53 protein-coding genes (1 of these 53 running past the window's edge) are annotated in these 55,359 nt (G+C 73.3%); 19 read left to right on the forward strand and 34 right to left on the reverse strand.

Annotation, left to right across the window (positions count from 1 at the left end):
* Positions 1–2 precede the first annotated feature (2 nt).
* A complete protein-coding gene (locus IEY99_RS13755; RefSeq protein ID WP_189203061.1) occupies positions 3–1,082 on the forward strand; it encodes an NAD-dependent epimerase/dehydratase family protein in 1,080 nt (359 codons plus the stop codon).
* Here IEY99_RS13755 and IEY99_RS13760 read toward each other — a convergent pair whose 3' ends face one another.
* Entirely contained in the window at positions 1,083–1,775 is a 693-nt protein-coding gene (locus IEY99_RS13760) for an AraC family transcriptional regulator (protein ID WP_229798691.1), read from the reverse strand.
* A 122-nt stretch (positions 1,776–1,897) separates the two neighbouring features.
* Here IEY99_RS13760 and IEY99_RS13765 point away from each other — a divergent pair, with 122 nt between their 5' ends.
* A complete protein-coding gene (locus IEY99_RS13765; protein WP_189203065.1) occupies positions 1,898–2,401 on the forward strand; it encodes a VOC family protein in 504 nt (167 codons plus the stop codon).
* 49 nt (positions 2,402–2,450) lie between these two features.
* On the opposite strand, the gene IEY99_RS13770 is transcribed toward IEY99_RS13765, so the two are convergent.
* From IEY99_RS13770 to IEY99_RS13800, 7 genes are all read right to left on the reverse strand, one after another.
* Complete coding sequence (locus IEY99_RS13770; RefSeq protein WP_189203067.1) at positions 2,451–3,578, reverse strand: N-acetylmuramoyl-L-alanine amidase; 1,128 nt, start codon at positions 3,576–3,578, stop codon at positions 2,451–2,453.
* A gap of 73 nt (positions 3,579–3,651) precedes the next feature.
* A complete protein-coding gene (locus IEY99_RS13775; protein WP_189203069.1) occupies positions 3,652–4,293 on the reverse strand; it encodes a GntR family transcriptional regulator in 642 nt (213 codons plus the stop codon).
* Between the two features lie 25 nt (positions 4,294–4,318).
* Positions 4,319–5,197 (reverse strand): 5-oxoprolinase subunit C family protein, encoded by an 879-nt coding sequence (locus tag IEY99_RS13780; RefSeq protein WP_189203071.1) that lies wholly within the window; start codon positions 5,195–5,197, stop codon positions 4,319–4,321.
* On the reverse strand, positions 5,191–5,811 hold the full coding sequence (locus tag IEY99_RS13785; RefSeq protein ID WP_189203073.1) for a 5-oxoprolinase subunit B family protein: 621 nt from the start codon (positions 5,809–5,811) through the stop codon (positions 5,191–5,193). Before IEY99_RS13785 ends, IEY99_RS13780 begins: the two co-directional genes overlap by 7 nt.
* Positions 5,808–6,569 carry a LamB/YcsF family protein gene (locus tag IEY99_RS13790; RefSeq protein WP_189203076.1) on the reverse strand — a complete coding sequence of 254 codons (762 nt, stop codon included), beginning with the start codon at positions 6,567–6,569 and terminating at the stop codon, positions 5,808–5,810. Before IEY99_RS13790 ends, IEY99_RS13785 begins: the two co-directional genes overlap by 4 nt.
* A gap of 12 nt (positions 6,570–6,581) precedes the next feature.
* Positions 6,582–7,805, reverse strand: a complete 1,224-nt coding sequence (locus IEY99_RS13795; RefSeq protein WP_189203078.1) for an NRAMP family divalent metal transporter — start codon at positions 7,803–7,805, stop codon at positions 6,582–6,584.
* Between the two features lie 84 nt (positions 7,806–7,889).
* Positions 7,890–8,486: a class I SAM-dependent methyltransferase gene (locus tag IEY99_RS13800; RefSeq protein ID WP_189203596.1), complete on the reverse strand. Its 597-nt coding sequence runs from the start codon at positions 8,484–8,486 to the stop codon at positions 7,890–7,892.
* 136 nt (positions 8,487–8,622) lie between these two features.
* On the opposite strand from IEY99_RS13800, the gene IEY99_RS13805 reads away from it, so the two are divergent.
* Positions 8,623–11,685, forward strand: a complete 3,063-nt coding sequence (locus IEY99_RS13805) for a putative bifunctional diguanylate cyclase/phosphodiesterase (RefSeq protein ID WP_189203080.1) — start codon at positions 8,623–8,625, stop codon at positions 11,683–11,685.
* 284 nt (positions 11,686–11,969) lie between these two features.
* On the opposite strand, the gene IEY99_RS13810 is transcribed toward IEY99_RS13805, so the two are convergent.
* The 13 genes from IEY99_RS13810 to IEY99_RS13870 all read right to left on the reverse strand — a co-directional run bounded on the left by IEY99_RS13810 (position 11,970) and on the right by IEY99_RS13870 (position 27,534).
* Positions 11,970–12,722, reverse strand: coding sequence for an ROK family protein (locus IEY99_RS13810; protein WP_189203082.1), 753 nt, complete (start codon positions 12,720–12,722; stop codon positions 11,970–11,972).
* A gap of 235 nt (positions 12,723–12,957) precedes the next feature.
* On the reverse strand, positions 12,958–13,866 hold the full coding sequence (locus IEY99_RS13815; protein WP_189203084.1) for a DNA-3-methyladenine glycosylase family protein: 909 nt from the start codon (positions 13,864–13,866) through the stop codon (positions 12,958–12,960).
* 158 nt (positions 13,867–14,024) lie between these two features.
* Positions 14,025–14,762 carry a S1 family peptidase gene (locus IEY99_RS13820; protein ID WP_189203086.1) on the reverse strand — a complete coding sequence of 246 codons (738 nt, stop codon included), beginning with the start codon at positions 14,760–14,762 and terminating at the stop codon, positions 14,025–14,027.
* Positions 14,763–15,220: 458 nt separating this feature from the next.
* A complete protein-coding gene (locus IEY99_RS13825) occupies positions 15,221–16,474 on the reverse strand; it encodes a Pecanex-like protein 1 (RefSeq protein WP_229798626.1) in 1,254 nt (417 codons plus the stop codon).
* Between the two features lie 99 nt (positions 16,475–16,573).
* Positions 16,574–17,353 carry a DUF4142 domain-containing protein gene (locus IEY99_RS13830; RefSeq protein WP_189203088.1) on the reverse strand — a complete coding sequence of 260 codons (780 nt, stop codon included), beginning with the start codon at positions 17,351–17,353 and terminating at the stop codon, positions 16,574–16,576.
* Positions 17,354–17,552: 199 nt separating this feature from the next.
* Positions 17,553–18,251 carry a COG4315 family predicted lipoprotein gene (locus IEY99_RS13835; RefSeq protein ID WP_229798629.1) on the reverse strand — a complete coding sequence of 233 codons (699 nt, stop codon included), beginning with the start codon at positions 18,249–18,251 and terminating at the stop codon, positions 17,553–17,555.
* 264 nt (positions 18,252–18,515) lie between these two features.
* Complete coding sequence (locus tag IEY99_RS13840) at positions 18,516–19,304, reverse strand: anti-sigma factor family protein (protein ID WP_189203094.1); 789 nt, start codon at positions 19,302–19,304, stop codon at positions 18,516–18,518.
* The gene (locus IEY99_RS13845) at positions 19,304–19,981 is read right to left on the reverse strand and encodes a sigma-70 family RNA polymerase sigma factor (protein ID WP_189203096.1); all 678 of its coding nucleotides are present in this window, start codon (positions 19,979–19,981) and stop codon (positions 19,304–19,306) included. Before IEY99_RS13845 ends, IEY99_RS13840 begins: the two co-directional genes overlap by 1 nt.
* Before the next feature lie 441 nt (positions 19,982–20,422).
* Positions 20,423–21,385 (reverse strand): hypothetical protein, encoded by a 963-nt coding sequence (locus IEY99_RS13850; RefSeq protein ID WP_189203598.1) that lies wholly within the window; start codon positions 21,383–21,385, stop codon positions 20,423–20,425.
* A 2-nt stretch (positions 21,386–21,387) separates the two neighbouring features.
* Entirely contained in the window at positions 21,388–23,877 is a 2,490-nt protein-coding gene (locus IEY99_RS13855) for an AAA family ATPase (protein WP_189203098.1), read from the reverse strand.
* Positions 23,874–25,025, reverse strand: a complete 1,152-nt coding sequence (locus IEY99_RS13860; protein ID WP_189203100.1) for an exonuclease SbcCD subunit D — start codon at positions 25,023–25,025, stop codon at positions 23,874–23,876. The genes IEY99_RS13855 and IEY99_RS13860 overlap by 4 nt, the downstream gene beginning before the upstream one ends.
* 9 nt (positions 25,026–25,034) lie before the next feature.
* On the reverse strand, positions 25,035–26,795 hold the full coding sequence (locus tag IEY99_RS13865; RefSeq protein ID WP_189203600.1) for an ATP-binding protein: 1,761 nt from the start codon (positions 26,793–26,795) through the stop codon (positions 25,035–25,037).
* 43 nt (positions 26,796–26,838) lie between these two features.
* Positions 26,839–27,534, reverse strand: a complete 696-nt coding sequence (locus IEY99_RS13870; protein ID WP_189203602.1) for a pyrimidine reductase family protein — start codon at positions 27,532–27,534, stop codon at positions 26,839–26,841.
* Between the two features lie 185 nt (positions 27,535–27,719).
* Between IEY99_RS13870 and IEY99_RS13875 the strand changes: the two genes are divergently transcribed.
* Positions 27,720–28,736, forward strand: coding sequence for a LacI family DNA-binding transcriptional regulator (locus tag IEY99_RS13875; RefSeq protein WP_189203102.1), 1,017 nt, complete (start codon positions 27,720–27,722; stop codon positions 28,734–28,736).
* Positions 28,737–28,867: 131 nt separating this feature from the next.
* Complete coding sequence (locus IEY99_RS13880) at positions 28,868–29,629, forward strand: ACT domain-containing protein (protein ID WP_189203104.1); 762 nt, start codon at positions 28,868–28,870, stop codon at positions 29,627–29,629.
* 233 nt (positions 29,630–29,862) lie between these two features.
* Here the strand turns inward: IEY99_RS13880 and IEY99_RS13885 are convergent, their stop codons facing one another.
* Positions 29,863–30,618 carry an SDR family oxidoreductase gene (locus IEY99_RS13885; protein ID WP_189203106.1) on the reverse strand — a complete coding sequence of 252 codons (756 nt, stop codon included), beginning with the start codon at positions 30,616–30,618 and terminating at the stop codon, positions 29,863–29,865.
* A 142-nt stretch (positions 30,619–30,760) separates the two neighbouring features.
* Here IEY99_RS13885 and IEY99_RS13890 point away from each other — a divergent pair, with 142 nt between their 5' ends.
* On the forward strand, positions 30,761–31,801 hold the full coding sequence (locus IEY99_RS13890) for a helix-turn-helix domain-containing protein (RefSeq protein ID WP_229798631.1): 1,041 nt from the start codon (positions 30,761–30,763) through the stop codon (positions 31,799–31,801).
* On the opposite strand, the gene IEY99_RS13895 is transcribed toward IEY99_RS13890, so the two are convergent.
* Genes IEY99_RS13895 through bioB form a run of 3 tightly spaced genes read right to left on the reverse strand, consistent with a single transcriptional unit; the run spans position 31,767 to position 33,455 of the window.
* Positions 31,767–32,273 (reverse strand): GNAT family N-acetyltransferase, encoded by a 507-nt coding sequence (locus IEY99_RS13895; protein ID WP_189203606.1) that lies wholly within the window; start codon positions 32,271–32,273, stop codon positions 31,767–31,769. The genes IEY99_RS13890 and IEY99_RS13895 overlap by 35 nt on opposite strands.
* Position 32,274: 1 nt before the next feature.
* On the reverse strand, positions 32,275–32,463 hold the full coding sequence (bsaP, locus tag IEY99_RS13900; RefSeq protein ID WP_189203647.1) for a biotin synthase auxiliary protein BsaP: 189 nt from the start codon (positions 32,461–32,463) through the stop codon (positions 32,275–32,277).
* Complete coding sequence (gene bioB / locus IEY99_RS13905) at positions 32,460–33,455, reverse strand: biotin synthase BioB (protein WP_189203107.1); 996 nt, start codon at positions 33,453–33,455, stop codon at positions 32,460–32,462. Before bioB ends, bsaP begins: the two co-directional genes overlap by 4 nt.
* A gap of 97 nt (positions 33,456–33,552) precedes the next feature.
* Here bioB and IEY99_RS13910 point away from each other — a divergent pair, with 97 nt between their 5' ends.
* The 3 genes from IEY99_RS13910 to IEY99_RS13920 all read left to right on the forward strand — a co-directional run bounded on the left by IEY99_RS13910 (position 33,553) and on the right by IEY99_RS13920 (position 37,025).
* Complete coding sequence (locus IEY99_RS13910; RefSeq protein ID WP_189203109.1) at positions 33,553–34,689, forward strand: 8-amino-7-oxononanoate synthase; 1,137 nt, start codon at positions 33,553–33,555, stop codon at positions 34,687–34,689.
* Between the two features lie 251 nt (positions 34,690–34,940).
* Positions 34,941–35,648: a dethiobiotin synthase gene (gene bioD, locus IEY99_RS13915; RefSeq protein ID WP_229798693.1), complete on the forward strand. Its 708-nt coding sequence runs from the start codon at positions 34,941–34,943 to the stop codon at positions 35,646–35,648.
* A 99-nt stretch (positions 35,649–35,747) separates the two neighbouring features.
* Positions 35,748–37,025: a hemolysin family protein gene (locus IEY99_RS13920; protein WP_189203111.1), complete on the forward strand. Its 1,278-nt coding sequence runs from the start codon at positions 35,748–35,750 to the stop codon at positions 37,023–37,025.
* Between the two features lie 142 nt (positions 37,026–37,167).
* Here IEY99_RS13920 and IEY99_RS13925 read toward each other — a convergent pair whose 3' ends face one another.
* Together IEY99_RS13925 and IEY99_RS13930 are read right to left on the reverse strand one after the other, a co-directional pair.
* Positions 37,168–39,459: a glycoside hydrolase family 65 protein gene (locus tag IEY99_RS13925; protein ID WP_189203114.1), complete on the reverse strand. Its 2,292-nt coding sequence runs from the start codon at positions 39,457–39,459 to the stop codon at positions 37,168–37,170.
* The gene (locus tag IEY99_RS13930) at positions 39,452–40,360 is read right to left on the reverse strand and encodes a PfkB family carbohydrate kinase (RefSeq protein WP_189203116.1); all 909 of its coding nucleotides are present in this window, start codon (positions 40,358–40,360) and stop codon (positions 39,452–39,454) included. The genes IEY99_RS13925 and IEY99_RS13930 overlap by 8 nt, the downstream gene beginning before the upstream one ends.
* A gap of 148 nt (positions 40,361–40,508) precedes the next feature.
* Here IEY99_RS13930 and IEY99_RS13935 point away from each other — a divergent pair, with 148 nt between their 5' ends.
* Positions 40,509–41,087 (forward strand): GAF domain-containing protein, encoded by a 579-nt coding sequence (locus IEY99_RS13935; RefSeq protein ID WP_189203118.1) that lies wholly within the window; start codon positions 40,509–40,511, stop codon positions 41,085–41,087.
* A 129-nt stretch (positions 41,088–41,216) separates the two neighbouring features.
* Here IEY99_RS13935 and IEY99_RS13940 read toward each other — a convergent pair whose 3' ends face one another.
* Positions 41,217–42,008, reverse strand: a complete 792-nt coding sequence (locus IEY99_RS13940; RefSeq protein WP_229798633.1) for an ATP-binding protein — start codon at positions 42,006–42,008, stop codon at positions 41,217–41,219.
* 406 nt (positions 42,009–42,414) lie between these two features.
* On the opposite strand from IEY99_RS13940, the gene IEY99_RS13945 reads away from it, so the two are divergent.
* A complete protein-coding gene (locus tag IEY99_RS13945) occupies positions 42,415–43,305 on the forward strand; it encodes a diacylglycerol/lipid kinase family protein (protein WP_229798634.1) in 891 nt (296 codons plus the stop codon).
* 149 nt (positions 43,306–43,454) lie between these two features.
* Positions 43,455–43,667 carry a hypothetical protein gene (locus IEY99_RS13950; RefSeq protein ID WP_189203124.1) on the forward strand — a complete coding sequence of 71 codons (213 nt, stop codon included), beginning with the start codon at positions 43,455–43,457 and terminating at the stop codon, positions 43,665–43,667.
* A 155-nt stretch (positions 43,668–43,822) separates the two neighbouring features.
* Here IEY99_RS13950 and IEY99_RS13955 read toward each other — a convergent pair whose 3' ends face one another.
* Entirely contained in the window at positions 43,823–44,947 is a 1,125-nt protein-coding gene (locus tag IEY99_RS13955) for an MBL fold metallo-hydrolase (RefSeq protein ID WP_189203126.1), read from the reverse strand.
* 175 nt (positions 44,948–45,122) lie between these two features.
* Between IEY99_RS13955 and IEY99_RS13960 the strand changes: the two genes are divergently transcribed.
* The 4 genes from IEY99_RS13960 to IEY99_RS13975 are packed head-to-tail and all read left to right on the forward strand — an operon-like array spanning position 45,123 to position 48,295.
* Positions 45,123–45,644 carry an LURP-one-related family protein gene (locus IEY99_RS13960; protein WP_373293360.1) on the forward strand — a complete coding sequence of 174 codons (522 nt, stop codon included), beginning with the start codon at positions 45,123–45,125 and terminating at the stop codon, positions 45,642–45,644.
* A gap of 35 nt (positions 45,645–45,679) precedes the next feature.
* Positions 45,680–47,164, forward strand: a complete 1,485-nt coding sequence (locus IEY99_RS13965; protein ID WP_189203130.1) for a deoxyguanosinetriphosphate triphosphohydrolase family protein — start codon at positions 45,680–45,682, stop codon at positions 47,162–47,164.
* 10 nt (positions 47,165–47,174) lie between these two features.
* Complete coding sequence (locus IEY99_RS13970; RefSeq protein WP_189203131.1) at positions 47,175–47,921, forward strand: HipA family kinase; 747 nt, start codon at positions 47,175–47,177, stop codon at positions 47,919–47,921.
* A complete protein-coding gene (locus IEY99_RS13975; protein WP_189203133.1) occupies positions 47,918–48,295 on the forward strand; it encodes a DUF3037 domain-containing protein in 378 nt (125 codons plus the stop codon). Before IEY99_RS13970 ends, IEY99_RS13975 begins: the two co-directional genes overlap by 4 nt.
* Before the next feature lie 175 nt (positions 48,296–48,470).
* Here the strand turns inward: IEY99_RS13975 and IEY99_RS13980 are convergent, their stop codons facing one another.
* Genes IEY99_RS13980 through IEY99_RS13990 form a run of 3 tightly spaced genes read right to left on the reverse strand, consistent with a single transcriptional unit; the run spans position 48,471 to position 51,170 of the window.
* A complete protein-coding gene (locus IEY99_RS13980) occupies positions 48,471–49,340 on the reverse strand; it encodes a transglutaminase-like domain-containing protein (RefSeq protein WP_189203135.1) in 870 nt (289 codons plus the stop codon).
* A gap of 2 nt (positions 49,341–49,342) precedes the next feature.
* On the reverse strand, positions 49,343–50,179 hold the full coding sequence (locus IEY99_RS13985; RefSeq protein ID WP_189203137.1) for a MerR family transcriptional regulator: 837 nt from the start codon (positions 50,177–50,179) through the stop codon (positions 49,343–49,345).
* Between the two features lie 43 nt (positions 50,180–50,222).
* On the reverse strand, positions 50,223–51,170 hold the full coding sequence (locus IEY99_RS13990; RefSeq protein ID WP_229798637.1) for an SDR family NAD(P)-dependent oxidoreductase: 948 nt from the start codon (positions 51,168–51,170) through the stop codon (positions 50,223–50,225).
* 80 nt (positions 51,171–51,250) lie between these two features.
* Between IEY99_RS13990 and IEY99_RS13995 the strand changes: the two genes are divergently transcribed.
* Positions 51,251–52,318 (forward strand): ATP-dependent DNA ligase, encoded by a 1,068-nt coding sequence (locus IEY99_RS13995; RefSeq protein ID WP_189203139.1) that lies wholly within the window; start codon positions 51,251–51,253, stop codon positions 52,316–52,318.
* 67 nt (positions 52,319–52,385) lie between these two features.
* A complete protein-coding gene (locus tag IEY99_RS14000) occupies positions 52,386–53,957 on the forward strand; it encodes an alpha/beta hydrolase (RefSeq protein ID WP_229798639.1) in 1,572 nt (523 codons plus the stop codon).
* Here the strand turns inward: IEY99_RS14000 and IEY99_RS14005 are convergent.
* Positions 53,908–54,366, reverse strand: a complete 459-nt coding sequence (locus IEY99_RS14005; RefSeq protein WP_189203141.1) for a potassium channel family protein — start codon at positions 54,364–54,366, stop codon at positions 53,908–53,910. The two genes, IEY99_RS14000 and IEY99_RS14005, sit on opposite strands and share 50 nt — an antisense overlap.
* A gap of 65 nt (positions 54,367–54,431) precedes the next feature.
* On the opposite strand from IEY99_RS14005, the gene IEY99_RS14010 reads away from it, so the two are divergent.
* Positions 54,432–54,896, forward strand: coding sequence for a GNAT family N-acetyltransferase (locus IEY99_RS14010; RefSeq protein ID WP_189203143.1), 465 nt, complete (start codon positions 54,432–54,434; stop codon positions 54,894–54,896).
* Here the strand turns inward: IEY99_RS14010 and ligD are convergent.
* Positions 54,880–55,359, reverse strand: partial view of a non-homologous end-joining DNA ligase gene (ligD, locus tag IEY99_RS14015; protein ID WP_189203145.1) — the 3' portion only. The gene runs 552 nt beyond the window's last position; the window shows 480 of its 1,032 coding nt (coding positions 553–1,032); its start codon lies beyond the right edge, outside the window; the stop codon is at positions 54,880–54,882. The two genes, IEY99_RS14010 and ligD, sit on opposite strands and share 17 nt — an antisense overlap.

The raw sequence follows: 55,359 nt of genomic DNA on the forward strand, positions 1-55,359 counted from the left end.
ACATGCGAGTGGTGATCGTCGGAGCGAGCGGTAATGCCGGCACGGCCCTGCTGCGCAGGCTGCGCAACGAGCCCGGGATGGAGCTTGCCGGGGTGGTCCGGCGGCCGCCGGGCACCGCGGAGGCACCCTACGACGCCGTCGAATGGCACTCCTGCGACATCGGCGCGCCGGAGGCGGCCGCCCGCCTGACCGGGCTGTTCCGGGGCGCCGACGCGGTCGTGCACCTGGCCTGGCAGATCCAGCCCAGCCACGACCAGCGCCGGCTCTACCGCACCAACGTGACGGGCAGCCGGGCCGTGGTCGAGGGCGTGCTCCGCGCGGGAGTCCCGGCGCTGGTCTACGCGTCGTCGGTCGGGGTGTACGCCCCCGGCCCCAAGGACGCCTACGTGACCGAGGCGTACCCGAAGACCGGGGTGAGAGGCTCCTCCTACAGCCGGCACAAGGTGCTGGTGGAGGCGCTGCTCGACCGCGTCGAGTCGGACCATCCCCCGCTGCGCATCGTCCGGCTCCGGCCGGGCCTCATCTTCCAGCGCGACGTCGGCACCGAGATCGGCCGCTACTTCGCCGGCCCGCTGCTGCCCGCCCGCCTGCTCCGGTACGGCCGCATCCCCCTCGTGCCGTCCCACCCCGCGCTGCGCGTGCAGGCGGTGCACGCCGGCGACCTGGCCGACGCGTACGCCCGGGCCCTGACCTCCGACGTGCGCGGCGCCTTCAACGTGGCCGCGGGGCCGGTGCTGGACGCGTCGGTGGCCGCCCGGACCTTCCACGGCCGCGAGGTGCCGGTGCCGGGCTTCCTGCTGCGCGCCGCGACCGACCTGAGCTGGCGGCTGCGCCTGCAACCGGTCGACGTGGGCTGGGTGCGGCTCGGCCTCAAGGCGCCGCTGATGTCCTGCGACCGGATCGCGGCGGAGCTGGGCTGGCGTCCCCTGACCGACGCCGTGCACTCGCTGAAGGAACTGGTCGAGGGCCTGGCCGAGCGGGCACACACGGACAGCCCGCCGCTCTCCGGCGCACCCGACCTGCCGGGCCGGATGGGTGGGCTGCTGCGCGGGCGGCTGCCCGGCTCCGGCAACCCGTACTGATCACAGGACCTCGCGGCGGTACCTGCTCAGGGTCAGCCCGAGCACCGCGCGGAACTCGTTGGCCAGATGGGCGTGGTCGCTGTAGCCCAGGTCGGCGGCCACCTCGGCCAGCGTCACCGCCGGATCCGCCCGCAGCCGGGCCGCCGCCTCCTGCAGGCGCCGGCGGCGGATCATCGCCAGCGGCGGCAGGCCGACGTAGCGGGCGGCGAGGCGTTGCAGCGTCCGTACGGACACCGACAGCCGGGCCGCGGCGTCCTCGACCGTACGGACCTCCGGATCGGCGTCGATGAGGTCGGTCATCGCGTTGGCCAGCAGCGCCTCGGCCGACGGCGGACCGGTGACCGCGGCCAGCCACGCCGTGAAGGCGTCCACCGCGTCCTGCAGCCCGCCGGGCATGCTGGCGCGCACCCGGCTCACCAGCTCGGGGGCGTCCACGGCGACGGAGGTGTCCCGCAACGCACCCGGATCCGCGGTGAAGTGCGGCACCGCCGCCGGGCGCAGCAGCGCCCCGACGGCCCAGCCGGTGCCGGCGAGGTCGCGGTGGGAGGCGCGGGTGGCCGGCCCGAACAGCGCGGCCGCGTCCGCCTCGACGACCAGGTTGCAGGCGGGATAGGCGATGAGGTGCTGGCGGGAGGTGCGGCCGGGCTGGATGTCCCACCGCGGGATCCAGAACCAGCGCACCAGGTGGTCCACGACGGCCGGGGCGCCCAGGCGGTCGAAGGTGGGCAGCCGGGCCGGGTACAGCACGCCTCGGGGAGCGTCCTGTCGCGAATCTTCAAGCTCGTCCCCGTGCGGCACACCTAGCATCGTGCCCCATGACAGAGAGCATTCCCGCCGCCGACGGCGAGCACACCACGAACGGAACCCCGCACGGCGCCACGAGTCTGACGCCGTTCCTGGTCGTCGCGGAAGCGCGCGGCGCGCTGGACTTCTACCAGAAGATCTTCGGCGCGCGGCTGGTGGACGTGACCGAGATGGGCGGGGTGGTGGCCCACGCGGTGCTGGACTTCGGCAACGGGCTGCTGCAGCTCGGCGAGCCGATGCCCGGCTACGGCCTGGTCCCGGCGCCCGAGGGCGACCAGGACTGCTACTCGATCGGCCTGTACTGCCCCGACGTCGACGCGGTGGTCGAGCGGGCGGTGGCGGCCGGCGCGACGGTACGGGAGGCACCCGCGACCTTCGTGTCCGGGGACCGCTTCGCGAGCATCCGGGACCCGTACGGGGTGCGCTGGTCCGTCATGACCCGCGTCGAGGACCTGTCCGAGGAGGAGAGCGCCCGCCGCGTGGCCGAGTGGGCCAAGAGCCAGAACTCGGCATGATCCACTGCCCGTCCGGCACGAGAAACCCCCGGCCGGAGCGGGCGTGGTCCTACCGGCGGGCCGGCACGGTCGTCGCCGGAAGGCGCCGGGTGAGCGCGGCGACGTTCCGGCGGATGGCGGGCAGCAGGGCGTACAGGTGATCGCCCGGGCACAGGGTGGCGCCGGCGTCCGGGTTGGCGCGGTTCCAGTCCTGGTGGCCGCAGATGGTGGCGAGGGTCGCCTGCTTGCCGGAGATCGGGTTGACGTACGCGGTGGTGCCGAGCGGGTCCAGCCTGGTGGCGGCGGCCAGCAGCGCCAGCACCACGGTCAGCGTCCGCAGGGCGGCGGCGGTGGGCGGGGTCTGCATGAAGTTGCCGAGCAGGCAGACGCCGATGTTGCCGGCGTTGAAGCCGCCGACGTGGGCGCCGTTGACCATCAGGGGCAGCCCGTCCGCGCCCGGCGCCGGGCCGAATACCGGAAGCCGGTCCGGGTCGGAGTACCGGCCCTCGTACACCCGCCCCTCGGCGTCGATCAGCAGCTGGTAGCCGATGTCGCCGAAGTCTCGCGTCATGGCCTGGTCGTAGTAGATACCGCGGACGTGCGCGATCGGGTCCGTCACCGGGACGTCCTCGCCGCTGTGGTGCACGGTCAGGGTCTGCGTCGCGAAGAACGCCGGCGGCACCTTCAGGGTGCCGTCCGGATTCATCCGGTACGACTCGTCGGCGCCCCAGGCCGCCCGGCTGAGGTACGGCGGGCAGGCCTGCCCCGCAAGCGCCATCGGCAGCCGGGTCTGCGGGGCCGCGACCGCACGCGCCGGTCCGTCCACAGTGTTGAGCTCGACCACCGAGACGCCGCCGCCGCGCACCTCGTAGTCCAGGACCCCGGCGGCGGGGATCAGCGCGCGCGGCCCGGTCGCCGCCGCGCCGTCCCGCCCGCCCGGGCATCCGGACGGTGTGCGCCACGGCTGCCAGCCGGCGCGCGTGCGGACCCGCACCGACCCGGCGCCGGCCACGGAGAGGTGGGTGAGCGGGAGCTCCGGCGCGATCGCGACGCCGGAGGGGACGACGCCGCGGCTCGTGGCCAGCGTCGCCGGGACGTTTCCGCCGGCGGCGGCCGCCGGTCGGGAGGCGGCCAGGGACAGCGGCGCGGCCGCGGCCAGGCCGGTGGCGCCGCGCAGCAGGGCTCTACGGGAAATCATGCCGAGACGCTATCCGTCCCGGCGCACCCGCCGCCGTCTTCTATCACCAGGTTGACGCTCCGGTCCGCGGTCCTCAGGGGAGGTTTCCCAGGACGATGCGCTCGGAGGTGAGCAGGTACTCGCGAAGCATCTCCGCCGCGCGGGCGGCATCGCCGGCCTCGTACATCGCGGTGATGTCGTCGTTCATCGACACGAACGGGCGGTGCAGGGCCTCCACGTCCGGCGCCGCGGCGAAGGCGAGACGCAGTTCCGCGGTGAGCTGGCGCATCCAGGAGTCCAGGCGCGGGCTGCCGGCGAGCGCCACGATCTGCTCGTGGAAGTGCATGTTGGCCGTGCCCACGGCCCGCCAGTCGCCGGCCTCCGCGGCCCGGGCCGCGTCGTCGATCGCGGCGCGCATGCCGGCCGCCCGGGGCGGGTCGGTCGGCGCCTGGGCGAGCGACGAGCATTCGAGCAGGGCGCGGACGCGGTAGATGTCGGCGATCTGCGCCGGGCTGAGCGAGGCGACGAAGACACCGCGGTGCGGCCGGCGCACCAGCAGACCCTCCTCGACGAGCGTGGAGAACGCCTCGCGCAGGGTGTTGCGGGAGACGCCGAGCGGCCCGGTCAGCGACGCCTCGGCGAGGCGGGTGCCGGGCGCCAGCTCTCCGTTGATCATCGAGTTGCGCAGCTGCTCCACCGCGCGGGCGGCGGATCCCGCCTTCTCCACCGTCGTCACATGCTCCAGTCAACCAGCCCGGCGGTCAGTCCGGCGCGCGGGTGAAGCGGATCGTGGCGCCGGGACGGAGCTGGGCCGCGCGGTCGGCCGCCTCCGGGGTCAGCACCGCGATCACCGGATAGCCGCCGGTCACCGGGTGGTCCGCCTGGAAGATGATCGGCCTGCCGTCCGGTGGCACCTGCACCGCGCCGCGCACGACGCCCTCGCTGGGCAGCTCGGCGGTCCGTGACCGGGTGAGCGCGGGCCCGTCGAGCCGCAGCCCGACCGCGTCGCCGGCCGGGGAGACGGCGTACCCGGCGCCGAGGAACGTCGCGATCGCCTCGGCGGTGAACCAGTCGTCGCGCGGCCCGAGATCCACCTCGAGAACGTCCGGCACGCCCCCGGACGGCGGCACGGGTGCCGGCACCGGCGGCGGGGGCGGGTCGGCCGGCGGCGGGTCGGCCGGCGGCGCGCCGATCGGCAGGACGTCGCCCGGCGCCGGCCGCGCCGGGCCCAGCCCGGCGAGCTGGTCGGTCGAGCGCGAGCCCAGCACCGGCGGGACGTCGATGCCGCCGCGCACCGCCAGGTAGCTGCGCAGCCCGCGCCTCGGCATGGTCACCCCCACGACGGCTCCCGCCGGCACCGGCACCGCCCGGTCCGCCCGGGCCGCGGCACCGTCCACGGTGAGCACGGCGTCCGTGCCGGTCAGCGCGACGACGGCCGGGGCGTCGAAGGAGACCCGCAGGCCGCCGAGGGTGCACTCCAGGACGGCGGCGCCCGGCGGGTTGCCGGCCAGGGCGTTGGCCCGCGCGTACGCGCCCCGGTCCACCGCACCCGACGGCGCCACGCCCTGGTGCGCGTGCCCCGGGCGGCCGGCGTCCTTGATCACCGTCATCGGCCCGGTCCGCAGCACCGTCATCAGCATCGCGGCACCGCCGTGAAGGTCACCCGCACGCCGGGCACGAGCAGCGCCGGTTCCGGGCGCGACAGGTCCCACATCCGCTCGGTCGTACGGCCGATCAGCTGCCAGCCGCCGGGGCTGTCGTGCGGATAGACGCCGGAGAACCGGCCGGCGAGCCCGACCGACCCGGCCGGGATCCGGGTCCGCGGCGAGCTGCGCCGAGGCACGTCCGGCAGCGGGTCGTCGGCGGTCAGATAGCCGAAGCCGGGCGCGAAGCCGGAGAAGGCGACCGTCCACCGCGTGCCGGTGTGCCGGGCCACCACCTCGGCGGCGGTGATGCCGAGGTGCCCGGCCACCTCGGCCAGGTCGGGGCCGTCGTAGACCACCGGGATCTCCACGGCGCCGGCGGCCGCGCGACCGCCGGCGGCGGGACGCAGGGCGGCGGCCGCCTCCCGGACCGCGGCCGGGGAGGTGACCGCCGGGTCGAGCCGGATCAGCACCGTTCGGGCCGCCGGGACCAGGTCCACGACTCCGGGCAGCGCGGCGTCGCGCAGGGCCACGTACAGGGCGAGGGCCGCGTCGAGGTCGTCCACCTCGGCGAGCACGGCCTCCCGCCCGCAGCGGAGGAATCTCGTCACTGTCCCGCTCCGGCGAAGGCGCTGATGCGTACGCCCGCCGCGGTGAGCCCGTCGTGCACCGCCCGGGCCATGCCGACCGCGCCCGGCGAGTCGCCGTGCACGCAGATGGAGTCGGCATCGATCTTGATGACGGACCCGTCGACCGCGACCAGGGTGCGGTCGGTGACCAGCCGGACCATCCGCTCGGCGACCTCGGCCGGGTCGTGCAGCAGCGCGCCGGGCGAGCGGCGCGGCACCAGGCTGCCGTCGGCCCGGTACCCCCGGTCGGCGAACGCCTCGCGGACCGTGCGCAGGCCGGCGTCCTCGGCCAGCCGCAGGAAGGCCGAGCCGGGCAGGCCCAGCACCGGCAGGTCGGGGTCGTACCGCCGGACCGCGTCGACCACGGCGGCCGCCTGCTGCTCGTGGTGCACCACCGCGTTGTAGAGCGCGCCGTGCGGCTTGACGTAGAGGACGCGGTCCCCCGCGGCGCGGGCCAGGCCGTCGAGCGCGCCGATCTGGTAGATCAGGTCGGCGACCAGGTCCTCGGTCTCGTAGTCGATGAAACGCCGGCCGAAGCCCGGCAGGTCCCGGTAAGCCACCTGGGCGCCGATGACCACGCCGCGGGCGACCGCCCGCTCGCAGGTGGCGAGCAGCGTACGCGGATCGCCGGCGTGGAACCCGCAGGCGATGTTGGCGCTGCTCACGATCTCCAGCATCGCCGCGTCGTCGCCGAGGCGCCAGGCGCCGAAGCCCTCGCCGAGGTCGCTGTTGAGGTCCATGTCCCCTCCCGGTCAGCCGGCCAGGTAGTCGAAGATCGTACGGGCCGAGGTGGCGCCCATGTACCACGTGAGAGCCGCCGCGACGGCGCCCAGGCCGAGCAGCCAGGCCGGATACCGGTAGCCCTTCAGCAGTTCGCGGCGGCGCCAGGCCGCGTAGAGCAGGATGGTGAACCCGATCGGCAGGATCAGCCCGTTGAAGCCGCCCGCGAAGACCAGCAGCGCCGCCGGCGCGGTGCCGATCAGCAGGTAGATCACCGTACTGACGGCGATGAACGCCACCGTCGCCCACGACCGGGGCCGGCCCTCGGCGAGGGCGGGCGAGAAGGCGTTGAAGAACGACACGGAGGTGAACGCCGCACCGACCACCGAGGTGATGGCCGCCGCCCAGAGCACGACGCCGAACGCCCGCCGCCCGAACTCGCCCGCCGCCGACTCGAACGCCTGCGCCGTGGCGTTGCCGCCGGTGTCGAGGACGACGCCGCCGGCGACGACGCCGAGGATCGCCAGGAAGAGCAGGAAGCGCATCAGGCCTGTGACCGCGATGCCGGTCAGCGCGCCGCGGGTCACCTCACGGACGTGCCCGGGGCCGGTCGTCCCGCTGTCCAGCAGCCGGTGGGCGCCGGAGTAGGTGATGTAGCCGCCCACGGTGCCGCCGATGATCGTGGTGATGGCCGCGAAGTCGATCTCGTCCGGCAGGACGGTCTGGGTGAGCGCGTCGCCGATCGGCGGACCGGAGACGACGCTGACGTACAGGGTCAGCAGGATCATCACGACGCCGAGCACGATCAGCAGCCGGTCCATCGCCAGGCCGGCGCGCCGCACGGTGAAGACGACGATCGCGAGCAGCGCGCTCAGGGCGCCGCCCAGCTTCGGGTCGATGCCCAGCGCGGCGTTCAGACCCAGGCCCGCGCCCGCCACGTTGCCGATGTTGAAGACCAGGCCGCCCAGGACGACCAGGGCGGCGAGCAGATGTCCGGCGCCCGGGACGACCGCGTGGGCGATCTCGTGGGCCCGCTTGCCGCTGACCGAGACGATCCGCCAGATGTTCATCTGGACGACGAAGTCCACCAGGATCGACATCAGGATGCCGAAGGCGAACGCGGCGCCCAGCTTCGCCGTGAAGGTGGTGGTCTGGGTGATGAAGCCGGGGCCGATGGCGCTGGTCGCCATGAGGAAGATCGCCCCGACGAGGGCGGTCCGGCGGGAACGGGAGCGGCTGCGCGTGTCCGTCGTCATGGGCACTCCTGGATCGAATGATGGAGGCACCGACGACGGTAGGGATTGTTCAACGATCACACAAGAGTTGTTCAACAATCTGCGTCACCGGGCGCCGGCGAGCACCTGCCACACGCTCGTCCGGCGCACCGCTACGCCTTCCAGCTCGGGGTTGACCGGGACGTCGTACTCGGCGCGGCGCACCATGCCCTCGACCGGCAGGTACGCCCGCCCCGGGTCCCCCACCAGCACGAGCGCCCCCCGGCCGGCGGCACCCCGCAGGAACGGCAGCACCCGCCCGGCCATCTCCCGGCTGTAGAAGACGTCCCCGGCGAGCACCACGCCCGCCGGCTCGTACCCGCCGCCCAGCAGGTCGCCCTCGACCGGCTCGACCCGTACGCCGTTGGCCTCCGCGTTCAGCTGCGCCGCGGACAGCGAGAGCGGATCGATGTCGTTCGCGGTCACCGGCCGGCCGCCGGCGCGGGCCGCCGCCACCGCCACCAGCCCCGACCCGGTCGCCAGGTCGAGCACCGCACGCCCGGCGACCAGGCCGGGATCGTCGAGCACGTGCCGGGCGAGCGCCTGGCCGCCCGCCCACGCGAAGGCCCAGAACGGGGGCGGCTGCTCCGCGCCGCCGGCCTCGGTGCGCTCCCACAGCGCGATCGGATCGTCCGCCTGGTGCAGCAGGAGCTCGGGAAGCATGGGTACGGGGGCAAGCCGCGTGTGCGAACGCACGAAGCCGACAGGAGTGGACACCCCTGCGATTCTGCTCAGCTGCCGCGTCGCGAAACCGATCAGGGTGCCAGAGTCGCCCAGTGCTCACCGAAGGGGAGGTAGCATGCCGGCACGTTTGGCGGCCGTCCTCTTCGGCGCAGCCATAGCCGGTCTCGGAGTCCTGTTCGCGCTCGAACCGAGCTGGCGTACACCCGTACGGCTGATCGCCGGCGTCGGCGCCGTGCTCGCCCTGAGCATCGGCCTTCGCCTGCACCGTCCGTCCCACCGGGGGCCGTGGCAGCTGCTCGGCGTCGCGGTCGGGCTGTCGGTGGCCGGCTCGGTGGCGTACCCGGCTGGCCCGGACGGGTCCTGGCCGCGGATGGCCGGCACGGCGATTCTGCTGATCTTCTACCCGGTGCTGGCCGCCGGCCTGTTCCTGTTCGTGCGGCGCCGCACCCGGGGCCGGCGCGACCGCGGCGGGCTGCTGGACGCGCTCACCCTCAGCTGCGGCGTGGGCCTGCTCGCCTGGACCTTCGTCATCGGCCCGCGGGTGCGCGACGCCGGCCTCGCCGACGCCGACCGCTGGATCGCGGTCGCGTTCCCGGTCGGCGGCCTGATCTGCCTGGGCGTGCTGGCCCGCCTCATGATCGCTTCCGGGCGGCGGCTGACCGCGTCCGGCTGGCTCGCGGCCGGCGTCCTGGCGATGCTGGCCGCCGACGTCGTCACCGATCTCACGGCGCCGCACGAGGACCTCACCAACCTGGGCGTCTTCGGCCGCATCCCGCTCTACGCCGGGATCGGCATCGCCGCGCTGCACCCCTCGATGACCGAGCTGACCCGCGAGGCGGGCGAGCCTCCGGCGGAGCTGGGCCGCATGCGGCTCGCCCTGCTCGCCCTCGCCTCCCTGGTCGCCCCCGCCGTGCTGATCTTCCAGGTCGGCGTGGACGGCCGGGTGCCCGACCTGACCGTGATCGCCGGGCTGAGCGCCTGCACCTTCCTGCTGGTCCTGACCCGGATGGCCGGCATCATGGCGAGTCACCGGCTGGCGCTGGCCCGCGAGCGCGGCCTGCGCGAGGCCTCCGCCGCGCTGGTGTCCGCGGCCGACACCGACGAGGTCGCCGGGGCCGTGCGCAAGGCGGTCGAGCAGCTGCTACCCGCCGACGTGCCGCACCGGGTCGTCCTCGCCATGGCGTACACCGAGCCGGAGCAGCAGGTCTCCCCCGAGGCCGCAGCGCAGTCCGCGCAGGACCGGGCCGCCGGCACGTCCGCCCGGCTGGTCGCCACCCGCGACGTCGACTGGGCGGTGGCGGTCCGCATGACCCAGTTCAACATGGTCCTGCGCTGCCCGCTGGTGCTGGCCGACCGCCCGACCGGCGACCCGCTGGTCGGCGTCCTGCACGTCGGCGCCCCGACCGGCGCGCTGCTCGGCCTGCAACGCGCCCTGGAGGTGCTCGCCACGCAGGTCGCCCTGGCGCTCGAGCGGATCGCGCTGAGCGGTGAGGTCATCCGGCGCAACAGCGAGGCGTACTTCCGCACGCTCGTGCTCAACACCTCCGACGTCATCCTGATCGTCGACGACGAGGACCGGGTGCGGTACTCGAGCCCGTCCGCGGTGCACGTGCTCGGCGCCGACCCGGTCGGCGTCCTGCTGCCCGACGTCATCCACCCCGGCGATCGCCTGCGGCTGTCCGACGTGCTCGCGGGGGTCCGGAACGGGGCGACGACCCCGGAGGGGCTCGACTTCCGGGCGGTCGGGCGGCGGCGTACCGAGGTCATGCTCGAGATGCACTGCCGCGACCTGCGCGCCGACCAGACGGTCGCCGGACTCGTGGTGACCCTGCGCGACGTCACCGAGCGGCGCCAGCTCGAGCGCGAGCTCACCCACCAGGCGTTCCACGACGCGCTGACCGGGCTGGCCAACCGGGTGCTCTTCGCCGACCGGCTGCAGCACGCGCTGGCCCGCGGCGCGCGCGACGGCTCGGTGGTCGGCGTCCTCTTCATCGACCTCGACGACTTCAAGATCGTCAACGACACCCTCGGGCACGCCGTCGGCGACCAGCTCCTGCTCGCGGTGGCGGAGCGCATCGCCGGCGCCCTGCGCGCCGACGACACCGCGGCCCGCCTCGGTGGTGACGAGTTCGCCGCGCTGGTGGAGAACGTGCAGGACCCGGGCGCGGTCGAGGAGACCGCCACCCGCATCCTGGCGGCCCTCGCCCCGCCCATCGTCATCGACGGCGAGCCGTTGCAGGCCGTCGCCAGCATCGGCATCACCACGACGCCGGAGGCCGACAACGCCGACGAGCTGCTGCGCCAGGCGGACCTCGCGCTGTACGTCGCGAAGGGCGCCGGCAAGAACCAGTGGCGGCGTTACCAGAGCCACCTGCACGACGCGATGGTCGCCCGGCTCGAACTGCGCTCGGCGCTGGACCATGCCGTCAACGAGGGCAGCTTCCTGCTGCAGTACCAGCCGATCGTGGACCTGGCCTCGGACGAGGCGGTCGGCTTCGAGGCGCTGGTGCGCTGGCACCACCCCGCCCGCGGCGTCATCGCGCCCGACCAGTTCATCGAGGTAGCCGAGGAGAGCGGGCTCATCGTCCCGATGGGCCGGTGGGTGCTCGACCAGGCCCTGCACACGGTGGCACAGTGGCGTCGCGTCCTGCCGCGCACGCGTCAGCCGTACGTCAGCGTCAACGTGTCCGTCCGCCAGTTCCGCGAGGCCGGCTTCGTCGAGCAGGTCCGGGCGTCGCTGGAGTTCGCGGGCGTACCCCCGCAGGCCCTCATGCTCGAGATCACCGAGACCCTCCTGATGGGCGACGACGAGCAGATCTGGTCCGACCTGGCCGTCCTGCGCGACCTGGGCGTACGCATCGCGATCGACGACTTCGGCACGGGCTACTCGTCGCTGGGCTACCTGCGCCAGCGGCCGATCGACGTACTGAAGATCGACAAGATGTTCATCGACGACATGGTGAACGACGACCAGCAGTTCGCCCTGGTACGCGGCATCGTGAGCCTCGCACACACGCTGAACCTGACCGTGGTCGCCGAGGGCATCGAGGACGCCACGCACCGCGAGATCCTGGCGCAGCTCGGCTGCCCTCTCGGCCAGGGCTACTACTACTCGTCCCCGCTGGACGCCACGGAGGCGCTGACCTGGCTGCGCAACCCGCAGCCGATCGCCGCCTGAGCCAGCCCGCCATCGCCCGGCGCCGCTCTGCCGGCCCGCGCTTCGCAGCCCGTCACCGCCCCGCCTCGCTCTGCCGGCCCGCGCTCCGCGGCCCGTCACCGCCCCGCCTCGCTCTGCCGGCCCGCGCTTCGCAGCCCGTCACCGCCCCGCCTCGCTCTGCCGGCCCGCGCTTCGCAGCCCGTCACCGCCCCGCCTCGCTCTGCCGGCCGCGCTTCGCAGCCCGTCACCGCCCCGCCTCGCTCTGCCGGCCCGCGCTCCGCGGCCCGTCACCGCCCCGCCCCCGCTCAGCCGGGCTGTAGTGCCCAGGCGCGGACCCCGCCGACGATGCCGGCGGTGTTGGGCACCACCACCACGTCGTCTCCCATCCGGGCGAGCTGCGTCGCGGTGATCAGCCGCGAGTTTCCGCCGCCCAGGTAGAGGCGGTCCCAGAGGAAGACCGGCCGCAGCCCCTCGACGACGTTGCGGACCCGCCGGGACCAGAGCGCGTCGCCGAGCCGGCGCCGCTCGTGCTCGCCGATGTAGGTGTCGTAGCTCATCCCCCACCGCACCGGCGCCTGCGACATCTCCAGATGCGGCGCGAGCGTCCCGCCGTCGAACAACGCGCAGCCCAGGCCGGTCCCCAGGGTCAGGACGAGCTCGCAGCCGGTCCCCGCGACCACTCCGGCGCCGTGCACCTCGGCATCGTTGAGCACCAGCGTGGGCAGCCCGAACGCCTCGGCCAGGGCGGTGCGCGCGTCGTAGCCGCGCCACGCCTCGACCAGCTCCGGGTCCACCCGCGTGCGAGGCCCGCTACGGGTCACGTAGTGCGGCGTCGCCACCACGACGCCGTGCCGCAGCATGCCCGGCATGCCGACGGTGACCCGATCGGCGGTCGGCAGCCGCTCCCCCAGCCCGACGAGCGTCTTGACGAAGAGATCCGGAGGCAACGGGTACGGCGTGGGCACCCGCAGCGGCTGGGCCCGCATCGTGCCCGCCTCGTCCAGCACCGACCCCTTGATGCCCCCGCCGCCGCAGTCGATCGTCAACGTGAAAGCCACAGGTGCAGTGTGACAGTTCATTATGCGTTCAGAAGTTCTCTCTTGCGCCGGCCGGAACCCGGCGTGAAGAAGCGCTCCCGCGGCGGCGGGAAATCGGCGTGCACAAGCGCGCCCCTGCGACGGGAACTCGGCGTGCACAAGCGCGCCCCTGCGACGGGAAATCGGCGTGCACAAGCGCGCCCCTGCGACGGGAAATCGGCGTGCACAAGCGCGCGCGGCGGCGGGAAATCGGCGCTCAGAAGCGGGCGAAACCCCGGATCGGCATCCGCGGCCCGAACTTCGGGGCCGCGATGCCTCCGGCCGCGAGCAGCTCGCAGACCCGGCCGCGGTGACCGGTGAACGGTTCCAGCAGCTCCAGCATCCGCGCGTCGGTGCCGCGCGCCTCGCCGGCCAGCGCCCACGCCACCGCGTTCGGGATGTGGAAGTCGCCGACGCTCACCGCGTCCGGGTCGCCGTACGCCGTGCGGACCACCTCGGCGGCCGTCCACGGACCGATTCCGGGGATCGCGGTCAGCCGGCGGGTGGCCTCGGCACTGTCGGCGCAGCGTTCCAGGCGGGCCGCCTCGACGGCACAGCGCAGCAGGGCCTGGGTGCGGCGCTGCTCGACCCCGAAGGGATGGAAGGTCCAGTACGGCGTCGCCGCCACCGCGTCCGGATCGGGCGGCAGCACCAGGCCGGCGGGCCCGGGCGCCGGCTCACCGAAGTGCCGGACGAGCGCACGGTACGCCCGGTGCGCCTCGATGCCGGTGACCTTCTGCTCGAGCACCGCCCGGATCAGGCGATGGAACACCTGGCCGGTGGCGGGGAACCGGAGCCCGGCGAAGGTCCGTGCCAGCCGCGCGACCAGCGGGTGGCGCGCCGCCAGGGCCGGGAAGTCGCCGAGGTCGTCACGCAACCCGGCGACGGCGTCGGCCCGTTCGACGATCCACTGCGCGCCGGGTCCGTGCCCGGTCGCGGTCAGCTCCGCGCCGGTGCGGGCGAGATGCAGGGACGCGGGGCCTTCGGGCGTACGCGCGGCGAGCCAGAAATCCCCGTCGGCGAGCCTGCCACAGGGGTCGTGCCGGACGACGAGCAGCGAGCGCAGCGTGCCGGAGAAGGCGTAGCCTTCCGGCGGCCGCAGCCGGCGGGTCACCGTCGTCGTCACCCGCGCCACTATACGGTCGCCCGCCCCTTACGCCAGCCACACGGACGGGCCCCACGAAGTGGCCCGCACGGAGGGGCCCGGAGGACCCGAAGGACTGGCCCACACGGGCGGGCCGGTGCGACCGAGATCGCGCCGGCCCTTGGTGCCGTGGGCGGGTGTCAGGAGGGGAGGCCGCCCACCTGCTGGCTGACCCAGCTACGGATCGACGGGAGGTCGCCGTAGATGGAGGGGCCGGTCGCGCAGACCGGGTTGTTGTTGCCCGATCGGCTCGTCACGCCGATCAGCGCCCAGCGGCCGCTGATCGTGCGCACCTGCGGACCGCCGGAGTCGCCGTAGCAGGCGCCGGCGTTGCCGTTGGTGTTGTTGGTGCAGATCTCGTACGCCGCGTCGATGCCGGTGCAGCGGCTGTCCGACACGATCGACGTGTCGAGCTCGTTGGCGACGCGCGGCGTGGAGCCACAGCCGCGGGTGGGGCAGGTCTGGCCCCAGCCGATGATCCGGGTGGCCGTCCCGACCGCGCCGGACGAGGTGGGGATCGGCGCGGGGGCGTGACCGACGGACGAGGCCAGTTCGAGCAGCTTGACGTCGATCCGCGGGTGGCTCACCGAGCGCCGCACGGAGACGACCGTGCCGCCGCTGGTGCGGTCGATGCTGCCGACGCGCACCGAGCTGGGGGTGGGGCAGTGCTTGGCGGTGACGGCCCAGTTGGCCTTGATGAGGGAACCGGTGCAACCCGACACGTAGACCATGAACGAGTAGTTCTCGCTGGCGGGCTTGCCGTTGACGATCCGGGGACTGACGGGCTCGGGGACGGGTGACGCGATGGCGACGGCCGGGGTGAGCAGGCCGGCGGCGGTGGCGGTGACCATGAGGAGTGTCCGGGCGAGGGTACGCATGCGGTCGTCCTGTCTGTGCCGTTGGGGGTGACGGCGGGCGGGATGCCCGTAACAATGTTATCGAGAAAGTTACATTCCTCGATACATATCGAACGGGGCCTACCGCGAGGGTGATGGGACGACTTCGCACTTGCGACGGCGGGCGCGGCAAGCGGCCGGCTCCTCGTGCCGGCCGATCCTGTGCGCGCATGCCGATGGCCCTGACCGCGCTCCCGGTCAGGGCCATCGGTGCGGTGAGCGGACTGGGTCCGTCACCCGGTGGCGGAGCTGGTAGCTCGGCTCGAGTGGTGTCGCGCCTCCTTTCGTCAGCCGATTCCTTGCTCGAGCCGCCTGCCGCGCGCCGTCCTCAGGGGGGTGGACGGCGGCCGGTCCCCGACGGGGGGTCCCGGCGGGGCGGCACCTGGAGAGGTGGCGCGGCCCCGCGGGGTTCGGTTCCCGGGTGCGGCAGGGCTCCGTACCTAGTTGTTGCGGTTCTGGCCGTCGTTGTTCTGGCCGTCGTTGTTGTCGCCGTCGTTGTTCTGGCCGTCGTTGTTGTCGCCGTCGTTGTTCTGGCCGTCGTTGTTCTGGCCGTCGTTGTTCTGGCCGTCGTTGTTGTCGCCGTCGTTGTTGTTGTTGCCACCGCCGACCTGGATGCGGACCGCGTCGAAGGCCGGGGTCTGGTTCGCGCGCTCCATCATCGGGATGCGGTGCGAGCCGTCACCGGCCCACGAGGCGCACTGGGCGAGACCCTGGTCGGGCAGGCCCGGGACCTGGATGGTCACCACGTCGGGGGCGCGTCCACCCTGGTTGTCCTCGGTGGCCACGAAGAACGCGGGAGCGGGCTCGGGGTCCGGAGCGGCGTTGGTGTTGTTGAGCATCCGGCAAGCGGTGTGGAAGTGACCGCGGACGAGACCGTCCTGCAGTACCGAGGACTCCACGTAGTAGCCGCCCTGGCCGGCCGCGAGGAAGCGGTCGCGGATCAGGTTGCGGGTGCTCACCTTCAGCGTGAACGCCTGACCCTGCTGGACCTGCTGGGGCGCCTCGGTGATCAGCAGCGACGGGTTGTTCCCGGCGGCGCCGACCTCACCGAACTCGGTGGAGACGCAGCGGTTGCCGTTCTGGAAGCCGTCGTGCGGCTGCAGCTGGCTGGTGTCGCAGCTGTTGGTCAGGACGCCGAGGCCGGCACCCGGCGGCGGGTTGCCACCGTTGTTGTTGCCGCCCTGCTGCTGGTCACCCTGCTGCTGGCCGCCCTGCTGCTGGTCACCCTGCTGCTGACCGCCCTGCTGCTGGTCACCCTGCTGCTGACCGTCCTGCTGCTGGTCACCCTGCTGCTGGTCACCCTGCTGCTGGTCACCACCGGCGTTCGTGTTGTTGCCGGTGTTGGTGTTGTTGCCGGTGTTCTGCATGACCCACTGGCGACAACGGGCCCGCATCTGCTCGGTGGTCGGCACGTTGCCGCCGCCGTCGTCGGCGTGCTGGGTGACCCGGCCCTTGTTGGTGGTGTAGGAGCCCTGGCGGGTCTCCGTCGAGAGCTTCGACTTCCTCGGCGCCTGGAGGTTGTTGCATGCGGCCAGAGCGCGCTGGGTCGAACGCTTGGTGCTCGCGTCCGACACCTGCGTGACGGTGACGATGCCGCCGAAGGCAACCAGGGTGGCTACCGCGGCGATGATCCGGCGCCGACCGGTGAACCACTTGGACTTGCTGGATTCGCGCCGGTACTGCGACCTTCGCATTGCTGACACCTTTCTCTGTCCACACGTGGCGGGCGGTGGAGCCGCCGGGGTGTTGCCGTACGGCCTGGTCGGCTGGCCAGGTCGATTGCCGTCCGCGCGCTACCGCGTCCGGAAGATGCGCATCGTGGTGACCACGCCGGCCACGAGGGCTCCGGCGAGGACGATGAGGATGACGGAGGTGCTGACCCCGGGCACGCCGCCCGAGCTGCTGGCGGCGGCCACCATCGCGGCGTCCACGGCCGGTCCACCGGCGCCGGCCGGCGCGGGGGCCGTCGGCAGCGCGCCGTAGTCGACGATGCCGCTGCTCTCCAGCAGCGTCATGTGCGTCATCACGAACTGGTTGGTCTGCTGCGCCAGCTTGCGGACCTCGTCGTTGCGGGTGCTGGCCCGGATCGTCGCGATCGCGGGGAAGATCTTGCCGTGCGCGGCCCGGAGCCGGTCGACGTAGATCTGGTCGAACTGCTCCGGCGTCGGAGCGTTGTTCATCTCGTTGAGCCAGCCCTGCTGGTCGTTGTTGGGCAGGTTCGGCAGGGCGATGCCGAGCTTCTTGGCGACCGCCATGTCGAGCTTGTCGAGGACCACGTGCTGCCCGGAGATCGACCTGCCGATCTCCTGGATCCGCGGGTCCTTCGACTTCTGGACGGCCATGTTGCCCGCCGGAATCTCCCACAGTCCGGCGAGCCGGACCTTGATGACGAAGTCCCGGTCCGCCAGCGAGACGCTGCCCTTACCCGTGGCGGTCTGGCTCGGCGGGACCGGCACCGGACCCGGCTCGGCCGCCCGGGCCATGCCGGCGGGGGCCAGCAGGAACGCCAGGGTCGTGGCCAGAGCGCCCACCAGCCAGCGCGACGGCCGGCGGGAGGAGCGGGCGGCGATCATCTTTTGACACCTCCGACGAGTACGGAAACGTTTCTGAGAAATTCCTGTGACCTGTGGAAAACGCTAGGAGCAGGTCATCCGGGTCGCAATGGAAAACGAACTACTTACGCTCGACTTAAAGAGAACTTGAGGCCACCGGATCCACCGGCGCCGCGGCCGGCCGCCGCCCTGGAAAGACGTCGACCGGCCACGATTTCACTCAGTAGCTGTAGTCGGACCCACCGCTGCCCTCGGGGCTGTCGTCCTCGGCACCGGCGCCGTCCGACGGCGGCGCGACGGGCTTCGAGACGGCCGGCAGGCAGGTCAGGTTCTTCTTGCCCTCGGGCGTGATCACGAACCAGGTGCCGGCCACGTTCTGGCCCTTCCACTGACCCGGCTCCTTGTCACCGATGTAGGTGTAGAGCGGCCACTTGTCGAGGGTCAGCTGCAGCGTGCCGTCCTTGCGCTTCACGGTGCCGACCAGCTTCGCGTCCACGCCGTCGAGCTTGGGCTTCTCGCCCTTGTTGACCAGCGCGGGCGGCCAGACCTTGGCGCAGTCGTCGTTGCAGTTGGAGACGGCCTCGGGGTCGACCTTGTCCTTGTCGAACCGGTACAGCACGAAGCCGTCCTGGTTCTGGACCGTCTCGCCCATCCGCTTGATCGCGGCCGCCTTCAGCTCGGTGGTGACCTCGTCCTCGCTGAGCTCGGCGCCCTCGCCGCCCTCGTCGGACTCCTCCTCGGCCTCCACCTCGGCGCCGGGCGTGGCCTCCGGCTCCGCGCCCGGGGTGGCTTCGGCGGTCGCACCCGCCTCGACGGCGTTGGACGCCGGCTGGGCGCCGTAGTCGCTGCTGTTGTATCCCGCAGGGGCGCACCCGGTCAGCGCGAACGCCGCCGCGATCGCCGCGCTGACGACGACCAACTTCCGCTTCTCCGGTACCACGAGAGCCCTCCCAGTTTCGTCCATCTCCGTGTTCCGCGCTGTAGTACGAGAGGACGGCCGCCCGGGTTGAAGAATCGGCGCAATCAATTTCTCCGATTTTTGTTTGAACTCTTCGAGCCCCCCGTACGTGAATGAACGGCCCTCCCCACGAATTGACTGCGATCTGTGAGGGGGCCTTGGACGTACGGTGAAAACAGCAAGCCCGGCCGCGTACGCGACCGGGCTTGGCTAGGCAGGGATCTGTCAGGGAACGCGAACCAGCGTCTCCCACGTGCCCTTGGCGTCGAGGGCCTGCACCTGGATGTGCGCGATGTCGGCGCGGGCGAGCGCCGTCACGGACTGCAGCAGCAGGGGCTCGGGCTGGGCGGCCGTGCCCCACCCCTTCTCCCCCACGTTCCAGGTCGACAGCACCTCGGACGCGCCGTTGGTGCGGACCGCGACGGCCCGGCACACCAGCGGGCCCTTGATGTTGGCGACGGCGTAGGACACCTGCGTGCCCCAGTCCTTCGGCTCCAGACCCACCGACGCCTTGACACCCGTGCGGGCGTCCGTGCTCGAGTAGGTCTCGCCGGCGAGCGGGGTGCCGCCGATGCCGATGCCACCGTCCGGCAGCGGCAGCGGGTCGAGCTGCTTGCTCGAGCGCGGCTGCGCCTTCTGCGCCGACGGCTGGGTCGGCTGCTGCTCCGGGGCGAACCACTGGCCGCCGGCGAAGAGCGCGCCGATGGACAGCATCGCGAAGACCACGACCGCGGCCGCCAGCGAGTAGAGCCGCCGGCTGTTGGCCCGGCGCCGCTCCCGCTTCACCTCGCCGATCATCGACTTCAGCATCAGGCCGTCGCGGCGGGACTGCTCGGTCGCGACCAGGGCGTCCGCATCGACGTCCGAGAGGATGTCGACCACGGGCAGCAACGACTCGAGCTCGATCGCGCACGCCGGGCAGTCGATCAGATGGTCCTCGAAACGGGCGGCATCGCGCTCGTCGAGCACGCCGAGGGCGTACGCGGCGACGTCGAAGTGCTGTTCCTGCGTCATTACTCAGTCACCCCCCGCTGCTGCAGAGCCGTACGCAGGGCCCGCAAGGCGTAGTACACACGCGATTTGGCCGTACCCAGAGGCAGGCCGAGCACCTCCGCGGCCTCCGGAACGGTCCGGCCGCGGAAGTAGGTCTCGACGAGGATCTCCCGATGCGACTGGCTAAGAGTACGCAGGGCATCGGTCACGGTCATCAGCTGGAGGACCCGATCCGTGTCGTCGGCCGTACTGGGAAAGCTCTCCAGCTCGCGGTCGTACGTTTCCGGCGGCCGGGCGCTGGCGCTGCGATGGTCGTCGATGGCGATCCGCCGGGCCACCGTGACCAGCCAGGGCCGCAGCGACTGCTGCCCCTGGGCGCCGAGGCGGTGCGCGTTGCGCCACGCCCGCAGCAGCGTCTCCTGGACGATGTCCTCGGCGCGCTGCCGGTCCCCGCCGGTGAGCCGCAGCACGAACATCAGCAGCGGCCCGGCGTGCTCCTCGTAGAGCATCCGGACGAGCGTGTCCTCGTGACTCGCGGTCGCCGACCCGGCCTCGTGGCGGGCCTGCCGCGGCGTCACGGCGTCATCATTCTCCGCACTACGGCCTCCGTCGAGAGCCTGCCACCGGCCTCCGGATCGCTGCTGCGTCATGACGCGCACCCCATCCGGCGCGAGCCGCTCCATGACCGTCGCATGCATCGATTCCTCCTGCCGGTGCTTACCCCGTCGCCTGTCATACGCGCGGGGTGGCCCGCCGGGATCAAAGCGGTGGGGAAAATTTCCCGGCCCAGGCGGGGAGGCGATGCATCGACGTGCAGCCGCAAGAGGTTCCTCCGGTTCCAAGCGCATGGGGCACGCTCGGCCGCCCGCGGAAAACGGGAGGCCAGGGCGCGCGTGGGTCGCAACAACCATCCATAGGTGCCGATATGCACCCAGGGGCACGCGAATAATACTCAGCAGGTCGGGGCCGTCGACAGACGCGCAGTGCGTACTCGAGACGCTCGGCTGATGCGCCGTCGGCGCGCCGTCATGCGGACCCTACCCAGAGTGATCAAGAGGCGGATTTCGCTCGACACTGGGTAGCGTGACGGCAACGGTGAGCGGGTCCGACACGGATCGCCGAAAGGTACGAACCACCACTCACCGGGTGCGGGCCGCGGCCAGGGTCAGGGCACGGTGCAGCACCCGGGCGTCACCGAGCAGCCCCCGCAGCCGGCGTTCGAGACCCGCGATGGGGACCAGGTTCTGCGGCGCCCGCGGATCCTTGTACGCCGAGGACGCGAACCGCGGCAACGTCGCCCCGGACAGCCCGGCGAGCTCGACGGCCTGCGCCGGAGTGAGCTCGGGCGAGCACTCCACCCGGACGATGCCGGACCACGGCGCCCCCGAGGCCCCGGGCAGGCGCAGATACCAGGACCAACCGCCCCAGACCGTGCCGAGCGCGAAGACCGGCGTCCGCTGGCCGGGGCGCAGGCCGGTCACCACCGGGGTGAGCGCGGCCGGCAGGTACTGCTTCTGCTGGGTCTTGACGTAGCCGATCGTGCGCGGCAGCTGGCGGCGGTTGCGCAGCGGGCCGTCGACCACCAGCAGGTCGGCGCCGTCCGAGCCGTGGCTCCGGGCCGCACCCGAGATCTCGATCTCCAGGGCGGTCAGCGGCGCCTGCACGGCCGCGGGCAGCTTGCTCGCCTCGCCGGTGCCGCTGACCCGGTGCACCTCGTAGCGCACCGAGCCGGCCTGCACGTCCTCCGCGGACGGGCTCGCGGTGAACAGGCCCCGGGCGACCCGGGCGCCCGCCAGCTCGGCCACTCCCCGGCGCAGGTCGCAGCGGACGACGCCGGCCGCGTACGAGGCGGCCAGGCCGGCGTAGGACTGGCCGTCCTCCTCGGCCGTCCAGAGCCCGGCGTCGTTGCGGCGCACGCCGTCGACGAGAAACACCACGTCGGGGCAGCGCACCCCGGCCGGCACGTCGATCGGCGCCCAGTGCGCGGCGGGCACCTCCACGTCCGTGTCGACCTGCGCGCTGCTCGGCGACGCCGGACCGTCGGCGGCGTCCCCGCCCTCGAACGACGCCCCGTACGCGGGATCCCAGGCGTCGACGAACATCCTCACAAGCCGACCCTCTCCACGTACGCCGTGCGCGCGTCCTTGTGCACCTCGAACCGGACCGGCACCCGCTCGGCCAGGGCGTGCACGTGCGTGACGACGCCGACCATCCGGTCGCCGCGGGCGGCCAGGTTCTCCAGGGTCGCCGCCACCACGTCGAGCGTCGCCGCGTCGAGCGTGCCGAAGCCCTCGTCCAGCACGATCGACTCGAGGCTCGCCGCCGTCGTCGACATCCCGGCCAGCTGCTCGGACAGCGCGAGGGCCAGCGCCAGCGACGCCTGGAACGTCTCGCCGCCCGACAGGGTCCGCACCGCCCGGCGCAGTCCGGCGTCGTGATGGTCGACGACGAAGAACTCGCCCTTGTCGTGCACGAGGTCGTACTGGCCGCCGGTGAGCTCGCGCAGGATTCGCGAGGCGCCGTCCACCAGCAGGTCGAGTGCCTCCTCCAGGAGCCAGCGCTCGAAGTTGTTGGCCCGCAGGTGTCCGGCGAGGGACTTGGCGACCCGGCTGTCGCGCACCAGGGCCGCCCGCTGCTCGGCGTACTCGCGGGCCTGCTCGCGGCGGTCGGCGAGACGCTGCCAGGCCGCCTCCGCCCGCTCGGCGGCGACCGCCGCCGCCCGGATCAGGTCGGCGTCCGCACCGCCCGCCGGGGCCGGCAGGCCGCGGCCGGCGAAGAGCGCCACGATCGCCTCGCGAGTGCGCCGGGTCTCGGCCTGGGCGGCCTCGACGGCGGCGGCCGCCTCGTCGCGGGCGACCTCCCGGCGGTCCGCCGACTCGTCCGCCCACCGCACCAGGGCCGACCAGGCGCCGGCCAGGTCGTCCCGGTCGGCCGGCGGCGGCCCGAACCGGGCCACCAGGTCACGGACCGCGTCGAACGAGCGCCACGCCGCGCGCTGCTGCTCCTCCGCGGCGCCGACCGCCGCCTGGGCCCTGCGATGCGCCTCCCGGGCGGACCGCACCTCCGCGCCGGCCTCGTCGAGCCGGCGCTGGATCCTGCTCAGCTCCGCCAGCCGGGTCCGCAACGCCTCGACGCCGGGCGAGCCGGCCAGCCCCGCCGTCACCTCGGCGAGGCGGGCCTTGTGCTGCTCGAACTGCGCCCGCTTGCGGTCCAGGCCGCGCTCCAGCTCCCGGGCGACCGCGTCGCGCTGCTTCCACGCCGTCGACGCCACGTCGGCCGCCGCGCGCGCCGCCTTGCCCTGACGCTCCGCGACCTGCACCGCGGAGCCCTCCGGCACCGCGGGCACCGCCGCCACCGGCTGCTCGCAGACCGGGCACGCCTGCCCCGCGGTCAGGTGGGCGCGCAACGCGGCGGCCCGGTCCAGAGCCTGCGCCTCGGCATAGTCCAGCCGGGCCTGTTCCAGGAGCTGCTCGGCACCGAGATGCGCCGCCCGGGCCAGCTCCGCCGCCGCGACCGCGTCCCGGTACTCGACCTCGGCGACCGAGACCTCGCCGGCGAACCACTCGGCCTGCCCGGTCAGCCGCTCGCACTCGATGTGGCGGTCCAGCAGCAGCCCCAGCGAGCCCGCGTCGCCGGCGGCCGCCAGCTCCCCGCGTACCTTCTCCTCCGCCTCCTCGGCGGCGCGCACGGCAGCCGCCGCCGCGTCCACCGCGACCCGCGCGGCGGCCGTGGCCTCGGCCACCCGCGCGCTGCCCGCGGGAGCGGCGACCCGCGACAGCGCGGCAAGCTCCGCGGCGACGGCGTCGCGGGCGGCGGCCAGCTCGGCCTCGCGTTCCCGCACCGCCCGCAGCCGCGGCATCGCGTCCTCGACCTCCGCGGTCAGCTCCCGCATCGCCGCCAGCCGGGCAGCCGCGGCGGCGACCGCCTCGTCGTCGGCGTCGGCGAGGCCGGCCAGCGCCTGGTCCACCACGGCGAGCTGGGCCTCCGCCCGGGTCGCCCGGGTGGAGGCGCGGGTCTGCACCTCCTCGTACACGTGCAGGCCGAGGAGATTGACCAGGATCTGCTGCCGGGTGGCGGGCTTGGCGTGCAGAAAGTCGGCGAACTGGCCCTGCGGCAGCACGACGCAGCTGGTGAACTGCTCGTACGGCAGCCCGACCGCCTCCACGATCGCCCGGTCCATCTCCGCCGGGGTACCCGCCAGCACGTCGCCGAGGTCGTCGAGGCTCATCCCGGTGTCGAGCCGGGTGACGTCGAAGCCGGGCGGCATGAGCTGCAGTCCCGCGCCGGCGGTCTTGACGTTGCCACGCCCGTCGCGGCGCACCACCCGGGTCGCGACGTACCGCGAGCCGGCGGACTCGAAGACCAGGCGGACCCGGGCCTCGGTCGCCGACGGCGCGAGCGCGTTGCCGATGCCGCGGCTGCCGCCCCACCTCGGCACCGTGCCGTAGAGGGCGAAGCAGATGCCGTCGAGCACCGTGGACTTGCCGGAGCCGGTCGGGCCGACCAGGGCGAAGTAGTCGGCGTCGGTGAAGTCGACGGTGGTCTCGTCGCGAAACACCGTGAACCCGGCCATGTCGAGCCGCAAAGGCCTCATTGCTGCGTGCTCACCTCGTCATACAGCTCGTCGAAGAGTTCGCGGACGCCTTCCTCGGCGTTGCCGCGGCTGTCCAGGTAGTCGCCGAAGAGCTCGCGCGGCGAGCGGCCGGCGCGCTGGGCCATCCGCGCGCCGGTCCGGTCGGGCACCATGTCGGGGTCGATGCGCACCTCCAAGGCGTGCGGGAGCAGCTCCTGCACGTCCTCGCGGAGTCCGACCCGCGGCGCCTCCCGGACGTAGACGCGCAGCCACGCCTCCGGCAGGTCGACCGTGGCGAGCTGCTCGAGGCTGCCGCGGACCGTCCGCAGCGTCCGCGCCGAGGTCACCGGCACGTCGCGGACCTGCGCGGCCTTGTCGGTGGAGACGTCGACGATCGCGACCGAGCAGACGTTCTCCTCCTCGCCGAAGTCGACGGCGAGGGGGCTGCCGCTGTAGCGCACCGGGCACGGGCCGATGACCCGCTGCGCGCGGTGCAGGTGGCCGAGGGCGACGTAGTGGGCGTTCGGCGGGAAGACGGTGGCCGGGACCGCGTAGCCCAGCACGGTGTGCGCCTCCCGCTCGCCGCCGCCGGTGCTGGCGCCGACGACGGTGAGGTGGGCGGTGAGCAGGTTGACCACGCCGGGCTCGGCGAAGCCCTCGGCGAGGCGGGCGATCAGGCGGGCGACGTGGTCGGCGTAGGTCTGGGTGGCCTCGGCCGCGGTCAGGTCGTACATCTCCACGGCACGGATCGCGTAGCGCTGCGACAGGAACGGGAGGGCCGCCAGCTGCCACCGCTCGCCGGCCGCCGTCTCGTCCCGGATGATCAGATCGTCCGGTTTGTCGCGGACGGACCCGCGCAGCTCGATGCCCGCCGCGTCGGCCCACGGCCGCAGCGCGTCGAGCGCGGGCCCGTTGTCGTGGTTGCCGCCGATCGCCACCACCCGCGCCCCCGTCTGCCGCAGGGCCGACAGGGCCCGGGTCACCACCCGGGTCGAATCCGGCGAGGGCGCGGCCGTGTCGTAGAGGTCGCCGGCCACGACGACCAGGTCCGGCCGCTCGGCCCGGGCGATCTCCACGACCTGGGCGAGCACGCGGATGTGCTCGTCGTGCCGGGACCGGCCCTTGAGGACCTTTCCGACATGCCAGTCGGAGGTGTGCAGGATGCGCATCGCAGAACCCTAGAACGGAATGTCGTCGTCGGTCACGCCGCCACCGCCGCCGACGACGGTGAACGGATCGACGCCCTGCACGATCGAGCGCATCGTGCCGGCCGGCGGCGGCCCGGACTCGGACTTGCGGGTGGCCCAGGCCGGGAACGGGAACTCCACGCAGAGCGGCACCGGGATGTCGGGCTGGTTGACGAACATCGTGCCCGGCCGGGCCAGCAGGGCACGCTGGCGCATGGCCGGGGGCAGGAAGCCGTACTCCGGGCGGGAGGCCTCGGCCGGGTCGAGGCGGCCGACGACCCGGATCGCCGAGTTGGTCACGATCCGGCGCTCGACCTCGCTGGCGGTCTGCTGGGCGCCGATCAGGATGACGCCGAGCGAGCGCCCCCGCTCGGCGATGTCGAGCAGGACCTCCTTGATCGGCGACGAGCCCTCGCGCGGGGCGTACTTGTTGAGCTCGTCGAGGACGACGAAGAGCAGCGGCCGGCCGGTGCCCGACTTCTCCTTGTCGTCGAACTCCGTCTTGAGCGTCACGCCGACCACGAAGCGCTGCGCGCGGTCCGGCAGGTTGTGCAGATCGACGACGGTGACCTGGGCGCTCTCCGCGGTCTTGATCCGGTGCGGGCGGCGGGCCGCCAGGTCGCCGCGGATGAGCCGGGACAGGTCGCGCTTGCTGCCGATCAACCGCCGGGCGAACGCGTTGACCGTGCCCATGTTGACCGCGCTGCCCGCCCACATCGACCGGGTCTCGTCGTCGGTGAGCTGGTCGACGATGTGGTCGACCAGGTCCCCGTAGCCGCCCAGGCGGCGGCCGTCGATGCTGATCCCGCCCTCGGCCGGCACGGCGTGGCGGGCCAGGTGCGCGGTCACCGAGTGGACGACCATCGTGTACTGCTGGCGCTCGTCGTCGGCGTCGGCGAACACGTAGGGCAGGAGCCGGTCGGCGCAGAACTCCTCGAGCGTCCAGTAGAAGCTGTCGACCCCGGTGAGCCGGCTGCTGACGTCGGGGGCGCCCGACGAGTCACCGGCCCGCGGCGGCGCGTAGACCCGGACGTCCGGGAACGCCGTCGCGGGCAGCTCGAGCAGCTTGTACGCCGCGGTGGTCGGCTCGTCCAGCTTGGTGTTGGCGTGGTCGAGGAAGAGCAGGTCCTCACCCTTGACGTTGAAGATCAGCGCCCGGGCGTTGGCGCCGTCCGCACCCAGCGCGCCCGACCGGAACACCGAGTAGAGCAGGAACGTCGCGAAACTGGTCTTGGTGGCCACGCCGGAGATGCCGGAGATGGACACGTGTGCGCCACGGGTGCCGTCCAGGAAGTCGGCGTTGAGGAACACCGGCACGCCGTCGCGGCCGGTGCCCATCGGGACCCGGCGCTCCATCCGGTCGAAGTGCAGCGCCGCGTCGCGGGCCTCGCCGGACGCCCGGTGCACGATCGCGCCCGGCGCCGGCGGCACGTAGAGCTCGGGGTCGACCCGGGTGGTGGTGACCTCGGCCGCCTCCTGGACCAGGGCGGGCAGCGTGCCCTCGGCGATCGCGAACACGTCCGAGTCGAACTGGGCGCCCTCGTGCCGGGCCCGCACCTGGGTCACCACGCCGGCGATCGTCACCGGCTCGCGGTCGGGCAGCTCGCGGCGGGTCACCACCACGTCGTCGAGCTGCAGGTAGCTGCCCGGCGTCACCGCCGTCCAGAACTGCAACGGGGTGGCGTCGGCGGTGCCCAGGACCCGACCGACCGGTTCGCTCGCTTCGCTTGCTTCGACAGCCACGCCGATCATGTTGCACCAGAGGTACGACACTTGTCGGACCCAGTGTCCCCCGTCAGGGTCTGCGGGCGTACCGGAGGAAGAGCATGTCGTCCTCGGTCAGGACGCTGCGCAGGGCCATCCGCCGCGGCGGATGGCCGTCCGGGCCGGCGGCGATCCGGCCGGCGCCGCCCCCGGTGAGCAGCGGAGACACGGTGAGGCAGACCTCGTCGACCAGGTCGGCCGCGATCAGCGCACCGAAGAGCCGCGGGCCGCCCTCGCACAGGATCTGGGTCGCGCCCCGCCGGTGCAGCTCGGCGACCATCGCGGACAGGTCCACCGCCCGGTCGCCGAGGGCGAGGATCTCGGCGACCTCGGCCAGCCCCGGCGGCGGCGCCTGCCCGGCGTGGGTCACGACCAGCGGCCGGATCGGCGCGTCGGCGAAGACCAGCTGTGCCGGGTCGAGGTCGAGCGAGCCGGAGACGACCGCCATGAGCGGGAACTCGGGCAGGCCCTGCGCCCGGCGCCAGGCGCGGCCCGCCTCGTCCAGGCGCAGCGCGTCGTAGTTCTCGGTGCGTAGGGTGCCCGCCGCGACGACCAGGGCGTCGCAGGTCATCCGCAGCAGGTCGAAGATCTGCTTGTCGCCCGGCCCGCCCAGCGCGCGCGACCTGCCGTCGATCGTCACCGCGCCGTCCACGGCGGCGACGAAGTTGACCCGCAGCGTCGGCTCCGGGCGGCGCGGGTAGCGCGCCAGCAGGTCTTCGAGGATCATGGCGAGGCCGGCCCGGTGACGGGTGGCGTCGGTACGACGGGTCGGTGCTGGCAGTCGCACCAGGACCCGCCCCGGCAGTCCTTGTGCCGTTGCTCGCGGCACGCGCGGCAGATCATGCCGTCACCCTATGCGCTCCGGCCGCCGTGGGGCGGGCGGCAACCGTACGGCAGGAGAATAATGCGGTCATGACGAGGCAGCCCGCCCGCTCCCCGGGCCGCCCGACGCTCGACGCCGTGGCGGCGCGCGCCGGGGTGGGCCGGGGCACCGCGTCCCGCGTCCTGAACGGCTCCTCCCAGGTCAGCCCGCAGGCCAAGGCCGCGGTCGAGGCGGCGATCGTCGAGCTGGGCTACGTGCCGAACCGGGCCGCGCGCTCCCTGGTGACCCAGCGGACGGACTCGGTCGCCCTGGTCGTGTCGGAGTCGCAGGAGCGCGTCTTCGGCGAACCGTTCTTCGCCGGGGTGCTGCGCGGCATCAACGCGGCCCTGCTGGAGACCCCGCTGCAGCTGTGGCTGGCCATGGTGGCCTCGCCCGCGCAGCGCGAGCGCGTCGAGGCGCACCTGACCGGCCAGCACGTCGACGGCGTGCTCCTGCTCTCGCTGCACGACGAGGATCCGCTGCCCCGGGTGCTGCGCGAGCGGGGGATGCCGTTCGTGCTCGGCGGCCGGCCGTCCGCGCCGCACGACGACGACTACTTCGTCGACGTCGACAACGCGGCCGGCGCCCGCAAGGCGGTCGAGTATCTGCTCGCCGGCGGGGCCCGCCGGGTCGCGACCGTCGCCGGTCCCCAGGACATGGAGGTCGGCCGCGCCCGGCTCGCCGGTTACCGCGCCGCCGTGCCCGGTGCGGGGCTCGTCGCGTACGGCGACTTCACCGAGGACGGCGGCGCGGCCGCGATGCGCGCCCTGCTGGCCCGCGAGCCCGGGCTCGACGCCGTCTTCGCCGCCTCCGACCTGATGGCCACGGGTGCGCTGCGCGCCCTGCGGGAGGCGGGCCGGCGGGTGCCGCAGGACGTACGGGTCGTCGGCTTCGAGGACGCGCCGGCCGCCCGGCAGTGCGAGCCGCCGCTCACCACCGTGCACCAGCCCGTCGAGGAGATGGGCCGGCGGATGGCGGAACTGCTGGTCAGCCGGATCCGCCGGGAACCCGCCGGGAATTCCCACGTTCTGCTCGACACCCATCTGGTCCGTCGCGGCTCCGCCTGAGCCGACCTAACCTCCAAGGATGCCTTGACGGCCGGGACACGGCGGTGCAACAGCCGCGAAATGCCGTGCGGGCAAGCTGATACGACCTGACAACGGCACCGCCGTGCCGGGTCGCAGACGGGAGGAGTCGCATGTTGTTGCGGGTACGGGTCACTCTGCCGGACCGCCCGGGTGCCCTCGGCCAGGTGGCGCGCACGCTCGGCGTCGCCGGAGCCGACATCGTCCAGGTCGTGGTGCTGGAGCGGCTCGGCGGCCGGGCCGTCGACGACTTCACGGTCGTCTGGCCGGGCGCGTCCCGCGTCGAGCGGCTCCTCGCCGGTCTCGCCGCCATCCCCGGCGTGCAGGTGGACGGCGTCTGGAAGGCGATCGGGGCGCCGGTCTCCGGCGGCCACGACGCCGAGTTGCTGGCCCAGGTCGCCGCGAATCCGGTGGACGGGCTGGCCACGCTGGTGGACGCCGTGCCGGCCCTGCTCGCCGCCGACTGGGCCGCCGCCGCGATGGTCCCGGCCGACTGGGCCGCCCGCACGGCCGCGCCCCGGACGCCGACCGACGAGCCGTCGCTGCGCCTGCCGCTCGGCGGCCAGCCGACGGTGGCGTACGCGAGCTGGCGCGCCCCGTCCCCGCTGCACCTGCCGGAGGTCACCCCGCTGCGGGCGCGCCCGATGACCGGCACCGACGGCACCCGCTTCGCGGTGGCCCCGTTCGGCCGCGCCGGCCTGGTGCTGGTGGTCGCCCGCTCGCAGGACGACGACTCGCCCGCTGCCGCCTTCCACGTCACCGAGGTCGACCGGATCGCCCAGCTCGTCCGCGCCGCCGCGGTGATCCTCGGCGACCGCCTCGACCTGGCCGCCGTCCCGCCGGTCGCGCTCGACCGCGCCTCGAGCGCGGGGTGAAAGCGCGGATCACGGAACTGGCCGGCACGTGGCCCGTCAGCGCACCAGCAGGTCGATCAGGCCCGTCAGGTCCTCCTTGCCGCGACCGTCGGCGAACTGCGTCGTCTGCTGCCGGGGATCACCGAACGCTCCAGCCGCTGGCCGCCTGGAGACGCGGGCGGACCGGGATGTCGTTGGATCGCGAAGCTGGTGATCGTGATGTCGGGGTGCCGCGTCATTCGCCGCCCGGCCCGTCAGGCCGCCAGGATGTGCCCGAGTCCCCCGTCCACCGGTAGTTCGACGCCGGTGGTGAAGGTCGCGTCGAAGCCGAGGAACAGCACGGCACGGGCGACCTCGGCCATGGTGCCATGCCGCCGCATCGGCGTGATCTGGTCGCCGACCGCGATCAGGCCGGCGCGCTCCTCGGCGGTGGCGTCGGCGAACCCCATCGTCGGCGTGTCGACGAACCCGGGCGCCACAGTGTTGACCCGGATGTTGCGCGGCAGGAACTCCGCGGCGAGCACCGACGCGAAGCCCCGCACCGCCGCCTTGGTGCCGGAGTAGACGCTCATCGTGGAGGATCCCACGGCGTTGGTCACCGCGGTGGTGAAGACCACCGCACCGCCGTGCCGGATCATCGGCGACAGGCGCTGGGCGGTGAAGAACGCCCCCTTGGCGTTCACCTCGAACATCCGGTCGTACACCGCCTCGGTCACCTGCTCGAACGGCTGTACCTCCGCGACGCCGACGTTGACGTGCAAGAAGTCGATCTCTCCGAGCGTGTCATCGACCAGGGTGGCGAGCGCGTCGATCGCCGCGAGGTCCGCGACGTCGGAGCGCACCACGTGCGCGGTGGCGCCGAGCCGCTCTCGCGCCGCTGCCACGTTGGCCTCGGAGCGGCCGGTGAGGAGCACCTCGGAGCCGCCGGCGAGCAGCTCTTCGACCACCGCCCGTCCCATGCCGTGCGTCCCACCGACGACCACGGACCTCGTTCCCGCGTACCTGCCCATCGTTCCTCCCCGCTCCGATCGGGTCGGTCGCCGCCGATCGGCGCCGATCACCAAGTGATGATCATGTTGCCGCCGGTGTTCCCTCTTCGGACAGTGGCACGAGCGTCGACATCCGCAAGATTCGTGCCATACCCTCGGGCACGTGCGTGCACCGTCCGTCGCAGTGATCGTCGTCGACCACACCGACATGCATCCGTGGGACCTCTACGAGGTGGGGATCGCGAGCGCCGTCTTCGGCGTACCGCAGCGCGACCTCGCCGATCCCTGGTACGACATGTGGCTGTGCCCGGCCGGTGGCCCGGGGCCGACCGTCGGCGCCACGCCGGCGACGGGCGTGGGACTGCGCTCGTCGCGCCGGCTCGCCGAGGTCGTGGAAGCGGACACGGTGATCGTCACCGGGGTGCCGGAGGCCTGTGTCGAGGGCGACGCCGAGCTCCCCGACGAGCTGCTCCGCACACTGCGGCGCGCCGGCGCGGCAGGTGCCCGGATGATGTCGCTGTGCACCGGGGCGTTCGCACTCGCCGCGGCGGGGCTGCTCGACGGCCGGCGGGCCACCGCCCACTGGGCGCACACCGCGATCATGGCACGGCGGTATCCGTCGGTCGAGGTGGACAGCTCGGTGCTCTATGTCGACGACGGCCAGGTGCTCACCAGCGCCGGGCTCACCGCGGGGTTGGATCTGTGCCTGCACGTGGTGCGGACCGACTTCGGTGCCGGCGTGGCGAACCAGCTCGCACGCCGCCTCGTCGTGCCGGCGCACCGCCCCGGCGGCCAGGCGCAGTTCGTCGACCTGCCGGTGCCGGCCACCGACGACGCCGGCCTGGCGCCGGTGCTGCAGTGGGCCACCGCCCATCTCGACCGGCCGCTGACCGCCGCCGAGCTCGCCCGCCGCGCCGGCCTGAGCCCACGTACGTTCTTCCGGCACGTGCAGGCCGCCACCGGAACCACCCCGATGCGATGGCTGCTGAACCAGCGGCTGGCGCACGCGCGGAACCTGCTGGAGTCCACCGAGCTGCCTGTCGAGGCGATCAGCCGGCGCTGCGGGCTCGGCACGGCGGCCAACCTCCGCCGGCATTTCGCCGCCCACGTCGGCGTGGCGCCCAACGACTACCGACGGGCCTTCGCCGCACCAGCCGGCGGATGGGCGGTCAGCGCACCAGCTCGGCGGCGAGCAGATCCATGAGCAGGCCGTCGTGCCAGGTGCCGTCGGCGCCGCGCTCGTACTGGCGCATGATGCCGACCGGCTGGAATCCGACCTTCGCGTAGCAGCGGATGGCGGCCGCGTTGTCGGCCGCCGGGTCGATCACGAGCCGGTGGAAACCCTCGTGGTCGACGAGGTGCACGGCCAGGGTCCGTACCGCGTCGGTGCCGACGCCGCGGCCGTGCACCGACGGGTCGAGGAAGATGTCCAGGCTCGCGTGCCGGTACTCCGGGTCCTCCTCCGCGGCCCACTGGATCGCGCCGACGACCCGGCCGTCCACCCGGACGGCCAGGTAGTGCAGGCCCTCGTCGGCGATCGCGTCGCGGACCTCGGCCGCCAGGTCGTCGCCGCCACGCCAGCGGGCCAGGACCTCCGGGGTGGACCGCACGGCGGCCAGCGCGGGCACGTCCTCCTCGGTCGCCGGCCGCAGCGTCACGACCCTGCCGTGCAGCACCTCAGGAACGGCGGACACCGTGCTCGACGCAGGTGGCCGTCCAGCCGGCCGGCACGACCTGCACCTTCATCCGGCGCCGGCAGTCGGGGCAGTAGCGCGGGGGCTCCAGCTGCCGGGCGGCGGCGCAGGCCCGGTGGTCGCCCACCTCGGCGGCCGCACCGCACCGGTCGCACCACACCAGGACCGTCACAGGGTCGCCGACAACGCCTTGACGGGCATCTTGAGCTCCTGGAGCAGCTCGAGGTCCGTCGTGGCCGGACGGCCCAGCGTGGTCAGGTAGTTGCCGACGATGACCGCGTTGATCCCGCCGAGCAGCCCCTCCTTGGTGCCGAGGTCGCCGAGGGTGATCTCGCGGCCACCGGCGTACCGGAGGATGGTCTTCGGCATCGCCAGGCGGAAGGCCGCGATCGCGCGCAGCGCGTCCTTGCCCTCCACCACCGGGCGGTCGCCCAGCGGGGTGCCCGGGCGCGGGTTGAGGAAGTTGAGCGGGACCTCGTGCGGGTCCAGCTCGGCGAGCTGCGCCGCGAACTCGGCGCGCTGCTCGATCGTCTCGCCGAGGCCGAGGATGCCGCCGCAGCAGACCTCCATGCCCGAGTCGCGGACCATCGACAGCGTGCTCCAGCGCTCCTCCCACGAGTGGGTGGTGACCACATTGGGGAAGTACGACTTGCAGGTCTCCAGGTTGTGGTTGTAGCGGTGCACGCCCATCTCGACCAGCTCGTCGACCTGCTCCTGACTGAGCATGCCGAGGCTCGCCGCGACCTGGATGTCGACCGCGGCCTTGATGGCCGCCACGCCCTCGCGCATCTGGGTCATCAGCCGCTTGTCCGGCCCGCGCACCGCGGCCACGATGCAGAACTCCGTGGCGCCGGTCGCGGCGGTCTGCTTGGCGGCCTCCACCAGCGACGGGATGTCCAGCCAGACCGAGCGCACCGGCGAGGTGAACAGGCCCGACTGCGAGCAGAAGTGACAGTCCTCGGGGCAGCCGCCGGTCTTCAGGGACACGATGCCCTCGACCTCGACCTCCGGGCCACACCATTTCATGCGTACGTCGTGAGCGAGTTGGAGCAGCTCCGGCAGGTCCTCGTCGGGAAGGCGCAACACCGCGAGGATGCCCGCCTCGTCGAGCCCGACACCGTCAGCTAGCACCTGGGCCCGGGCCCGGTCGAGGATCTCTGGCATGCCCGTACCCTACAAGGCATTCCGGCCCACGGGGATGCCGGTGGTAAGTGATAGTTTCCCCGGCGAAACGGTCGGATCGGTGATTGCGGGGGCGCGCGTGACGGGCTGGCAGGAGGCGCTGGAGAGCCAGGCCCGCGTGCGGGCGAAGGCCGGGCTCACCCGGACGCTGCGGCCGCGCGCCGCCGGCGACACCGTCGTCGACCTGGCCGGCAACGACTATCTCGGCCTGGCGGTGCACCCCGAGGTGGTGGCCGCGGCGGTCGAGGCACTGCGGGCGTACGGGCTGGGCGCCACCGGTTCGCGTCTCGTCCGCGGCTCCACGATGCCCCATGCCGACCTCGAGTCGGATCTCGCACAGTGGCTGGGTTTCCCGCAGGCGCTGGTCTACTCGTCGGGCTTCCTCGCCAATCTGGGCGCGGTCCGCGCGCTCGCCGGTCCCGGCACGCTGCTGGTCTCCGACCGCTACAACCACGCGTCGCTCATCGACGGCTGCCGCGGCTCGGGCGCCGAGGTGGTCGTCGCCCCGCACGCCGACCCGGCCGCGCTGGCGACGATCCTCGCCGCCCACCCCGGACGCCCCGCCGTGTTCGTCACCGAATCGGTCTTCTCCGTGGACGGCGACCTCGCCCCGCTCGCCGAGCTGCACGAGGTGACCTCCGCGCACGGGGCGCTGATGCTGGTCGACGACGCCCACGCGCTCGGCCTGCTCGGCCACCAGGGCGCGGGCGGCGTGGCGGCCGCGGGCCTGGCGGGCGCCGCCGACGTGGTGGTCACGGCGACGCTCTCCAAGTCCCTGGGCGGCGCCGGCGGCGTCGTGGCCGGCCCCGAGCCGCTGATCCGGCACCTCGTCGACACCGGCCGCACGTTCATCTACGACACCGCGCCGCCGCCCGCCGTCGTCGCCGGGGTCCACGCCGCCCTGCGCATCGCCCGCGAGGCCGAGGACCGGCGCGCGCTCCTGCGGGAGCGCGCCGACCTGACCGTACGCCGGCTGCGGGCGGCCGGCTTCGAGGTCTCCGCACCGGCGGCGGGCGTGCTGTCGGTGCTGGCGCCCGGCCCGGAGGCGGCCCTGGCCTGGGCGGCGGACTGCCGGGACCGCGACATTGCGGTAGGCTGCTTCCGGCCACCCTCCACACCGGACGGTTCCTCCCGCCTGCGGCTGACGCTGAACGCGGGCATCCCGGCGGCCGACTTCGACCGCGCCCTGGACGTGATCGTGGAGTGCGCACCATGACGACCGGTGACCAGACCGCTCCGCCGCAGTCCCCGGAGGAGGAGCCCCTCCCGATCTCCCCCGCGCCCGCCGTCCCGCTCTCCCCCGCGGCGCCCGGGTCCCTGCCGGCGGCGCCCGTCTCGCCCGGCGTGGGTCCGGCCGACCCCGCCGACGCCGACGTGGCGATGCTCACCGCGGCCGCGCCCGTCCCGGCGGCCGCGCCGGCGACCGAGGCGCAGCCCGCACCCGGGGAGTCCGGTGAGTGGCGCGGCATCGTGCTCGTCACCGGCACGGACACCGACGTCGGCAAGACCGTCGTCACCGCGGCGGTGGCCGCGGCCGCGCAGGCCGCCGGGCTGCGGGTCGCGGTGGTCAAACCGGGGCAGACCGGCACCGCCCTCGGCGACCCCACCGACATCGACCGGGTCACCCACCTCGCCGCCCCGCACACCACCCGCACCCTGCGGTCCTACCCCGAGCCGCTGGCCCCGCTGGCCGCGGCGCGGATCGCCGGCATGGCGCCGCTGGAGCTCTACGAGGTGGTGGACGCGGTGCGCGCCGAGTCGGCCCAGCACGACCTCGTGCTCGTCGAGGGGGCCGGCGGCCTGCTGGTCCCGATGGGGGTGCGGCCCTCCGGGGAGCCGTGGACCCTGGCCGACCTGGCCACCACGCTGGGCGTGCAGACGATCGTGGTGGCGCGCGCCGGGCTCGGCACGCTCAACCACACCGCGCTCACCCTGGAGGCGCTCGAACGCCGGGGCGTACCGGCCAAGGTCGTCCTCGGCGCCTGGCCGGCGGAGCCCGAGCTGGTCCACTGGGCCAACCTGACCGAGCTGGTCCCCCACCTCGTCGGCGCCGTGCCGGACGGCGCGGGCCAGATGGAGCCGGGCGTCTTCCAGCGCTCGGCACCGGGCTGGCTCACCCCGGCCCTCTACGGCGTCCTGGACGACTGGCGGGTCTGGGCCGACGAGATCAGCTGAGCCGTCGCGGGGATTTTCCGCCCGGCGCCACCCGATGGTCACAGTCTGTCGCTAGCGTGTGGGTCTCATGATCCGTACGCCGAGGAGCGGGAAACTGTCGTGGATGGCATAGGCGGGCAGCTCGTGCTCGTGCTGGTGCTCGTGCTCGTGAACGCGGCCTTCTCCGGCAGCGAGATGGCCCTGGTGTCGCTGCGTGACAGCCAGGTGCACAAGCTGGAGCGCACCTCGCGGTCCGGGCGGGTGCTCGCCCGGCTGACCCGCGACCCGAACCGGTTCCTGGCGACCATCCAGATCGGCATCACCCTGGCCGGCTTCCTGGCCTCGGCGGCCGCCGCGGTGTCGCTCTCCGAGCCCCTGATCGCGCCGCTGGGCTTCCTCGGCGCCGCCGCCCGGCCGACCGCCATCGTGCTGGTCACGATCGTGCTCACCTTCGTCACCCTGGTGATCGGTGAGCTCGCGCCGAAACGGATCGCGATGCAGCGTACGGAAGGATGGGCGCTGCTGGTCGCCCGCCCGCTGGACCTGCTCTCGGCGGTCTCCCGGCCGGCGGTGTGGCTGCTGAGCGTGTCCACCGACCTGATCGTCCGGCTGGCCGGCGGCGACCCCCGGGCGCAGCGCGAGGAGGTCAGCACCGAGGAGATCCGCGACATGGTCGCCGCGCAGCAGGACTTCTCCGCCGAACAGCGCACGATCATCTCGGGAGCCTTCGAGATCGCCGACCGCATCCTGCGGGAGATCCTCGTCCCCCGCCGCGACGTGGTCTCCCTCGCCACCGGCCTGCGCTGCCGCGAGGCCCTCGACCAGCTCATCGCCGGCGGCCACACCCGGGCCCCGGTGGTCGGCCCGGCCGGGCTCGACGACGTCATCGGCGTGGTGCACCTGCGCGACCTCGTCGGCACCGACGGACCGGTGGACGCGGTCGCCCGGCCGGGCCTCTTCCTGCCGGAGACCCTGCGCGTCTCCGACGCCCTGCGCCAGATGCGCGCGGAACGCCAGCAACTGGCCATGGTCGTCGACGAGCGAGGAGCCATCGACGGCATCGTCACCATGGAGGACCTGGTCGAGGAGATCGTCGGCGAGATCTACGACGAAACCGACCGCGACGTCCAGGCCGTCGTCAAGGAGCCGGACGGCGCTCTGCTCATGGCGGGCTCCTTCCCCATCCACGACCTGCCGGACATCGGCTTCGACGGCAACGGCCAGGACGAGGGCGACTACACGACGATCGCGGGAATGCTCCTGGCGGCCCTCGGCCACATCCCCACCGCACCGGGCGAGATCGTCACCCTGCCGCAGTTCACGGCCGAGGTGGTCGAGGTGACCGGCCGCGCCATCACCCGCGTCCGCCTCCGCCCCCTGCCCCGCACCGACGACTGACACCCGATCGAGTCAGTCGAGCGGGTCACCGCGGAACGGCCGGCATCCGAGGACATGCCGGTGCTCCGGCAGTTCCGGGTGGTCTGCACCGATGACGACAGGCCGGAGTAGCTCTGTCGTCAGCCAAGGATCGACCGCGCGGTCAGGTCCGGTGTTCGGGCGGTCGCGGCGACGGCGGCGCCGGAAGCTCCTCCTGCGGATCCAGCCGGATCGTCACCGGGTCGTTCTCCGCCACGGTCACCTCGGATCCATAGTGGTGGAAAGTGAGGCCCGCGCCGGTGACCGAGTACGTGACCTCCTCGCGCGTCACCGTGACCCGCAGCCTGCTGTCGCGCCAGCGCAGGCAGAAGCTCAGCCGGGGCAGGCGGCTCGGCAGGCGGGGCGCGAACGACAGGCGGCCGCCGTGGTCGCGCAGTCCGCCGAAGCCCTGCACCAGAGCGATCCACGCGCCCGCGCACGCCGCGATGTGCAGGCCGTCCCCGCTGGCCTCGCCGCCGGAGCGCAGGTCCAGCAGGGCCGCCTCCGCCAGGTAGTCGTAGGCCAGCCGGAGGTGCCCGGTCTCCGCTGCCAGGACCGCCTGGGCCGGCGCCGACAGCGACGAGTCGCGGACCGTACGGGCCTCGTAGTAGACGAAGTTGCGGCGCTTCTCCTCCGGCGTGAAGGCGTCGCCGCGCAGCAACATCGCGAGCACCAGGTCGGCCTGCTTGACCACCTGCCGGCGGTAGAGGTCGAGGTACGGGAAGTTGAGCATGAGCGGGTAGTCGTCGTCCTTGGTGGCGTCGAAGTCCCACTCCTGCAGGCGCGTGAAGCCGCTGTGCTGTTCGTGGACTCCGCGGCGGGCGGCGTACGGGATGAACAGCCGCCGCGCCGCCGACCGCCACGCGTCGATCTCCTCGTCGGTGACCCCGGCGGTGCCGAGCCGCTCGGCGGCGGAGGCGGCGCCGAGCAGGTTGTGCTGTGCCATCAGGTTGGTGAACACGTTGTCGTCGACCAGCGCGGTGTACTCGTCCGGGCCGGTCACCCCGTCGATGTGGTGGACGCCCTCGTCGTCGGCGTGGGTGACCCGGCACCACAGGCGGGCGGTCTCCACCAGGATCTCCGCCCCGGCCTCGCGCAGGAAGTCCTCGTCGCCGGTGGCCGCCACGTAGCGCAGCACCGCGGCGGCGATGTCCGCGTTGACGTGCAGGGCCGCCGTCCCGGCCGGCCAGTAGCCCGAGCATTCCGCGCCGCTGATCGTGCGCCACGGGTATGCCGCGCCGGCCAGCCGCAGCTCCCGGGCCCGGTCGCGGGCCGCGCCCAGCGTCGCATGCCGCCAGCGCAGGGCCAGACCCACACAGGCCGGATGGGTGTACGTCAGCACGGGCAGCACGAAGGTCTCGGTGTCCCAGAGCACGTGGCCGTCGTAGCCGTTGCCGGTCAGCCCCTTGGCGGCGATCGGGTGCGGGCCCGCCTGGGCGCCGGCCTGCAGCACGTGGAAGAGCCCGAACCGCACCCCCTGCTGCACCTCGGGATCGCCGTCCAGCTCGACATCCGCCGTCTCCCAGAACTCGTCCAGGTATTCCCGCTGCCGCGTCAGCAGCGCGTCGAAGCCCCACCGTACGGCCTCGTCGCGGGCCGCGAGCGCGTTGTCCACAGGGGCCTCGACGCCCCACGCGTACGCGAGAAACTTGTCCAGCCGCAGCGGTTCGCCGGGGTGCAGCGTGGTGCTCACCACGGCCCGGATGCGGTCCGGTTCGGATGACGTGGCGACGGGAGGGCCGGCATGGGCCACGGCGGAGGCGACCTCGATGCCGCTGCGACGGGTGCGGTGCAGCAGCACGTCGGGCGAGTGCGACAGCGGCCTCAGCGGCGAGTGCAGGGTCGCGGAGGCGCGCGGGTCGTCCCGCTGGTCCGGCTGCTCCTCGTTGGCGATCAGGTCCGACTCGATCCGGATCCGCACCGGCCGGTCCAGCGCCTCCACCTCGTAGCGGATGGCCGCCACCGCCGGCAGGGCGAAGGAGACCACGCGGATGCTGCGGACCCGGATCGCCGCCCCGGAGCCGGAGACCCACTCGACGTCGCGCTGCAGGGTGCCGGCCCGCAGGTCGAGGCAGCGCTCGTGGCGGCGCAGCGTACCGGTGCGCACGTCGAAACGCTCGTCGTCGACGGTGAGCACGATGGGCTTGCCGTTGGGCGCGTCGACGACGGTCTCCGTGCACTCCGGGAAGCCGTATCCCGCCTCGGGATACTCGAGGTCGCGCCGCTCGTACAGCGAGTTGAGATAGGTGCCGGGCATGCCGCTCGGCCCCTCGTCGAGGTTGCCGCGCAGCCCGATGTGCCCGTTGGCGAGAGCGAAGATCGACTCCCGCTGCCGCAGCGCCGACGTGCTCAGCGCGTCACCGGAGAGCGCGGTCTCGCGCACGGCCCAGGGCTCGGCCGGTCCCAGGTCACTCACCGGCGAGCTCCCGGACGCGCTTCTGCAGATCCTCGAGCCGCAGGTCGGGGCGTCCGCTCGGGTGCCCGACGGTCGCCCCGGACGCGGCCACCGCCCAGCGGGCCGCGGTGAGCGGGTCGTCGTCGCGCAGCAGCGACGCCGTCAGGGCGGCGGTGAAGGCGTCCCCGCCGCCGGTGGTGTCGGCGACCCGCTCGTCGGTGAGGGGCAGCCGCACGTGCCCGTCCCGCCACACGAAGAGGTTGCCGTCCGCGGTTCCGAGCGCCAGCATGCGTGGTCCTTTCTGGAGCAGATCTTGCGCCTTCTCCACCGTCGGTGTGCCGCCGAGCAGCAACTCGGCCTCCTGTTCGTCGGCGCGCACCACGTCGGCCGCGGCGAGCAGGTCGTCGCGGCGCTCCTGCGGCACGCCGTCCAGCACGACCAGCCGGCCCGCGTCGCGGGCGATCCGGGCGGCGGCGAGCGCGGCCGCGGGTGGCTGCTGCAACTGCACGAGGACGGCGTCGGCTCCGCTCAGCACGTGCCGGGCCGCCGCCACGTCGTGCTCGGTGAGCAGCACCGCCTCGGCAAGATGCTGGACGTAGCGCCACCGCCCGCCGGCCTCGAGCAGCTCCACGATCAGCCCGGTGAGGGTGTCCCGGCGGCGGACGACCGCGGTGACGTCGATACCGTCGCGCCGCGCCTGGTCGAGCAGCACGTCGCCGATGACGTCGTCGCCGGCCACGGCCACGAGCCGGGGCCGCACGCCGAGCTGGGCGAGGCCCACCGCCTGGTTGGCACCCTTGCCGCCGAGCTGTTCGCGCCGCTCGCCGGCATCGCCGGAGCGCCCGGCCGCGGGAATCTCGTCGACGGAGAGGACCAGGTCGCGCGCGAGTTGCCCCACGACGGCCGCTACAGGTGTGTTCACAACGATCTAGTACCCGACAGTTTGTGCGACATTCCCCCGTCCGGCGTGCCGACCGGGGGATTCGGCCGCTCTCGGCATTGCGGCCGCCCCCGGGCGCCTCACTAGGCTCACAGTGACCACGAGCGATCAATGCGTGAGGGGTACACCCGTGACGAACAGCAGCCCGGTGTCCGGCGGCGCCTACGAATATCTGGACAACGTCGGCCCCGACGAGCAGCGGCGGTTGGAGGCCGTACGCCGCTACCGCCTGGTGGACCAGCCGGTCGAGGACGCCTACGACCGCATCGCCTACGTGGCGGGCGCCATCTTCGACACCCCCATCGCCACGGTGTCCCTGGTGGAGCACGACCGCGTGTGGCTCGCCGCCTGCCAGGGCCTCAGCGGCGTCCGCGAGGTCGGCAAGGAACCGGGCCTGTGCGCCTCGGTCATCGCCCAGGACGACGTCTATGTCATCAACAACGCGGCGGTCGACCCGCGCACGCTGGAGCATCCTCTGGTCCGCGGCGAGCTCGGCCTCCGTTTCTATGCGGCGGCGCCGATCCGCACCCACGACGGCTACCGCCTCGGCACGGTGAACGTGATCGACAACCGGCCCCGCGAGGCGACGCAGCGCCAGCTCAAGGCCCTGGAACACCTCGCCGCCATGGCCTCCGACGAACTGGAGCTGCGCCTGATGGTGATCCGCAGCGCCGCCGCCGAGCAGCGCATGCGGGACAGCGTGAGCTGAGCTCCGCGGACGCCGCGGCGGGATCGGGCGCTCGGCCTGCCGGACGCCGCGGCGGGATCGGGCGCTCGGCCTGCCGGACGCCGCGGCGGGATGGAGTCAGGGCTCCGTCTGCCGGATGCCGCTGCGGGCTCAGGGCTCCGTCTGCCGGACGCCGTCGCGGATGGTGGCCCAGACGACCTTGCCCCCGCGGTCGTTGCGGGCTCCCCAGGCGCTCGCCGCGACGTGCACGACCCGCAGGCCGTGCCCGCGGGCCAGCACGGGCGTCCCGGGCTCGTGGCGGGACGGGGACAGCAGCCTCGGCAGCCGCGGGTCGTCGTCGTGAACGGCCAGGTACAGCCCCGGCCCGCGCCGGGACACGGTGAGCCGCAAGGGCGTCGCGGCGTGCTCGATGCCGTTGCTGACCAGTTCGGACACCACCGTGACGGCTCGATGCCGCAGCGGTGCCAGGCGCCAGTCGAGGCAGGCCTGCGTGACCAGGTCTCGCGCGCGCGCCGGTGAGCCGGGCTCGGGGGGCAGTATCAGCTGCACCCTGTCCGGCAGGCGCAGCCCACCGGCCAGCGCCGCACGGGCCTCGGGCATGCTGGCGAACATCGACACGAATCGCGGCGCGCCGATCCTGCGCAGCCGGGTCGCGAGCACGGCGGCCGGCGGAACGCACAAGGCCAGCCGCACCGGTGGCTGCCGGAGGCCGCCGGCGCGATGTGCGGCCAGCCACAGCGGCGCGCTGCGCCCGTCCGGGTCGCCGAGGTCGCGCAGGTCCGTGAGCAGCGCGGTCGGGTGCTCGGCCAGGCATTTGTCAATTGCGGCGCGGATATCAGCGGCAAGAGCGACATTCCAGCGACCGTGCACCGCCATCTCCAGCAACTCGCTGTCGGCATTGCCGCTGATCTGCACCGACGACCCGCCGAATGTGTCGCTCAAGTGCGGTAATGCTGTGTCCATGATCTCACCTTCCGGACATCTGCCCCTTGCCCCTCGCCCACCTCCACGACCGCGCGCAAAAGAGCTCGACATTCCCAGGCCGTCATGAAGGGCGGCTCGGCCCCTTCACCACTGTGTCATCATTTGCCACCTAGCAACAGATTCGTGAATGGCAGAAATTGCCGTGGAGGAAATTTCTTGATCGGTGTCACGCACACGTTTTTCGGAATGCTCCCGGCCGCAACCTTTTCCCCTGTGCAATCGATTGCCCGCCGTCGAGGAAGGACGGAGTCGGCGCGCCGCCGGCCGCCGGGCGATCCCCCTGGCAGTGCCGCCGGAGCGGGCGCGCTTGGAGATCAGCAGGTTGGGGTATCGGCGGGACATGCGGACTCCTCGGAGAGTGGCGGTGGTCGCTCATCAACGCAAGACCCTCGGTGGCGGGCTCGACGAGCTGCGGCGGCGGATCACCGACGAGGGTGTCGACGAGCTGTTCTGGTACGAGGTGCCGAAGAGTAAAAAAGCCCCCAAACAGGTGCGGCGAGCCCTCGGCGAGAAGCCCGACCTGCTGATCGTGTGGGGCGGCGACGGCATGGTGCAGCGCACCCTCGACACGATCGCCTCGGAGAAGAAGGGACGCCGGCGGGTGCCCGTGGGAATCATTCCCGCCGGGACCGCCAACATGCTCGCCGGGAATCTCGGGGTGCCGGAGGATCTCGCCGGGGCCGTGCACACCGCCTTCCACGGGCGGCGGCATCGGCTGGACCTCGGGGTGCTGAACGGCGAGCACTTCGCGGTCATGGCCGGCATCGGGTTCGACGGCGCGATGATCCATGACGCGGACGGCAGGCTGAAGGACCGGCTCGGCAAGCTGTCGTACGTGTGGACCGGCCTGCGCCATCTCGACGACGCCGCGCCCCGGGCACGCGTCGAAGTGGACGGTACCGAGTGGTTCGCCGACGAGGCGACCTGCGTGCTGGTCGGCAACGTCAGCATGATCACCGGAGGCATCACGGCGTTCGACGACGCCAGGCCCGACGACGGGTGGCTGGACGTCGGAGTGGCCACCGCGCGGGGTGCCGTGCAGTGGGCGCGCACGATGGGGCGGATGGCGGTCGGGCGTTCCGCGGACTCGCCGTTCGTGCACATGACGCGGGCCCGCCGGATCGACGTCAAACTGCGCGAGCCTTTGATGTACGAGCTCGACGGCGGCTCCCGCAAGGCGGTCAGGAAGATCCGGGTCGAGGTGGCGCCGGCCGCTGTCAAGGTGTGCGTGCCGCGGGACGGATCGGATAGCTGACACTTCCGTCCGTACCGGCGAATGCTCTTTATGGTGTTTTAACGCTCTCTATCCCCTGGTAACGGGCGGGCGGCGCCCCCAGACTGGGTCCGTCCGGCACCGCTACGCCTCTCCAGGGGGTTCGTGTGACGTACCACCAGAGTTCCGCAGTGAGCGTCGCCACGGTGATGGCCGCCGCCACCGTGATCATCATCGGCTACCGGGCCGGGCGGGCCCACGCGGCCTGGCGGGATCTGCGCGCGGCGAAGCGCGACGTCCCCGCCAAGCGGAAGGCAGCCTGGGGCCACACCCGGCCACTGGTCCTGAGCGCCCTGTTCGTCCTGGCCACCCTGGTCGTCGCGGCCTACGACCTCGGCCGCTGACCCCACGCCGGGCCGACGAGAGCGGACGCCGACCCCCGCCGGGTGGCGAGGGCGGACGCCAGCCCAGGGGCGGATCCTGACCCACGCCGGGCCCGCGGGCGCGGGCCGACCACGCCGCGACCCACCGCGGCCGCGGCGGCGGATCGGGCCGGGGCCTAGAGCTGCTGCCACCAGCCGTCGACGGCGGGCGGGTTGTCGACGTCGACCCGCTCGCCGGGCCGCGGCACGGCCAGCCGCACGTCGCGGGCCTTGGCCTCGCGCCAGGCCCGGTCGGCCGGCTCCGCCCAGTCGTGCAGCGCCAGGTTGAACGTCGCCCAGTGCACCGGGATCATCAGGCCGCCCCGGACGTCCACGTGGGTGGCCACCCCGTCCTCGGGCGTCATGTGGATGTCGGGCCACGCGTCGCCGTACGCGCCGATCTGCACCAGCGTCGCGTCGAACGGACCGTGCTCCTCGCCGATCCGCGCGAAGCCGGGGAAGTATCCCGTGTCGCCGGAGTAGAAGACCTTCCGGTTCGGCCCGGCGATCACCCACGAGGACCACAGCGTCTCGTCGCGGGAGAAGCCGCGCCCGGAGAAGTGCCGGGCCGGGGTGGCGACGAACTCGACGCCCGCCACGGACGCGCGCTCGTCCCAGTCGAGCTCGACGATCCGGGTCGCCGGCACGCCCCAGCGCTCCAGGTGCGCGCCGATGCCCAGCGGCACCAGGAACGGCGCGGCCTGCAGGTCGACCAGGGTGCGGACGGTCTCCATGTCGAGGTGGTCGTAGTGGTCGTGGGAGATCAGGACCGCGTCCAGCGGCGGCAGGTCCCGCAGCGGCACCGGCGGCTCGTGCAGGCGCTTGGGGCCCTGCAGCCGCGACGGGGAGCAGCGGTCGCTCCAGAGGGGGTCGATCAGGACCCGCCGGCCCTCGATCTCGATCAGCGCGGACGAGTGCCCGTACCAGGTGACGTAGAGGCCGTCACCGCCCGTCTCGGGGGTGACCACCGGGATCGGCCGGATCGGGTACCGGCGCTCGCGGTCGGTCAGGGCCGCGGCCAGCAGGCGCGGCATCGACGCGATCGCCACCTCGCTCGCGGGCACCGTGTTGCGGAACTTGCCCTCGGCGAACTGCGGGGACCGGCGGTAGCGCTCGGCCCGCTCCCCCACGGCGCGGTCGCCGATCCTGCGCGAGCCCATCTGCAGGGGGATGTCCCGTGCGGCCCACACCGCGGCCGCGCCCAGGGCGAGGGAGATCCAGACTCCCTTGCGCCGTCGACGGCCGTCTGCCTGCTTCGCCATGCGCGGTTCCTCCGTGTCCGTCCCGTCCCCGACGGCCCAGTCTGACCGGCCGCCCGTCCCCGCCGCCACCGGGCGCGGGGTACCCCGTCCAGCATCGCGCGTGTGCCACACTGCCGCCGTGACGATCAACACTCTGCAGGCCCAGCGGCAGCTCATCGTGCGCCAGCGCATCCGCATGATGGTCAACCAGTACGAGGTGCACGCCGCGAACCCGGACGGGTCCGAGGGCGGCCTGCTCGCCTTCGCCCAGCAGAAGCGGATGGCGTTCAAGGAGCAGGTGACGATCTACGCCGACGACACCAGGTCCACCCCGGTCCTGGGCTTCAAGGCGCGTCAGGTGATCGACCTGGGCGCCGCCTACGACGTCACGGACGCCGCGGGTACCCCCATCGGCCTGTTCCGCAAGAACTTCAAGGAATCGCTGCTGCGGTCGACGTGGCGCCTCGAACAGCCGGGCCACGGCGAGCTGGTGGGCCGGGAGTCGAACCTGGCCGTGGCCGTCCTGCGCCGGTTCGTGGACGCGCTGTCCTGGCTGCCGTACCACTTCGAGTTCGTGCTGGGCGACCGGCCCGGGTTCTCCGTGGTCAAGAAGTGGGGCCTGCGCGACCGGTACGTGGTCACGATCCACGACCCGCAGCTCGACCGCCGCCTGGTGGTGGCGATGGCGGTGGCGCTCGACGCGTTGCAGGCTCGCTGACCGGCCGCCGCCCGGCGTGTAATAGCGTCGCCCCCATGGAGGATCTCCGCGCCCGGCGCCTGTTCGGTGACGGTCTCGTCGCACCCGGCGACCTGGCGGCCAGCCCGTTCCGCGTCGACCGGGACCGGATCGTCAGCTCGCCGTTCTTCGCCCGGCTGGGCGGCGTCACCCAGGTGATCAGCCCGGGCGGGGCCGGCCTGCTCGTGCACAACCGGCTGACCCACAGCCTCAAGGTGGCGTCGGTCGGCCGGGCGATCGCGGAGCGGCTGCTCCGCGAGTACGCCGACATTCTCGACAAGCTCGGCGGCTGCGACCCGGACGTGGTGGAGGCCGCCGCGCTGGCGCACGACCTCGGGCACCCGCCGTTCGGGCATCTCGGCGAGCGGGTGCTCGACAACCTGGCCCGGCAGCGGCTGCGGCTGCGCGACGGCTTCGAGGGCAACGCGCAGTCGTACCGGATCGTGACCAGCACCGAGATCCGGGGCCAGACGACGCTCGGGCTCAACCTGACGGCCGCCACCCGCGCGGCGATCCTCAAGTACCCGTGGACCCGGCGTACGCATCCGTCGCCGCACCCGCGCCTGCTGGACCCGCCGCCGCGGGGCGCCGCCGCTCCCCCGGACGACCCGGAGGGCGGTTCGCTGAAGTTCGGGGCGTACACCACCGAGGTGGAGGACATGACGCAGGCCCGGCTGCCCTTCGCGGGCCGGGTCGCGGACTGGCAGCAGACGCCCGAGGCCTCGGTGATGGACACCGCCGACGACATCGCGTACGCGATCCACGACCTGGAGGACGTGCACCGCGTCGGCGTCCTCCAGCAGGGTTCGGTGGCCGCGGAGCTGATGGCCTGGCAGCGCACGTCGCTGCGCCAGGTGCCGGACGCCGACCTGGTCGCGCGCCGCCCGGGCAGCTCGATCGAGGCGCTGCGCCGGCAGCTGCACCGCAAGGACGGCTGGGTGGCCGACGACGACGCCTTCGCGGCGGCGGTCGAGCAGGTCCGCGCCGAGCTGGTCGACGGACTGCTCAGCGCGCCCTTCGACGGCTCCCTGGAGGCGGAGGCGCAGGTGGCGGCGTTCTCGGCGACGTGGACCCGGCGGCTGGTGGAGTCCATCACGGTGACCGAGTCGCCGGCGGTGCGCTCGGGACACGTGCTGCTGGCCCCCGCGCAGTGGCACGAGGTCCAGGTCCTCAAGTTCGTGCAGAACAGGTTCGTGCTGGCCCGCCCCGACCTGGCGCTGCACCAGCGCGGCCAGGCCCGGCTGCTGAGCTCGCTGGTCGAGGCGCTGCTGGCCTGGCTGGCGGACCCGGACGAGGCCGAGCGGCTGCCGCGCCGGCTGCGCGACCTCGTCGAGCTGGCCGAGCTGGAGCTGCCGGACGGCACCCCGGACGCGCTGACCCGGGCCCGCGGCCGAGCGGTGATCGACTTCGTGGCGGCGCTGACCGACAGCCAGGCGGTGGCGCTGATGGAGGCGCTGTCCGGCCGTACGCGTCAGCTCTGGACCGACGCCTTCGTCCTCTAGGGTGGGGCGCGTGCTTCCCGAGGTCTCCGCCGTGCGCTACGTCACCCCGCTGCGCGAGGGCGGCTCGCTGCCCGGCATCGTCGAGGCCGGCAACCTGGGCACGTACGTCGTGAAGTTCCGCGGCGCGGGCCAGGGCCCCAAGGCGCTGGTGGCCGAGGTGGTCGCCGGCGAGCTGGCCCGGCGGCTGGGGCTGCCCGTGCCGGAGCTCGTCGTCGTGGGCCTCGACCCGGTGGTGGCCCGCGCCGAGCCGGACGAGGAGGTCCAGGAGCTGATCAAGGCCAGCGCCGGCGCCAACCTCGGCATGGACTACCTGCCCGGCGCCCTCGGCTACGACCCGGTCGCCCACCCCGTGGACGCCGGCCTCGCCTCCCGCGTCCTGGTGTTCGACGCCTTCGTGGAGAACGTCGACCGCAGCTGGCGCAACCCCAACCTGCTCGTCTGGCACGGCGACCTGTGGCTCATCGACCACGGCGCGACGCTGTACTTCCACCACAACTGGCCGCGGGCCGCCGACGTGGTGCACCGGCCGTACCGGTGGGACGACCACGTGCTGAAGCCGTACGCGACCGCCGTCGCCGCCGCGGCCGCCGACCTCGTCCCGCGGCTGACCGCGGACCTGCTCGACGTCGTGCTGGCGCTGGTGCCGGACGAATGGCTGGCCGAGTTCGACTTCGACTCCGCGGCCGGCGCCCGGGTCGCGTACCGGGATCATCTGCTCGCCCGCGCGGCCCGCCCGGAAGCGTGGCTGCCGGCATGAGCGTCCCCTACGAGTACGCCCCCATCCGCGCCGTGCCCCGCATCGAACGCGGCGAACTGATCAACGTCGGCGTGGTCCTCTACTGCCAGCGCCGCGACTTCCTCCAGGCCCGGACGTACCTGCACGAGCAGCGGCTCCTCGCCCTCGACCCGGATGCCGACCTGGACGCCATCCGCGCGTCGCTGAAGTCCTGGGAGACGACGTGCGCGGGCGGTGCCGACGGGGGCGCCGCCCGGGCGATGCGGCCGGGCGAGCGGTTCCGCTGGATGGTGGCGCCCCGCAGCACGATCCTGCAGGCCGGCCCGGTCCACATGGGACTCGCCGAGGACCCGTCCGCCGAACTGGACCGCCTCGTCGCGCTGCTCGTCCACTAGGCCGCCAGACCGGGCGGGAGGGGCTCGGAGCAGTCTGCGCCAGGGTCTGGCACCGTCCACACGCCGGTCGTCGCGCCCTGCCGGTGATGGACGCCTTTTGCGCACTATCCACAGGTGCCGCACCGGATGTCGCTCAGGGACGGCTGGTACTGGACGGAGTGACCTCGCGGCGGTGCTAGGGGGTGCGGGTCAGGGCGACCCGGCCGACCACGCCCCGCGGCGAGAAGCTCTCGACCGTCGTGCCCGGGTGCAGGCGGGGGTCGGCGGCGTACCAGCGGGCCAGCTCGCGGTCGGCGGCGTCGTCGCCCGAGTCCGCGGCGACGAGCAGCCGCGCCACCTCGTCGATCAAGCCGAGGTCGCCGTCGAGCTCCTGTGACATGGCGCCGTACAGGTCCCAGAGCAGGAGCTCGTCGCCGTAGCGGTGGGCGGCCTCGTGCAGGACGTAGTTGCGGATGAACCAGGCGCCGCCGATCGGGCTGTCCGGGTGCACGCCGTAGCGCCCGGGGTCCAGGTCGCCGCGGCGGTACGCCGTCCACACCCGCGAGGCCGGCATCAGGCCGCCCGCGCCGAGGGGGACGTCCAGCGGGTCGACGCGCAGGCCCCAGGCCGGGTCCAGCTGGGTGTCCGCCGCCCGCCAGCGGCTGCCCTCCCACCACTCGGTGACGACGTGGTCGAAGCGGAACTCCGCGTCCAGATAGTCCGCGAACCCGACCCGGCTGCGGGCCGGCACCCCGTGCAACCGCAGCGCGGCCACGGTCAGCAGGGTGAAGTCGCGGCAGCAGCCGACCACGCGGTCCTCCGGTGCCCGGTGCGGGGTGAGCAGGGAGCCCGGGAAGCGGCGCTGGTCGTGGGCGAGCATGCGGTCGGCCCAGCGGCTGTCGATCTCCTTGAGGCGCTCCGGCGGGAAGTCGATGCCGGAGCCGCGGTAGTGCACGATCAGATTGCGTACGGCCGCGCCGAGGGCGGGCACGTCGGCGGGGAGCTCGGCGAGCAGGCCGGCGTGCTCCCCCGGGTCGGAGTAGGCGCTCTGGCGGGTGTAGTCCATGCTCAGGCCCCCGCGACGGGCTGGCAGACGAGGACGAAGGGGTCGGTGCCCGCGACGTCGTGCCACCCCGCGAGGTAGACCTCCCGTGGGGCCGCGGTGGTGATCAGCGAGCGCTCGGCGACGTGCGCGTCGAGTGCCGCGTACGCCTGCAGGATCCGCGGGTAGCAGCAGTCGTCGCGGGACACGGTGACGTACGCCTCGGAGTGCGCCGGCTCGACCCGGATGACGATCTCGCCGGCCGGTTCGCACGCGCCGGCGTACGGCACGCAGACCTCGATGGGCGCTTCGTTGTCCGGCGTGACGAAGCCGTGGTAGATCACCCAGTGCCGGCCGGTCCGCCGGGCGCCGGCGGCGTCGAGGTGGCCGGCCAGTTCGTCCACGCCCCGGCGGATGGCGGCCAGCAGTCCCTGCTGGTCGGTGTCGCAGCGGATCGCCGCGACCTTGGTGGCGGGCACGTCGCGGTGGCCGACCGCCGGTCCGGGGCCGGGCGCGGCCGGCGCGCGCAGGTGCTCGCGGAGCCAGCTCATGGTGCCGCGCCGCACCTGCATGTCCTGCTCCTGCCCGGCCCACCAGCGGTCGAGGCGCTCGGCCGCCTGCTCGTCGGCGCCGGAGAGCACCTGGGCCACCACGGCGAGCGGCATGCCGAGCTGGCGGAGCAGGCTGATCCGGCGCGCGCGGTCGAGCTGCCCGACCGCGTACCGGCGGTATCCGCTGACCGGATCCACGGCGGCCGGCGGGAGCAGGCCGGAGACGTCGTAGAGGCGCAGTGCCTTGACCGACAGTCCGGCCCGGCGGCCGAACTCGCCGATCGTGAGGCTGCCGAGATCGCGGGCGTTCATGGCAGCAGTCTGCACCCGGACCCAGGGGACGAGTGAAGACCTGTCAGCGGCTGCGCAGGCCCCGGCGCAGAGCCAGCGCCGCCGCGCCGCTGAGCGCGAGGGCGCCGGCGGCCGCGGCGCCCATCGCCGTGCGGCCGTACCGGGCCGGGCCGCCCTCCACGCGGCGCGTGCTGGCGAAGACGTTGCCGTCCTGCGGCGGTGCCGGGCGCCGGGACAGCGCGAGGCGGGACATCAGCGGGCCGATGAGCGCGTCGTAGACCGGCGGCAGGCCGGCGAAGCCGAACTCGACCAGCCGGTTGGCGGGGCCCACCGACAGCTCGGGGCGCGGCCGGTCGGCGAGGCGCACGATGGCCGCGCCCATCCGCTCGGCGCTGTCGACCGGCGGCGGCGGGCGCCCGACGAAACCGGCGTAGTTCGCGGCGCTGGCGTAGATCGGCGTGTCGACGCTGCCGGGCACGAGCTCGCAGACGTGGATGTCCGGGGCGTCCCGGGTCTCCTGCCGCAGGGTCCGGGTCAGCGCGCGCAGGCCCCACTTCGCCGTCGCGTACGCGGACATGAACGGCACGGTGATGTGCCCCACCAGCGAGCTGCACAGGATCAACGTGCCGTGGCCCTGTGCCCGGAAGACCCGCAGGGCGGCGCGCGCCACGTTGGCCGGGCCCAGCAGGTCGGTGGCGATCACCTGGTCGAAGACGTGCGGCGGCAGGTTCTCGAAGCGCCCGTAGGCCATCACGGCCGCCGTGTCGGCCCACACGTCGATGCGCCCGAAGGCGTCCAGGGCGGTCCGGGCGAGGTCGTCGACCTGCGGGCGTACGCTCACGTCGGCCGGAACCACCACGACGTCGCCGCCGCAGTCCGCCGCGACCTTCTCGAGGTCGGCCAGGCCACGGGCGGCGAGCACGAGCTTGTCGCCGCGGGCCGCGAAGGCCAGCGCGGCGGCGCGGCCGATCCCGCTCGATCCGCCGGTCAGCACCACCACCCGGGAACCCACGGAAACGCATTACCCGCCGCAAAGGTCACCGAACGGCACTTCGCGCTTTCTTTTCCGGCGTCACCGGGGAGACTGTCGGCATGGACCTGCCCGTCAACCCGCCCGTGAAGCCGATGCTCGCCAAGCCGGTCGCCGCGATCCCGCCCGGGCAGCTCTACGAGCCCAAGTGGGACGGCTTCCGCTCGATCATCTTCCGCGACGGCGACGAGGTGGAGATCGGCAGCCGCAACGAGAAGCCGATGACGCGGTACTTCCCCGAGGTGGTCGAGGCGGTCCTGGCGAACTTCCCGGAGCGGTCGGTGATCGACGGCGAGATCGTCGTCGCCGACACCGAGCGCAACACGCTCGACTTCGAGGCCCTGCAGCAGCGCATCCATCCCGCGGCGAGCCGGGTCAAGCTGCTCTCCGAGCAGACGCCGGCCGGGTTCGTCGCCTTCGACCTGCTGGCGCTCGGCGACGAGGACCTGACCACCCGGCCCTTCGCGGAGCGGCGGGCCCGGCTCGAGGAATGCCTGGCCGGCGCGAAGCCGCCGGTCTACGTCACCCCGGCCACCGACGACCTGGAGACCGCGCGGCGCTGGTTCGCCGAGTTCGAGGGGGCCGGGCTCGACGGGCTCATCGCCAAGGGCAAGGAGCTGGGCTACGAGCCGGACAAACGGGTCATGACCAAGATCAAGCACAAGCGTACGGCGGACTGCGTCGTCGCCGGTTACCGGCTGCACAAGTCCGGCGACAACCGCATCGGCTCGCTGCTGCTCGGCCTCTACGACGACCGGGACGTGCTGGTGTCGGTCGGCGTCATCGGCTCCTTCCCGATGAGCGTGCGCGAGGAGCTCTTCGCCGAGCTCCAGCACCTGGTCACCACGTTCGAGGGACATCCGTGGAACTGGGCGGCGCACGAGTCCGGCGAGCGCACCCCGCGCAAGAACGAGGTGAGCCGCTGGAACAACGGCAAGGACCTGTCGTTCGTGCCGTTGCGCCCCGAGCGGGTGGTCGAGGTGCGCTACGACTACATGGAGGGCCTGAGGTTCCGGCACACCGCCCAGTTCGAGCGGTGGCGGCCCGACCGGCAGCCGCACACGTGCACGTACGAGCAGCTCGAGCGCCCGGTCCGGTTCAACCTGGCGGACGTGCTGACGAGCCGTTGAGCGACGCACTCCGGGGCACCGCGTAGCCTCGTGCGCGGAACCCGCCGCAGGAAGAAAGGCGCGCACCGTGCCGCGTACCCCCCGTCTGGTCCTGGCTGCCCTGGTGGCCGTGGTCGTGGCCACCGCCGGCTGCACGCTGCCGGTCTTCGCCCCGCAAGACTCCGACAGCGCCGGGCCCGCGACCGGCGGCGGCAAGGCGACGGCCTCCGTGCCGGGCACGCTGGCCCAGTGGGCGCCGTGCCCCGAGGTGCCGCAGAAGCTCGTCGGCCGCGGCGCGCAGGGCATGACGTACGACTGCGCCTCGGTGGCCGTACCCCGCGACTGGAACGCGCCGCGCAGCGGGCAGACCTACGACGTGGCGATGATCCGCGTCCGCTCCGCCAGCCAGCGCGACCGGATCGGCTCGCTGCTGATCAACCCCGGCGGCCCCGGCGCCTCCGGCATCGACCTGGCCGTCTACCTCTCCTTCGGCCAGGCGCTCGGCGGCCTGCCGACCGAGATCACCGAGAAGTTCGACATCGTCGGCTTCGACCCGCGCGGCATCGGCCGCTCCAGCCCGGTGACCTGCATCAGCGCGCCCGACCAGGACGCGACCTTCGCCGCCTCCCCCGACCCTCGCTCCGACGCCGACTTCCAGGAGGTCGTGGCGCTCAACAAGAAGGTCGCGGAGGGCTGCGGCCGCAAGTACGGCGACCAGCTCGGCACCTTCAGCACCGAGCAGGCCGCCCGGGACATGGACGCGTTGCGGGCGGCGGTCGGCGACGCGAAGACGACCTATCTCGGCTTCTCGTACGGCACGCTGCTCGGCGCGACGTACGCCCAGCTCTTCCCCGACAAGGTCCGGGCCCTGGTGCTGGACGGCGCGGTCAACCCGAAGCAGGACTTCGTCGCCGGCTCCGAGGCGCAGGCCAAGGGCTTCGAGCACGCCTTCACCAACTTCACGGCCTGGTGCAAGGCCACCCCGGGCAAGTGCCCGATCGCGCCGGACCCGCGCGAGGCGGTGACCGACGCGCTCGCGAAGGCGGAGGTCTCACCGGTCGAGGGCGCCGACGGCCGGGAGGCCACCGCGGGATGGATCTTCGTGGCGGTGATCTCGTCGCTCTACGACGAGTCCGGCTGGCAGGAGCTCGCCGAGGCCGTCGACGACCTGCAGGCCGGCGACGCGGACGGCATCTTCGAGCTGGCGGACGAGTACGCCGACCGCCGGCCCGATGGCACCTACTCCAACCTGTTCGACGCCAACCTCACCGTGAACTGCGCCGACACCGACGACGCCCCCTCGGTCGAGCGCGTCCGGCAGTTGCAGGGCGAGTGGCGCGCGAAGTACCCGCTGTTCGGGGCGGCGCTGGCGATGGGCATGCTGCCGTGCACGTTCTGGCCCGGCAAGCGGGACCCGTACCCGGCCGGTGCCGCCACCGGCGCCCCGCCGATCGTCGTGGTGGGCACGACGGGCGACCCGGCGACGCCGTACGAGAACACCGCGGAGCTGGCCAACATGCTCGGCACCGGTCGCGTCCTGACCTGGGAGGGCGAGGGCCACACCGCCTATCCGAGCACCAAGTGCATCGTCGACGCGGTGGACCGCTACCTCATCGATCTGACCGCGCCGAAGGAGGGGCTGCGCTGCCCGGCGAAGTGATCCCCTCGCGCGCCGCCAGCTCCTCGAGGAGCTGGCGGACCCGGCGCAGGTTGTCCTTCAGCTCCTCCTGCTCCTCGTGCTTGAAGGCGTCGGTGTCGACGATCAGCTTGCTGGCGAAGTGCGCGGTGATCAGCGGCACGACGATGAGCACCATGACGGAGATGAGCAGCGCCGCCATCACCCGCCCCGGCACCGTCTCCGGAGAGATGTCGCCGTAGCCGACCGTCGACGCGGTGACCACGGCCCACCACAGCGCGTCGCCGAAGGAGACCTCCGCCTCGAAGACCCGGTAGAGCGCGGCACAGACCAGGATGAGCAGGGCGTACGACAGGATCAGCGTCCGCGGGGAGTTGGCCAGCCAGACCAGGCCCCGGTAGATCTGCCGCAACGGCAGGAGCAGCAACCGCATGGCGCCATGGTGCCCCGGGGCGGGCGCGGTCCGGCTCAGCCCGACGGGCGTGTCAGGATGGCCGGGTGGCCGAGCTGATCTTCCGTACCGCGACGCGCGCGGACCTCCCCGCGATCCTGCGACTCCTCGCCGACGACGAGATCGCCCGGGCGCGCGAGTCGGCGCCGGTCGAGGAGGCGGTCGACGCGGCGTACTGGGCGGCCTTCGAGGCGATCGACGCCGACCCGCGCAACGACCTGATCGTCGCGGAGGCCGGCGGCGAGATCGTCGGCACCTGCCAGCTCACCTTCACGCCGTCGCTGAGCCGCCGCGGCACCGAACGGATGACCATCGAGGCGGTCCGGATCCGCGGCGACCGGCGCGGCCGCGGGCTCGGGCGGCAGATGATGCACTGGGCGCTCGACCGGGCCCGGGAGCGCGGCTGCCGGCTGGCGCAGCTCACGACGGACAAGCGCCGCGCGGACGCGCACCGCTTCTATGCCTCGCTCGGCTTCGCGCCCACCCACGAGGGATTCAAGATCGCTCTTTGAGGTCGCGGTCCTTGGAGGGCTGCACCCGCTTCGGCTCGCCGGGCATCTTCGGATGGTCGGGCGGGTACGGCAGGTCCCCGGCCCCGGCCCGCTCGTCCCGCTCGGACCACTCGAGCAGCGGCGTGATGTCGTGGGCGACGTCGTCGATCCGCGCATGCGGATCCCCGATCGTCGCGATCCGCTGCGGCACGGTCCGCAGGTCGAAGTCGTCCGGCTCCACGTCGGGCAGCTCCGCCCAGGTGACCGGGGTCGAGGCGGTCGCCCGCGCGTTGGCCCGCAGCGAGTACGCGCAGGCGATGGTCCGGTCCCGGGCCATCTGGTTGTAGTCGACGAAGACCCGGTCGCCGCGCTCCTCCTTCCACCAGGAGGTGGTGATCCGGCCGGGGCTGCGCCGCTCGACCTCCCGGGCGAGGGCGATCGCCGCCCGGCGCACCTGCACGAACGACCACTTCGGCTGGATGCG

Origin of the sequence: Couchioplanes azureus, from assembly GCF_014648355.1 — a bacterium.
GTDB classification, from domain to species: Bacteria; Actinomycetota; Actinomycetes; order Mycobacteriales; family Micromonosporaceae; genus Actinoplanes; species Actinoplanes azureus.

Excerpts from the sequence above, each read along its gene's own strand:
- IEY99_RS13830 (WP_189203088.1), bottom strand. The coding sequence starts at position 17,353 with ATGATCGCCGCCCGCTCCTCCCGCCGGCCGTCGCGCTGGCTGGTGGGC.
- IEY99_RS13860 (WP_189203100.1), bottom strand. The coding sequence starts at position 25,025 with ATGCGCATCCTGCACACCTCCGACTGGCATGTCGGAAAGGTCCTCAAG.
- IEY99_RS13755 (WP_189203061.1), top strand. The coding sequence starts at position 3 with ATGCGAGTGGTGATCGTCGGAGCGAGCGGTAATGCCGGCACGGCCCTG.
- IEY99_RS13965 (WP_189203130.1), top strand. The coding sequence starts at position 45,680 with ATGGAGGATCTCCGCGCCCGGCGCCTGTTCGGTGACGGTCTCGTCGCA.
- IEY99_RS13880 (WP_189203104.1), top strand. The coding sequence starts at position 28,868 with ATGTTGTTGCGGGTACGGGTCACTCTGCCGGACCGCCCGGGTGCCCTC.
- IEY99_RS13770 (WP_189203067.1), bottom strand. The coding sequence starts at position 3,578 with ATGATTTCCCGTAGAGCCCTGCTGCGCGGCGCCACCGGCCTGGCCGCG.
- IEY99_RS13855 (WP_189203098.1), bottom strand. The coding sequence starts at position 23,877 with ATGAGGCCTTTGCGGCTCGACATGGCCGGGTTCACGGTGTTTCGCGAC.
- IEY99_RS13995 (WP_189203139.1), top strand. The coding sequence starts at position 51,251 with ATGGACCTGCCCGTCAACCCGCCCGTGAAGCCGATGCTCGCCAAGCCG.
- IEY99_RS13795 (WP_189203078.1), bottom strand. The coding sequence starts at position 7,805 with ATGACGACGGACACGCGCAGCCGCTCCCGTTCCCGCCGGACCGCCCTC.
- IEY99_RS13875 (WP_189203102.1), top strand. The coding sequence starts at position 27,720 with ATGACGAGGCAGCCCGCCCGCTCCCCGGGCCGCCCGACGCTCGACGCC.
- IEY99_RS13975 (WP_189203133.1), top strand. The coding sequence starts at position 47,918 with ATGAGCGTCCCCTACGAGTACGCCCCCATCCGCGCCGTGCCCCGCATC.
- IEY99_RS13845 (WP_189203096.1), bottom strand. The coding sequence starts at position 19,981 with ATGCATGCGACGGTCATGGAGCGGCTCGCGCCGGATGGGGTGCGCGTC.
- IEY99_RS13825 (WP_229798626.1), bottom strand. The coding sequence starts at position 16,474 with ATGCGAAGGTCGCAGTACCGGCGCGAATCCAGCAAGTCCAAGTGGTTC.
- IEY99_RS13885 (WP_189203106.1), bottom strand. The coding sequence starts at position 30,618 with ATGGGCAGGTACGCGGGAACGAGGTCCGTGGTCGTCGGTGGGACGCAC.
- IEY99_RS13765 (WP_189203065.1), top strand. The coding sequence starts at position 1,898 with ATGACAGAGAGCATTCCCGCCGCCGACGGCGAGCACACCACGAACGGA.
- IEY99_RS13960 (WP_373293360.1), top strand. The coding sequence starts at position 45,123 with ATGATGGTCAACCAGTACGAGGTGCACGCCGCGAACCCGGACGGGTCC.
- IEY99_RS14005 (WP_189203141.1), bottom strand. The coding sequence starts at position 54,366 with ATGCGGTTGCTGCTCCTGCCGTTGCGGCAGATCTACCGGGGCCTGGTC.
- IEY99_RS13955 (WP_189203126.1), bottom strand. The coding sequence starts at position 44,947 with ATGGCGAAGCAGGCAGACGGCCGTCGACGGCGCAAGGGAGTCTGGATC.
- IEY99_RS13805 (WP_189203080.1), top strand. The coding sequence starts at position 8,623 with ATGCCGGCACGTTTGGCGGCCGTCCTCTTCGGCGCAGCCATAGCCGGT.
- IEY99_RS13850 (WP_189203598.1), bottom strand. The coding sequence starts at position 21,385 with ATGTTCGTCGACGCCTGGGATCCCGCGTACGGGGCGTCGTTCGAGGGC.
- IEY99_RS13865 (WP_189203600.1), bottom strand. The coding sequence starts at position 26,795 with ATGATCGGCGTGGCTGTCGAAGCAAGCGAAGCGAGCGAACCGGTCGGT.
- IEY99_RS13820 (WP_189203086.1), bottom strand. The coding sequence starts at position 14,762 with ATGCGTACCCTCGCCCGGACACTCCTCATGGTCACCGCCACCGCCGCC.
- IEY99_RS13985 (WP_189203137.1), bottom strand. The coding sequence starts at position 50,179 with ATGAACGCCCGCGATCTCGGCAGCCTCACGATCGGCGAGTTCGGCCGC.
- bioB (WP_189203107.1), bottom strand. The coding sequence starts at position 33,455 with ATGCCAGAGATCCTCGACCGGGCCCGGGCCCAGGTGCTAGCTGACGGT.
- IEY99_RS13980 (WP_189203135.1), bottom strand. The coding sequence starts at position 49,340 with ATGGACTACACCCGCCAGAGCGCCTACTCCGACCCGGGGGAGCACGCC.
- IEY99_RS13870 (WP_189203602.1), bottom strand. The coding sequence starts at position 27,534 with ATGATCCTCGAAGACCTGCTGGCGCGCTACCCGCGCCGCCCGGAGCCG.
- IEY99_RS13800 (WP_189203596.1), bottom strand. The coding sequence starts at position 8,486 with ATGCTTCCCGAGCTCCTGCTGCACCAGGCGGACGATCCGATCGCGCTG.
- IEY99_RS13780 (WP_189203071.1), bottom strand. The coding sequence starts at position 5,197 with ATGCTGATGACGGTGCTGCGGACCGGGCCGATGACGGTGATCAAGGAC.
- IEY99_RS13840 (WP_189203094.1), bottom strand. The coding sequence starts at position 19,304 with ATGACGCAGGAACAGCACTTCGACGTCGCCGCGTACGCCCTCGGCGTG.
- IEY99_RS13790 (WP_189203076.1), bottom strand. The coding sequence starts at position 6,569 with ATGGACCTCAACAGCGACCTCGGCGAGGGCTTCGGCGCCTGGCGCCTC.